The sequence below is a fragment of the Kribbella sp. NPDC002412 genome (assembly GCF_053592935.1).
The window spans coordinates 1-43603 of record NZ_JBSFBL010000061.1; the positions used below are offsets into that span (position 1 = coordinate 1).

General features: G+C 68.5%; 41 protein-coding genes. 17 read left to right on the forward strand and 24 right to left on the reverse strand.

From position 1 onward, the window contains the following. The 3 genes from ACWCOV_RS34725 to ACWCOV_RS34735 form a co-directional block, all read left to right on the forward strand. A partial coding sequence (locus tag ACWCOV_RS34725) for a substrate-binding domain-containing protein (protein ID WP_449833600.1) occupies positions 1 to 252 on the forward strand: 252 nt, incomplete at its 5' end. Continuing rightward, positions 249 to 437: an alpha/beta fold hydrolase gene (locus tag ACWCOV_RS34730; protein WP_449833601.1), complete on the forward strand. Its 189-nt coding sequence runs from the start codon at positions 249 to 251 to the stop codon at positions 435 to 437. The genes ACWCOV_RS34725 and ACWCOV_RS34730, both read left to right, overlap by 4 nt. A gap of 35 nt (positions 438 to 472) precedes the next feature. Continuing rightward, complete coding sequence (locus tag ACWCOV_RS34735) at positions 473 to 1924, forward strand: glycosyltransferase family 87 protein (protein WP_449833639.1); 1452 nt, start codon at positions 473 to 475, stop codon at positions 1922 to 1924. Here ACWCOV_RS34735 and ACWCOV_RS34740 read toward each other — a convergent pair. Continuing rightward, positions 1914 to 2843 (reverse strand): threonine ammonia-lyase, encoded by a 930-nt coding sequence (locus ACWCOV_RS34740; RefSeq protein ID WP_449833602.1) that lies wholly within the window; start codon positions 2841 to 2843, stop codon positions 1914 to 1916. The genes ACWCOV_RS34735 and ACWCOV_RS34740 overlap by 11 nt on opposite strands. 96 nt (positions 2844 to 2939) lie before the next feature. Between ACWCOV_RS34740 and ACWCOV_RS34745 the strand changes: the two genes are divergently transcribed. Next, positions 2940 to 3200, forward strand: coding sequence for a WhiB family transcriptional regulator (locus ACWCOV_RS34745; RefSeq protein ID WP_449833603.1), 261 nt, complete (start codon positions 2940 to 2942; stop codon positions 3198 to 3200). Here ACWCOV_RS34745 and ACWCOV_RS34750 read toward each other — a convergent pair. Beyond that, complete coding sequence (locus ACWCOV_RS34750; protein WP_449833604.1) at positions 3197 to 4042, reverse strand: ATP-grasp domain-containing protein; 846 nt, start codon at positions 4040 to 4042, stop codon at positions 3197 to 3199. The genes ACWCOV_RS34745 and ACWCOV_RS34750 overlap by 4 nt on opposite strands. A gap of 86 nt (positions 4043 to 4128) precedes the next feature. Between ACWCOV_RS34750 and ACWCOV_RS34755 the strand changes: the two genes are divergently transcribed. The 4 genes from ACWCOV_RS34755 to ACWCOV_RS34770 are packed head-to-tail and all read left to right on the forward strand — an operon-like array spanning position 4129 to position 7419. Continuing rightward, complete coding sequence (locus ACWCOV_RS34755) at positions 4129 to 4827, forward strand: response regulator transcription factor (RefSeq protein WP_449833605.1); 699 nt, start codon at positions 4129 to 4131, stop codon at positions 4825 to 4827. Further along, positions 4824 to 5981, forward strand: coding sequence for a sensor histidine kinase (locus ACWCOV_RS34760; protein ID WP_449833606.1), 1158 nt, complete (start codon positions 4824 to 4826; stop codon positions 5979 to 5981). Before ACWCOV_RS34755 ends, ACWCOV_RS34760 begins: the two co-directional genes overlap by 4 nt. A 32-nt stretch (positions 5982 to 6013) precedes the next feature. Next, on the forward strand, positions 6014 to 6463 hold the full coding sequence (locus ACWCOV_RS34765; protein ID WP_449833607.1) for a hypothetical protein: 450 nt from the start codon (positions 6014 to 6016) through the stop codon (positions 6461 to 6463). Continuing rightward, on the forward strand, positions 6460 to 7419 hold the full coding sequence (locus ACWCOV_RS34770; RefSeq protein ID WP_449833608.1) for an RNA polymerase subunit sigma-70: 960 nt from the start codon (positions 6460 to 6462) through the stop codon (positions 7417 to 7419). Before ACWCOV_RS34765 ends, ACWCOV_RS34770 begins: the two co-directional genes overlap by 4 nt. Positions 7420 to 7427: 8 nt before the next feature. Here the strand turns inward: ACWCOV_RS34770 and ACWCOV_RS34775 are convergent, their stop codons facing one another. Then, the gene (locus ACWCOV_RS34775; RefSeq protein WP_449833609.1) at positions 7428 to 9083 is read right to left on the reverse strand and encodes a bifunctional 3'-5' exonuclease/DNA polymerase; all 1656 of its coding nucleotides are present in this window, start codon (positions 9081 to 9083) and stop codon (positions 7428 to 7430) included. Positions 9084 to 9279: 196 nt separating this feature from the next. Between ACWCOV_RS34775 and ACWCOV_RS34780 the strand changes: the two genes are divergently transcribed. From ACWCOV_RS34780 to ACWCOV_RS34805, 6 genes are all read left to right on the forward strand, one after another. Beyond that, positions 9280 to 10635, forward strand: a complete 1356-nt coding sequence (locus ACWCOV_RS34780) for an aminotransferase-like domain-containing protein (protein ID WP_449833610.1) — start codon at positions 9280 to 9282, stop codon at positions 10633 to 10635. Positions 10636 to 10707: 72 nt separating this feature from the next. Continuing rightward, complete coding sequence (gene pdxS / locus ACWCOV_RS34785; RefSeq protein WP_360530321.1) at positions 10708 to 11607, forward strand: pyridoxal 5'-phosphate synthase lyase subunit PdxS; 900 nt, start codon at positions 10708 to 10710, stop codon at positions 11605 to 11607. Then, on the forward strand, positions 11604 to 12170 hold the full coding sequence (locus ACWCOV_RS34790) for a DUF6891 domain-containing protein (protein WP_449833611.1): 567 nt from the start codon (positions 11604 to 11606) through the stop codon (positions 12168 to 12170). Before pdxS ends, ACWCOV_RS34790 begins: the two co-directional genes overlap by 4 nt. Next, positions 12167 to 12760, forward strand: coding sequence for a pyridoxal 5'-phosphate synthase glutaminase subunit PdxT (gene pdxT, locus ACWCOV_RS34795; RefSeq protein ID WP_449833612.1), 594 nt, complete (start codon positions 12167 to 12169; stop codon positions 12758 to 12760). The genes ACWCOV_RS34790 and pdxT overlap by 4 nt, the downstream gene beginning before the upstream one ends. Before the next feature lie 33 nt (positions 12761 to 12793). Then, positions 12794 to 13555, forward strand: coding sequence for a YebC/PmpR family DNA-binding transcriptional regulator (locus ACWCOV_RS34800; RefSeq protein ID WP_449833613.1), 762 nt, complete (start codon positions 12794 to 12796; stop codon positions 13553 to 13555). 118 nt (positions 13556 to 13673) lie between these two features. Further along, on the forward strand, positions 13674 to 14390 hold the full coding sequence (locus ACWCOV_RS34805; RefSeq protein ID WP_449833614.1) for an alpha/beta fold hydrolase: 717 nt from the start codon (positions 13674 to 13676) through the stop codon (positions 14388 to 14390). Between the two features lie 20 nt (positions 14391 to 14410). Here the strand turns inward: ACWCOV_RS34805 and ACWCOV_RS34810 are convergent, their stop codons facing one another. From ACWCOV_RS34810 to ACWCOV_RS34830, 5 genes are all read right to left on the reverse strand, one after another. After that, complete coding sequence (locus ACWCOV_RS34810; RefSeq protein ID WP_449833615.1) at positions 14411 to 14797, reverse strand: hypothetical protein; 387 nt, start codon at positions 14795 to 14797, stop codon at positions 14411 to 14413. A gap of 14 nt (positions 14798 to 14811) precedes the next feature. Beyond that, the gene (locus ACWCOV_RS34815) at positions 14812 to 15465 is read right to left on the reverse strand and encodes a hypothetical protein (RefSeq protein ID WP_449833616.1); all 654 of its coding nucleotides are present in this window, start codon (positions 15463 to 15465) and stop codon (positions 14812 to 14814) included. Between the two features lie 54 nt (positions 15466 to 15519). Further along, positions 15520 to 17856, reverse strand: coding sequence for an AAA family ATPase (locus tag ACWCOV_RS34820; protein WP_449833617.1), 2337 nt, complete (start codon positions 17854 to 17856; stop codon positions 15520 to 15522). Positions 17857 to 17914: 58 nt separating this feature from the next. Beyond that, the gene (locus tag ACWCOV_RS34825; protein WP_449833618.1) at positions 17915 to 18109 is read right to left on the reverse strand and encodes a hypothetical protein; all 195 of its coding nucleotides are present in this window, start codon (positions 18107 to 18109) and stop codon (positions 17915 to 17917) included. A 68-nt stretch (positions 18110 to 18177) separates the two neighbouring features. After that, complete coding sequence (locus tag ACWCOV_RS34830; RefSeq protein ID WP_449833619.1) at positions 18178 to 18369, reverse strand: hypothetical protein; 192 nt, start codon at positions 18367 to 18369, stop codon at positions 18178 to 18180. 226 nt (positions 18370 to 18595) lie between these two features. Between ACWCOV_RS34830 and ACWCOV_RS34835 the strand changes: the two genes are divergently transcribed. Together ACWCOV_RS34835 and ACWCOV_RS34840 are read left to right on the forward strand one after the other, a co-directional pair. Further along, on the forward strand, positions 18596 to 18805 hold the full coding sequence (locus ACWCOV_RS34835) for a hypothetical protein (protein WP_449833620.1): 210 nt from the start codon (positions 18596 to 18598) through the stop codon (positions 18803 to 18805). A 245-nt stretch (positions 18806 to 19050) separates the two neighbouring features. Next, positions 19051 to 19809 (forward strand): AfsR/SARP family transcriptional regulator, encoded by a 759-nt coding sequence (locus ACWCOV_RS34840; protein WP_449833621.1) that lies wholly within the window; start codon positions 19051 to 19053, stop codon positions 19807 to 19809. Positions 19810 to 19824: 15 nt separating this feature from the next. Here ACWCOV_RS34840 and ACWCOV_RS34845 read toward each other — a convergent pair whose 3' ends face one another. The 8 genes from ACWCOV_RS34845 to ACWCOV_RS34880 form a co-directional block, all read right to left on the reverse strand. Further along, a complete protein-coding gene (locus tag ACWCOV_RS34845) occupies positions 19825 to 20580 on the reverse strand; it encodes a thioesterase II family protein (RefSeq protein ID WP_449833622.1) in 756 nt (251 codons plus the stop codon). Next, positions 20577 to 21830 (reverse strand): cytochrome P450, encoded by a 1254-nt coding sequence (locus ACWCOV_RS34850; protein ID WP_449833623.1) that lies wholly within the window; start codon positions 21828 to 21830, stop codon positions 20577 to 20579. Before ACWCOV_RS34850 ends, ACWCOV_RS34845 begins: the two co-directional genes overlap by 4 nt. Further along, positions 21811 to 25254, reverse strand: a complete 3444-nt coding sequence (locus ACWCOV_RS34855; RefSeq protein WP_449833624.1) for a non-ribosomal peptide synthetase — start codon at positions 25252 to 25254, stop codon at positions 21811 to 21813. The genes ACWCOV_RS34850 and ACWCOV_RS34855 overlap by 20 nt, the downstream gene beginning before the upstream one ends. Continuing rightward, on the reverse strand, positions 25247 to 26821 hold the full coding sequence (locus tag ACWCOV_RS34860; protein WP_449833625.1) for an amino acid adenylation domain-containing protein: 1575 nt from the start codon (positions 26819 to 26821) through the stop codon (positions 25247 to 25249). Before ACWCOV_RS34860 ends, ACWCOV_RS34855 begins: the two co-directional genes overlap by 8 nt. A 115-nt stretch (positions 26822 to 26936) precedes the next feature. Next, positions 26937 to 27716: an MBL fold metallo-hydrolase gene (locus ACWCOV_RS34865; protein WP_449833626.1), complete on the reverse strand. Its 780-nt coding sequence runs from the start codon at positions 27714 to 27716 to the stop codon at positions 26937 to 26939. A gap of 32 nt (positions 27717 to 27748) precedes the next feature. Beyond that, positions 27749 to 28585: an alpha/beta hydrolase gene (locus tag ACWCOV_RS34870; RefSeq protein WP_449833627.1), complete on the reverse strand. Its 837-nt coding sequence runs from the start codon at positions 28583 to 28585 to the stop codon at positions 27749 to 27751. Between the two features lie 16 nt (positions 28586 to 28601). Continuing rightward, on the reverse strand, positions 28602 to 29426 hold the full coding sequence (locus ACWCOV_RS34875; protein ID WP_449833628.1) for an alpha/beta fold hydrolase: 825 nt from the start codon (positions 29424 to 29426) through the stop codon (positions 28602 to 28604). A 92-nt stretch (positions 29427 to 29518) separates the two neighbouring features. Further along, positions 29519 to 32248: an AAA family ATPase gene (locus ACWCOV_RS34880; protein WP_449833629.1), complete on the reverse strand. Its 2730-nt coding sequence runs from the start codon at positions 32246 to 32248 to the stop codon at positions 29519 to 29521. Positions 32249 to 32375: 127 nt separating this feature from the next. Here ACWCOV_RS34880 and ACWCOV_RS34885 point away from each other — a divergent pair, with 127 nt between their 5' ends. Then, a complete protein-coding gene (locus tag ACWCOV_RS34885; RefSeq protein ID WP_449833630.1) occupies positions 32376 to 33221 on the forward strand; it encodes an alpha/beta fold hydrolase in 846 nt (281 codons plus the stop codon). Between the two features lie 59 nt (positions 33222 to 33280). On the opposite strand, the gene ACWCOV_RS34890 is transcribed toward ACWCOV_RS34885, so the two are convergent. The 8 genes from ACWCOV_RS34890 to ACWCOV_RS34925 all read right to left on the reverse strand — a co-directional run. Continuing rightward, positions 33281 to 34075, reverse strand: a complete 795-nt coding sequence (locus ACWCOV_RS34890) for a hypothetical protein (protein WP_449833631.1) — start codon at positions 34073 to 34075, stop codon at positions 33281 to 33283. After that, entirely contained in the window at positions 34072 to 34221 is a 150-nt protein-coding gene (locus tag ACWCOV_RS34895; RefSeq protein WP_449833632.1) for a hypothetical protein, read from the reverse strand. The genes ACWCOV_RS34890 and ACWCOV_RS34895 overlap by 4 nt, the downstream gene beginning before the upstream one ends. Before the next feature lie 182 nt (positions 34222 to 34403). Continuing rightward, entirely contained in the window at positions 34404 to 37073 is a 2670-nt protein-coding gene (locus ACWCOV_RS34900) for an exo-rhamnogalacturonan lyase family protein (RefSeq protein WP_449833633.1), read from the reverse strand. Positions 37074 to 37078: 5 nt separating this feature from the next. After that, positions 37079 to 39673 carry an exo-rhamnogalacturonan lyase family protein gene (locus ACWCOV_RS34905; RefSeq protein WP_449833634.1) on the reverse strand — a complete coding sequence of 865 codons (2595 nt, stop codon included), beginning with the start codon at positions 39671 to 39673 and terminating at the stop codon, positions 37079 to 37081. Then, entirely contained in the window at positions 39670 to 40581 is a 912-nt protein-coding gene (locus tag ACWCOV_RS34910; protein ID WP_449833635.1) for a carbohydrate ABC transporter permease, read from the reverse strand. Before ACWCOV_RS34910 ends, ACWCOV_RS34905 begins: the two co-directional genes overlap by 4 nt. 12 nt (positions 40582 to 40593) lie before the next feature. Further along, entirely contained in the window at positions 40594 to 41592 is a 999-nt protein-coding gene (locus ACWCOV_RS34915; RefSeq protein WP_449833636.1) for an ABC transporter permease, read from the reverse strand. 3 nt (positions 41593 to 41595) lie between these two features. Beyond that, positions 41596 to 43143: an extracellular solute-binding protein gene (locus tag ACWCOV_RS34920; protein ID WP_449833637.1), complete on the reverse strand. Its 1548-nt coding sequence runs from the start codon at positions 43141 to 43143 to the stop codon at positions 41596 to 41598. Continuing rightward, positions 43140 to 43603: hypothetical protein (locus ACWCOV_RS34925; protein WP_449833638.1), on the reverse strand; the 464-nt coding region annotated here is incomplete at its 5' end. The genes ACWCOV_RS34925 and ACWCOV_RS34920, both read right to left, overlap by 4 nt.

Consider the following 43603-nt stretch of genomic DNA (forward strand, 5'->3'; position numbering starts at 1 on the left):
GGCCTGTCGACGCTCGGCAACCTCGGAGTCCGCTGCCCGGACGACGTCACGCTGATCGCCTGGGACGACTCGGCGCTCTGCCGGATCACCCATCCGACCCTGACCGCGATGAGCCACGACGTCGTCGGGTACGGCGCCGAGGTGGCGACTCGCTTGTTCGGCCTCCTCGAAGGAGCCGAGCCGGCCGCCCACCTCTACTCCACGCCCAAGCTGCAGGCCCGGCAGAGCTCCGGTCCACCACCTTGCAGGTGAAATTCAACACTCTGATCCTGGATGGGACGGCGGATGCGAGTATCCCGGTGGTGAACGCGCACCGGCTGGCCGAGCTGGTGCCGGCCGCGAAGGTCGAGCTGTTCGACGACGCCGGGCATCTGTTCTGGTGGGAGGATCCGGAGCGCGCCGCGGCGCTGCTGGCGACGCTGGGGAGGGGTGGGTAACCTTCCCTGGTCGTCGGTCGAGCGGATAGGAGATGATGCCCCCCGTGACCGGACCACGTAGCCAGGACCCCAAGGACCGGCTGAGCCCCTCAGAGGCCGACCCGTCCCTTGCGGGCCTGACAGTGGGCCTCGGTGGGCCGATGGGCCGGTTCGCCCGGCTGAGCTCGTCCTGGTGGACGCCGCTGCGGATCGCGCTCGCGGTGTGCACGGTCACGTTCGCTCTCGGTGTGCTGCAGAAGGCGCCGTGCATGGAGGCGGGCTGGGACCGGCAGAGCTGGCGGCCGTTCAAGGCGCTGTGCTACTCCGACATCGGCTTCCTGTACCAGGAGCGCGGCTTCGCCGAGGGCAACCGGCCGTTCCTGGACACCGGCAACTACCCGGTGCTGGAGTACCCGGTGCTGACCGGCGGGTTCATGGAGGTTGCGGCGCAGATCACCTGGGTGATCACCGGCGACCCGAAGAAGGACCTGACCGTCGAGGAGAAGCGCGACACCGCGGGCGTCTTCTTCGTGGTCAACGTCGTGCTGCTGTTCCTGTGCGCGCTGATCATCGTGGGCCTGACCGTCGCGACCGCACGCGGCGTCGAGACCCGCCCGGGCGCGGCCCGTGGGCAGCCGCTGGACGCCCTGTACGTCGCCGCCGCGCCGGTGCTCGCCGTGACGTCGACGATCAACTGGGACCTGTTCGCGGTCGCCCTGACGGCCGGCGCGATGTTCGCCTGGTCGCGGGGCCGGCCGATCTGGTTCGGGATCCTGCTCGGCCTGGGGACGGCGGCCAAGTTCTACCCGTTCCTGCTGCTCGGGCCGCTGCTGATCGTGTGCATCCGGGGTCGCAAGCTGTGGCCGTGGTTCCAGGCGACGGTGGCCGCGATCTTCGCCTGGGGTCTGGTGAACGCGCCGATCTACCTGCTGGCGAAGAACGAGTGGATGTCGTTCTGGACCTTCAACGACCAGCGGGAGAGCGATTACGGCTCGATCTGGTACGTGCTGAAACTGGCCAAGCACGAGGTCGCCGACGTCAACCAGCTGAACCTCGTGATCTTCGCCGGGCTCTGCCTGTCGATCGCGATCCTCGGCCTGATGGCGCCGCGGCCGCCGCGGTTCGCCCAGCTCGCCTTCCTGGTGGTGGCGGCGTTCCTGCTGATCAACAAGGTCTACTCACCGCAGTACGTGCTGTGGCTGCTGCCGCTGGTGGCGCTCGCCCGGCCACGGCTGCGGGACTGGCTGATCTGGCAGGCCTGTGAATGCTTCTACTGGATGCTGGTCTGGATGCATCTGGCCCAGTTCCTCGCACCCGGGAACCCGGAGCAGCCCGACCGGATCTACTGGCTGTCGGTGATCGTGCGGATGGCCGGGACGCTCTGGCTGATGCTGGTGGTGGCGCGCGACATCCTGCTCCCGGAGAACGATCCGGTCCGCCAGGGTGACGTGGTGGACGACCCGAGCGACGGCGTGAAGTCCGATGCTCTGGTGCCGGCTAGAGCTTGAGCTTCGACACGTCCAGGTTGCCGCCGCTGACGATCGATGCCGTGGTTCCGTCGAGCTGAATGCTGCCTTCCAGCAGTGCCGCGAACGGTGCGGCCGCGGCCGGCTCCAGCGCGAGCTTCGTGCGGGACATCACCAGTTGGGTCGCCTCCAGGAGTGCTTCCTCACTCACGCGGACGACGCTGTCGACGTACTGCTGGATGATCGGGAAGTTGCGCGTGCCGCAGACCGGCGCGGCCAGGCCGTCGGCGATCGAACGGGCGGTCGGCAGCTTCTGCGGCTCGCCGGCCGCGAGACTGCGGCTGACCACGTCGGCCTGCTCGGGCTCGATGCCGATCACCCGGATCGCCGGCTTGACCAGCTTGACCGCGAGGGCGACGCCGGAGATGAGGCCACCGCCGCCGATCGGGACCAGCACGGTGTCGATGTCGGGACGGTCCGCGAGCAGTTCGAGACCGAGGCTGCCGTGGCCGGTGATCACGTCCTCGTCGTCGAACGGGTGCACCCCGGTCAGCTTCCGCTCGTCGCGGATCCGCTCGTACTGCGCCATCAGGTCGCCCTCGACCAGCTCGACGGTGGCGCCGTACCCACGAGCCGCGTCGATCTTCGCCGGTACGGCGGTCTTCGCCATCACCACCGTGGCCGGGACGCCGGCGTTCCGGGCGGCCCAGGCGAGCGCGCCGGCCGCGTTCCCGGCCGAGACGGTGATGACGCCGCGCTCGCGCTCCTCGGGGCTGAGCCGGAGCAGCTTGGTGAGCAGGCCGCGGACCTTGAAGCTGCCGGTCTTCTGGAACAGCTCGGCCTTCAGCAGGATCGTCCCGCCGAAGCGCTCGTCCAGCGCGGTCGAGGTGAGGATCGGGGTGCGGTGGATCCGGCCCTCGAGCTGGTCGGCGGCCTGCTGGATGTCCTCGAACGTCGGCATGGCACCGACTCTATTTCTCTACTAAGTCAGTCGAGTTACTCTCATATGCCGAGACGCGGTCCAGACCGGTGGTCCCGGTACCTACCGTTTTCGGTCATGAGGCCGACCCTGACAGTGATCGTTGATCCCGCCGACCGCTGGATGACCCGGGCCGCCTGTATCGGGCACGCGCCTGCCTACGACGAGACGGCGACGCCCTGGGAGCAGCGCAAGGCCCGTCAGCTCTGCCTGACCTCGTGCCCGGTGCTGGCCGAGTGCCGCGAGTGGGCTCGCCGGACCAAGTTCACCGGCACCGCGGCCGGCGAGACCCTGTTGTACGGCCGCCGCCGCGGGCACCCGGAGACGGCTGCGAGCTAGACCCGCTCGGCGACCGCGGCGGCCAGCTTCTCGACGGCCGCCGGGGCCTGCGGGAAGAACAGGTACGGCTCGATCAGCTCGAGCTCCATCAGCAGGAACCGACCGTTCACGACCAGCCCGTCGACCCGGGCGTAGAGCGGCCGGCCTGCTGCCTCCAGGACGGCTTGGGCGCTGTCGAGTACGGCGGCCGACGGCTCGGCGGCGGTCGCGGTCCCGCCGTACATCAGCTGCACCCGGTAGTCACCAGCCACCGGGTGCTGGACGACGGCGTGGCTGAACTCGCCGTCGATGAAGACGAGCGACCACTCGCCGTCGGTCTGCACCTGCGGCTGGAACGGCTGGACCAGGTAGACCTCGTCCGGGAGGTCCGCGAGCGCCTGGTCCAGCTCGGCGGATCCGGCAAGGCCGCGGATCGTGTGCGTGGCGCCGGCGCCGACGGTCGGCTTGATCACGACCTCCTGGCCGGCGAGCCCGGTCACGACCTCGCGCAGGCAGTCGCCGGCGGCGATCTGGGACGGCACGATCGCGACCCCGCGCTCCCGCAGTTCGAGCAGGTAGCGCTTGTCGCCGTTCCACCGGACCAGACCGGTGTCGTTCAGCATCGGCACGCCGGCCTTGTCGACGACGGCGAGCCACTCGGTGAACTCGTCGTACCTCAGGTGGTAGTCCCAGACCGAGCGGAGCAGGACGGCGTCGTAGGACGACCAGTCCACCGTCGGGTCGCTCCACACCACGGCGACCGGGTCGAGACCGGCCTTGCGGAGTGCGTCGACGAGGGGAAGGTCGTGCTCGTGCAGCCCCGGGTGGTCGGCCGAGGTCGCGAGGGCGATGCGTTTGGTCACGCCGGACAGTATTGGCAGGCGGTCGCTGATTCCTCAAACTCGTTACAGGCTGTGATCTTTCGACGCGGACGATCTACGCTCTAGCCGTGGCTACTCGTGTGCTGGTGGTGGACGACGACCCGACCGTCTCGAACGTCGTCTCGGCGTACCTGACCAAGGCCGGGTACGACGCCCGCGTGGTGGCGGACGGCGTCGCGGCGGTCGAGGTGTGGCAGCAGTGGAAGCCGTCGGTCGTCGTACTGGACGTGATGCTGCCGGGACTGTCCGGATTGGACGTGCTGCGCCGGATGCGTGCGGCCGACGACGGCGCCGCGGTGATCATGTTGTCGGCGCGGGGCGAGGAGGAGGACCGGCTGGTCGGGCTCGAGGTCGGGGCGGACGACTACGTGGTCAAGCCGTTCAGCCCGCGGGAGCTGACGCTGCGGGTGCAGGCGATGCTGCGGCGGGAGGAGCGGCTGGCCGGACTCGACCTGACGCCGACGAAGATCTCTGCCGGGCCGATCACGATCGACACCGCGGCCCGGATCGCCTACCTGGACGGTTCCGAGTTGGCGCTGACGCATCGCGAGTTCGACCTGCTGACGTATCTGGTGTCGCATCCGGGCAAGGCGTACACGAAGGTCGAGCTGCTGCGCCGGGTCTGGGGCTGGGACTTCGGGGACTCGTCGACGGTGACGGTTCACGTCCGGCGGTTGCGGGAGAAGATCGAGGCCGACCCGTCGGATCCCAAGCTGGTGCTGACCGTGCCGCGGACCGGCTACCGCTTCGTGGGTGAATCGGGATGAACCGCGACATGCTCACGATCCTGGCGCTGACCACGCTGTGGACGCTGATCGTCGCGGCAGTCGGGGCTGCGATCCTGTGGCAGTTCCGGCGGCGCTCGCTGCGAACGACGATGATCGTCGTCGCCCTCGTGCCGATGGCCGCCGCGTTGGCTGCTGTCGTGCAGAGTGTGCGGGCGATGTTCATCTCGGAGCACGACTCGTGGGTGGTGCTGTGGACGCTGGCGTTCGCGGCACTGCTGGGGCTGGCGATGTCGGTGCTGCTCGGTCGCTGGGTGAGCTCCGGTTCGCGTGATGTCGGGCGACGACTGCGTCATCTTGGTACGTCGTACGAACCGGCTGCTGCTGGTTCGAAAAGCACGGTGCCGGCTGAGCTGGCCGCGTTGACCGACGAGTTGGAGATGACGCGTCGCAAGCTCGCGGCGTCGCATGAGCGCGAACGTGCGCTGGAGGCGAGTCGGCGGGAGCTGGTCGCGTTCATGTCGCACGACCTGCGGACGCCGCTGGCCGGGTTGCGGGCGGTGTCGGAAGGACTCGAGGACGGTGTGATCGACGACGTACCGGGTGCGTTGCGGCAGATGCGGGCGACGGTCGCTCGGATGACCGGGTTGGTGGACGACCTCTTCGAGCTGTCGCGGTTGTCGTCCGCACCTGCCCCGCGGCGTCGGATGGCTGTGTCGTTGCGGGAGTTGGTCGATGACGTTGTCGGGGAGAACTCTGAGCACGCCCGCTCGGTCGGGGTCACGTTGGCGGTCGCGGCGCCGGGCGACGATCGGTTGGCCGTCGACGGGGATCCTGACGAGCTGACCCGTGCTGTCACCAACCTGGTCGACAACGCCGTACGGCACACCAAGCCCGAGGAGGCTGTCACCGTGGCAGTCGATCGCACGCCCGACGGCCAGGTCAGCCTCGCGGTGAACGACGCGTGCGGCGGCATCCCCGACGAGGACCTGGCCCGCGTCTTCGACGTCGGCTGGCGCGGCGACACCCAACGAACCCCTTCCGCCGGCGGCGCCGGCCTGGGCCTAGCCATAGCCCGCGGCCTCGTCGAATCCCACAACGGGACCATCACCGCCAACAACACCGCCAACGGCTGCACCTTCCGCATCAACCTCCCCGCAGCCCAGCCGATCGACCAACCTGCTGCCGACTCGTGAGTCTTACCTGGGTTCTGATTGCTGTCGCCCTGGTGTTGCTGTTGGTTGGCGCCTACGCGAGTTGGACTGCGGGCCGGCTGGATCGGCTGCACCATCGGGTCGAGAGTTCGCGGGCAGTGCTGGAGACCGAGCTTGCTCGCCGTGCCGCGCTGGTCGCCGAGCTCGCCGGAGCCGGCATCCTCGACCCGGCCTCGTCCCTGTTACTACTAGACGCGGCGCACCGAGCCCGGACCGCCTCGCCGGACGACCGCGAGCAGCGCGAGTCCGCCCTGACCCGCGCAATCAACGCCACCGGCACCGACGTAGAACCGTGGGCAGGGGAGCTGAGCCTCGCGATGCGCCGAGTCCAGCTGGCCCGCCGCTTCCACAACGACATCGTGGTCACGACGCGCGACCTACGCCGGCGCCGACTCGTCAGCTGGCTCCACCTGGCAGGCCACGCCCCCATGCCCTCGACCATCGAACTGGAGGACGGCAGTTGACCAGTCTGGAGGAGGCCGCCGAGCGCTACCGCCCCGAGCTGCTCGTGCACTGCTACCGCCTGCTCGGTTCGTACGACGACGCCGAAGAGATGGTCCAGGAAACCTTCCTCCGCGCCTGGCGTGCCCGCGACACCTTCGAAGGCCGCTCCTCCTTACGAGCATGGCTCTACCGCATCGCGACCAACCTCTGCATCGACGACGTACGACGCCCCCAGCGAGTCCTCCCGTACCAGCTCGAGCCCGCGTCCTTCCCCGCCACCGCCCTGCCCGCACGGAACGACCTGCCGTGGCTCCAGCCCTTCCCCGACGTGATCCTGAACCGACTCGAGGAGCCAGACGCAGTCGCCGTACGACGAGAGACCATCGAGCTGGCGTTTCTCGTGGCGATCCAGCACCTCCCACCGCGTCAACGAGCCGTCCTGATCTTCCGCGACGTACTCGGCTGGTCCGCCCGCGAAACCGCCGAAGCCGTCTCCCTGACTGTTCCCGCTGTGAACTCAGCCCTGCAACGAGCCCGCCCCGTCCTCCGCACCCACCTCCCGCCCCATCGCTCCTCGTGGTCCGCCACGTCCGCAACGACCGAAGAGCAGCAACTCCTCCGCAAATACATGGCCGCCTGGGACGCCGCCGATCCTGACGCCCTGGCCGCCCTGATGCACGAAGACATCCGCATCACGATGCCGCCGTACCCCTTCTGGTTCGAAGGCGCCGACGCCATCCGCTCCCTGACCGCCAACCTCACCCCCGCGGGCACGGCCTACCGAGGCACCTGGCGCTTCCTCCCCACCACCCTCAACCTCCAACCGACCCTGGCCGCCTACCTCCAACCACCGGGCCAACCAACCTTCCACCCGTTCGCCTTCGACATCTTCCGCATAGAAGCAGGCCGCGTAGCCGAGATCACCGCCTTCGAAACAACCACCTTCACCCTGTACAACCTCCCACCCCACCTGTAGGAGAGCTGCTACTTCGCGTCGGCGTAGGTCTTGACTGTTGTTGTGGTGAAGGCGAAGTGGGTGGGGGTGGGGCCGAAGGTCAGGGTGCCGGCTAGGTTGCTGGCGGATTGGATGGCCTCGGGGATCAGGTCGGCTTCCTCGGTGGGGGTGTGGATTATTACCTCGTCGTGCTGGAAGAAGACCAACTCGGACTTCATGCCTGCCAGGGATTGGCGGAGGGCGGCGAGCATCAGCAGGGCCCAGTCGGCGGCGGAGCCCTGGACTACGAAGTTGCGGGTGAAGCGGCCGCGGGCTCGGGCGTGGCGGGCGTCGGTTGGCTGCTCGTCCACCCCGGGCCCTTCGAGGAGGGCTGCGTCCAGTGGGGTGCCGGCGGGTGGGCAGGTGCGGCCCAGCCAGGTGCGGACCAGGCGGCCTTCTTCGCCGGCGCGGGCGGCGTCGTCGACGTACGCGACTGCTTGTGGGAATCGCTTGCGGAGCATGGCGAGGTTCTTCAAGCCGTCGCCGGACGTCTGGCCGTAGATGGCGCCCAGTACGGCGAGCTTCGCCATCGCGCGGTCACCGGAGAACGCGGCGTCCGACACCGACTTGTAGAGGTCGCCGGGCGAGCTCGCGACCTCCATCAGGGCCGGGTCGCGGGAGATCGCGGCGAGGATGCGCGGCTCGAGCTGGGAGGCGTCGGCGACGACGAGGCGCCAGCCGGGGTCGGCGACCACCGCGCGGCGGATGACCTTCGGGATCTGCAGACCGCCGCCGCCGTTGGTGACCCAGCGGCCGGACACCGTCCCACCCGGGAGGAACCCGGGCCGGAACCGCCCGTCGTGCACCCAGTCCTGCAGCCACGTCCAGCCGTTCGCGGTGTAGATGCGGTAGAGCTTCTTGTACTCGATCAGCGGCGCGACCGCCGGATGGTCGATCGTCTCCAGCTCCCACCGCCGCGTCGACTTCAACTGGTACCCGGCCGACTTGAAGGCCTTCAGTACGTCGGCCGGCAAGTCGGGCCGCACCCGTCGGCCAAAAGCCGCCGACACCTCGTCCGCCAGCTCGGTCAACCGCCGCGGCTCCCCGGTCCCGCCGAACCGCTCGCCGAGCAACTCGGTCAGCAAGGCGCGATGCGCGTCGGCACTCCACGGCAACCCGGCGCGGTCCATCTCGGCCGCGATCAGCATCCCGGACGATTCCGATGCCGTGAGCAACCGCATCCGGTCCGGGTGCTCGGCATCCCCGTGCCGTCGAAGTTGGTCGGCGTACACCTGCAGGAGGCCCTCGAAGGGGACCGGCTCCTCCTGGATCTCGAACAGCGACGACTGCTCACCTGGTACGACGGGACGCAGCGGCGGATCGGGTGGCACGGGCCGGCCGGTCAACCGCGCCCACGCCGCGGCTGCTGATCGCGGCTCACCCAGTCGGCCCTCGTGGCCGAGGAGCAGGCCTTCGCTGTTCTCGATGTCGTAGCAGCGCTCGACGCGTACGCCGTTCTCCAGCAAGCGTGGATAGATGCCTGAGGTCGCTCGCCAGACCCATCGGGACACTTGTGGACGGGAGGCGACGGCGGTCACGAGGTCGGGCTCGTGCAGCACCGGGCCGGCGGGCGTGCCGTCCGGACGCAGGGCGACGAGCACAGCTCCGCCACCCTCCTCCGGCGCAATCGCCCACCGCTCGTCCACCCCCGAATCATCACACCCACCGCCGACACTTCCGGCCACCCCACTTTGTGCACCGCTCGAGCATTCCCGGACGCCGAGAGTGCACGAACGGTGCTCAAAGTCGGCTGAAGGGCGCCCAGGCCAGTGTCTTCTGCCCGGAGAGGGTGGGTGCGAGGTGAGAGTCGGTTCGTCAGGCCAGTTGTGTGACACTGGACTTATGTGGCGGGAGAGTGATCTCGACCCGGTGGACGGGACCAAGACCGAGCAGGTCGAGGCCCTGGTGCTGCGCCGGATCGAGCGCGGCGACCTGTCGATCGGCTCCCGGTTGCCGTCGGAGCGCGTGCTGGCCGACCGGCTCGGGCTCAGCCGCGTGACCGTCGTACGCGCGCTTGATCAGCTGCGTCAGGACGGCGTACTGGAGACCAAGCGTGGCTCCGGGACGGTTGTGCGGCCGCTCGACCGCCTGCTGGACCCGATCGCGCCGGCGTCGACCGTGACCGCGGGGGACCAGCCAGTGCTGGACCTACGCTTCGCCACGACTGCCGCACCGCACGACGTGGCGGAGGTGGCTGCTCAGATCGTCGAGGACGGGCTGCCACACGCCATGGGTGGCGACGGCCCGCCTCCGGGCGGCTCGCTGGAGCTGCGTACTGCGCTGGCGGCCAGGCTCACCAGCGAGGGCGTACCGACCGAGCCCGACCAACTCACGTTGACTGTCGGAGCAGCTGCCGGACTAAACGCCGCACTAGCCGGCCTGGACCTCGGTCCGGGTGTCGCGATCACCGAGACACCGACGTATCCGGCTGCCTTCGACCTGCTCCGCAAACACCGTCTGGACGTCGCCGGCTGGCCCGCCGGCGTGTGGGACACCGACCAACTCACGCATCTTTGCCGACGGCACCGCCCCAAGGTCATCTACCTCCAGGCCGACAACCACAACCCGACCGGGCTCAGCCTTCCGCCAGACCGACGTACGGCGGTAGTCGAGATCGCCCGGCGTTATGGCGCCGCCCTGATCAGTGACGAGACGATGAGGCCACTGTGGCTGGCCAGTGGCGAGCAGGCCGAGCCACTGAGTCGCTACCCACGCACTGTGAGTGTGGGTTCGCTGTCGAAGACCGTGTGGGGCGGACTGCGCGTCGGCTGGGTCCGCACCGGCAAGCAGCTCCGCAGACGGATCAACACCGCCGCACAGCTCAGCGTCGCGTCGCCCAGCGCTCTGGACGATCTGCTGGCCCAGGCGATCATCGGCCGCCTCGACCGGGTGATCAGCCGACGCCGTACCCGCCTCAGAGCCAATCTCCAAGCGCTGGAGAGTGGACTGAGGACACTCGACGGCGTGGCTTGGCCCACGCCGACCGGTGGCATGACGCTGTGGCTGGAGCTGACCGAGACCAGAGCACGCAGAGTGTTGGACAAGGCCCGCGAGCAGGGCCTGCTGCTGGGCGCAGGCGACCTGTTCACGCCGGACGGGACCGACCGGCGGCACATCCGGATTCCGTTCACCGCCCCGCCTGCGACGCTGCGGCTTGTGGTCGCCCGGCTTGGTCAGGCGATGGCTCAGTCCACTTGATCCGAGGTGGACTGAGGATCGGTGCCGCGGTCGCCCTAATCTGGACGTGTGCCCCACGACCAGGAGGATGTAGTGACGGAGAACCAGACCCCCCAGACCGGAACCGCCAAGGTCAAGCGCGGGATGGCGGAGATGCTCAAGGGCGGCGTGATCATGGACGTGGTCACCGCCGAGCAGGCCAAGATCGCCGAGGACGCCGGCGCGGTCGCGGTGATGGCGCTGGAGCGGGTCCCGGCTGACATCCGCGCACAGGGTGGCGTCTCCCGGATGAGCGACCCGGACATGATCGACAGCATCGTCAACGCGGTCTCGATCCCGGTGATGGCCAAGGCCCGGATCGGTCACTTCGTCGAGGCGCAGGTGCTGCAGAGCCTGGGCGTCGACTACATCGACGAGTCCGAGGTGCTGACCCCGGCCGACTACGCCAACCACATCGACAAGTGGGCCTTCACGGTTCCGTTCGTCTGCGGCGCCACCAACCTGGGCGAGGCGCTGCGCCGGATCACCGAGGGCGCGGCGATGATCCGCTCCAAGGGCGAGGCCGGCACCGGTGACGTCTCCAACGCGACCACCCACATGCGCCAGATCCGCCAGGAGCTCCGCCGGTTGCAGAACCTGCCGGAGGACGAGCTGTACGTCGCGGCCAAGGAGCTGCAGGCGCCGTACGAGCTGGTCAAGGAGGTCGCGCAGGCCGGCAAGCTCCCGGTCGTGCTGTTCACCGCCGGCGGCATCGCCACCCCGGCCGACGCCGCGATGATGATGCAGCTCGGCGCCGAGGGCGTGTTCGTCGGCTCCGGCATCTTCAAGTCCGGCAACCCGGCGCAGCGTGCCGAGGCGATCGTGAAGGCGACCACCTTCCACGACGACCCGGACGTGATCGCCAAGGTGTCCCGCGGCCTGGGCGAGGCGATGGTCGGCATCAACGTCGACGAGATCCCGCAGCCGCACCGCCTCGCCGAGCGCGGCTGGTGACCAACGGCCTGCAGTCCGTGGACGAGCGGACGGCCCGCGAGCTGCGCGGGCTGGCCCGCGTCCTGGTGCGGTCCGGGTACGCCGACCACGCGGCGATCACGGCCGCGTTGACGGAGGCTGTCCAGGAGGACGCACCGTCGATGGACGCGGCCGCGCTCGTGCCGCTGCTGATCGGTGAAGCGGTGATCGACCTCGACGCCGAGGCGGCAGGCTGGCCCGCGACCACGGATCCGGACCGGCTGGACGCCGTACTGGCCGAGCTGGAGTCCCGCGGGGTCGTGGTGGTCCGCTACACGTCGGACCACCACGCAGCCCGGCAGGCGCTGGAGGCGGCCGCGGATCCGAAGGGCCTGGTGTTCTTCACCGACACCGACGTCTGGCACGCGGTGGATTTCGGGATGCTGGAGCTGAAGGTCTGGCACCCCGACACCGCCAACGTCGCGCCGGGTGAACCGCTCCTGGAGGACGTGCTGGCGCTGCTGCACCAGCACGACCTCCCCGCGGTCTTCGACGAGGGCCGCATCGAGGTGACTCTCGACTGGCAACGAAGGGTGACGCTGTGACCGTGATCGGGGTGTTCGCGCTGCAGGGCAACGTGCGCGAGCACGTGGCCATGCTGAACCAGGTCGGCGCCGAGGCAGTGCCGGTACGGCGACCCGCCGAGCTCGAGCGGGTCGACGCGATGGTGCTGCCGGGTGGCGAGTCGACCACGATGGACAAGCTGGCCCGCGCGTTCGAGCTGTTCGAGCCGCTGCAGAAGCGGATCGCGGACGGGATGCCGGTGTTCGGCACCTGCGCCGGGATGATCATGCTGGCGAACGAGATCACCGGCGGGATCGAGGGCCAGGAGACGCTCGGCGGGCTGGACGTGACGGTCCGGCGGAACGCGTTCGGGCGGCAGGTGGACTCGTTCGAGGCGGACCTCGAGTTCGCCGCGTTCGACACGCCGTACCACGCGGTGTTCATCCGGGCACCGTGGGTGGAGCGGGTCGGACGGGACGTCGAGGTACTCTCGACGGTGAGCTCGGGCCCGGCCGCGGGTAGGATCGTCGCGGTTCGTCACGATCGGCTGCTGGCCACGTCGTTCCATCCGGAGATGACCGGGGACGCCAGGCTGCACGGCTACTTCGCCGAGCTGGTCCGCAGCCTCTGAGTCGGTAGCAGCTGTAGAAGGGTTGGGTTCGCCATGTCAGGCCACTCCAAGTGGGCCACCACGAAGCACAAGAAGGCCGTCATCGACGCGAAGCGCGGCAAGCTCTTCGCGAAGCTGATCAAGAACATCGAGGTGGCCGCCCGGATGGGCGGTGGCGACCCTGGCGGGAACCCGACCCTGTACGACGCCATCCAGAAGGCGAAGAAGTCCTCGGTCCCGAACGACAACATCGACCGCGCGGTCAAGCGCGGCTCCGGCGCCGAGGCCGGTGGCGCGGAGTACCAGACGATCATGTACGAGGGCTACGGCCCGAACGGCGTCGCGATGCTGGTCGAGTGCCTGACCGACAACCGCAACCGCGCGGCCGCGGACGTCCGGACGGCGATGTCCCGCAACGGCGGCTCGCTGGCCGACCCGAACTCGGTCGCCTACCTGTTCAACCGCAAGGGCGTCATCGTGCTGGCCAAGGACCAGGACGGGAAGTCGCTGTCCGAGGACGACGTGATGGAGGCCGTGCTCGAGGCCGGCGCCGAGGAGGTGAACGACCTCGGTGAGTCCTGGGAGGTCGTCACCGAGGCGACCGACGTGGTCGCGGCGCGGACCGCGCTGCAGGACGCCGGCATCGACTACGAGTCGGCCGAGGTGCAGTTCGTCCCGTCGATGACGGTCGAGCTGGACGCCGACGGCGCCGGCAAGATCTTCCGCCTGATCGACGCGCTCGAGGACAGCGACGACGTCCAGAACGTCTACGCCAACTTCGACGTCTCCGACGAGATCATGGCCGAGGTCGGCTGACCTTCTTTCAGGAGGGCTGGGGTTCCCAGCCCTTCTGCTCACTCTGAAGTGTGTCAAAATATTGACGAGCGTCGAGCGTGGTGGCACGATTCCAGCAGTCCGTCGTAAGGAGTGCGTCATGGCTGGAACGTTCGTCCTCATCACCGGTGCCTGGCATGGCGGGTGGGCCTGGCGGCCGGTCGCCGAGCACCTGCGGGCCGCCGGTCAACGGGTGCTGACGCCGACCCTGCCCGGGTTGGCCGACGGTGACGGCCCCACGTCGTACACGCTGACCGACGTCGTCGACTCGGTCGTCGAGCTGGTCGAGCGGGAGGACCTGCACGACGTCACTCTGGTCGGGCACAGCTGGGGCGGGTACGTGATCGCCGGCGCGGCGCCGCGGCTCGCGCCCCGGCTGCGCAAGCTGGTGTTCTGGAGCGCCTTCGTCCCGGCCGAGGGCCGGAGCCTGTACGACGAGGTGCCGCCCCACTACCAAGCCTTGTTCGACGGACAGGCTGCTGCCTCCGGCAACAGCTCGGTCGCGATGCCGTACGAGGTGTGGCAAGCCGCGTTCATGCCGGACGCACCCGAAGACGTGCAGCAGCTGGTGCACAGCCTCCTGCTCCCGCAACCGATGCAGTACTTCACCGAGCCGGTCGCGCCGCTCGACCTGGACACCCTCGGCGTTCCGGTCGCCTACCTACTCGGCGAGGACGACTTGGCCCTGCCGCCCGGCGAATACGGCTGGAACCGATTCGCCGAGCGGCTCGGGGTAGCGCCCGTACCGACACCTGGCAGCCACGAAGCCTGCTTCACCCGCCCCGCCGAACTCGCCGAGTCCCTCCTCAAACACTGATCGAGACACCTCTCATTGGGCTAGCTGCTGGCGTAGCTGATCGAGACGATGCTGGTGGATCCGGACATCGATCCGCGTTGGACAGTCTTGCCGTTGACGCTCAGAGCGAGGTTGAGGCTGCCGTTGCCCTTGGTCTTCACGAGGTAGACCGTGTAGGTGCCGTTGGAGTCCTTGATCTGGACGGTCGCACTCCCACAACCGCGTCTCGAGCGGGTGCCCAGCTGGCCGGACCAGCAGACGCTGTCCGATGCCGTGATCTTGACGACGGCCCGCGAGGTCGCCGATGGCTCTTTCGCGGGGCTTCTGCTGGTCGTGCTGCGGGAGGGGGTCTCGACGGTTTCGCATTGCAGGGGTACGAGCGAGGCGGCGATCGCGAGTGCGACCGTGATGAGTCCGCGGACAGGCATGGGTGGTTCCCCTGTCATCCGGTCTTGAGGGTGAAGCTCGGGCGGATCTCCGAAGGCTTGAGTTCCTGGCGAACCAGGGTCTGGATGCGTGCCAGACCGAGTTTGTTCTTGGCCGCGGCGGTGCGGGCTGCCTTGGTGCGGGTCGCTCCTGGTAGCTCGGATTCCAGCTGTGCGGCCAATGCCTCGAGATCCTTGCGCGCCTGCCGTGACAGTGCGTCGCGCTTCGTGGTGACCACCACGAGTTGCACCGCGACGGCCGTGGTCGAGCAGCCGCTGCACCCGACGTTGGCCGCCAGCGCCCGGTTGCGTGCGGTGACGGTGGTGCCGGGACGGATCAGGATGACCTGAATCGAGACGCTTGTCGTACGGCAGTTGTCGCAGGTCGACCAGGCGTTCGCCAGATTGTCCGCTGTCCCCTTCCGGGCTTTGCCGAAGGAGATGACCTGTACGGCGGTCGCCGTACCCGAGCACCCGTTGCACGTGGCTGAGGAGCTCGCGACTGCGTCTGCCTGGGTGCGCTTGCCACGTCCCCGGTCGAACATCGCGGTGCGATCGACGTCGGAGCTGTGGGGAGTTGCCGGATTGGCGGAGGCGACCAGGTCGAAGTCCTGGCCCTTCCGCTGGAGCAGCATGCCGGACCCTGCAGTCGTGGCCAGGAGCAGGGACACGGCCAGCACTGTCGCTTCGAGTCGTCGGTGGAGGTTCATCTCGTCGCCCTTCCGTCACCTGTCGTGGGTGAATCCCGTGGCTACCTTCTCGGCCAGTTCCAGGTAGGCGTCCCGGGTCGCGGGACGCAGTTCGTCCAGTTCGGTCGCGGCGCCGATGTCGAGTGCGGGGTCCCAGGGGATGCGGACGGTGCCCGCGCACCGGGCGGCGAAGTGGTTCTCGATCGCGTCCAGCTGGATCCGGCGCGACCGGGACCGAGTGGTGTTGATGACGGCCACTGCCGACTCGACCAGGTCGCCGTGGCCGTGCTGGTCGAGCCAGTCCAGCGTGCCCGCGGCGACCCGTGCTCCGTCCAGGGCCGGTGGCATCACGACGACGATCTGGTCGGCTTCCCGCAGGATGCCTTGGACCGCGCTGTCGAGGATGCCGGTGCCGGTGTCGACGAGGATCAGGTTGTAGTGCACGGTGAGCAGGTCGAGCGCAGCGCGGTAGTCCCGTTCGCCGAGGGCCTGGCTGATGGTCGGATCGTCGTCCGACGCGATCACCTCGAGACGGCTCGGCGTCTGCGAGGTGTAGGCCCGCAGGTCGGCGTACTTGGTGATCGTCGTGCGCTCACCGAGCAGGTTGGTCACGGTCGCCGGCGATTCGCGCTGAACCCGGTAGATCAGCGATCCCGCGTCGGGGTTGGCGTCCAACGCGACGACGCGGTCACCGCGATGTACCGCGAGGGTGTGGCCGAGCATCAGTGTCGTGGTTGTCTTGCCGGCGCCGCCTTTGCGGCTCAGGGTGACGACGCGGCGGGGGGCGCGCAGGGGAGTGCGGACACGGGCGATTTGCTCGAGTTGGCGCTGTTCGGCCGGGCTCGGCCCTACGTTCACGCGGCCGCTGGTCGCGACGTAGAGGCCGTGTCGCCAGCCGTGGTGGGCGGGCGGCGTCCGGCGCCGCAGCATCTGCTCCTCGCTGAACGCGGCTGCGCCGGGTGGTTCGGCGGGCCCGTCGACGGCGGCCAGTTCGGTGGAGGCTTTCGTGATCGTCATCGGTCCCTCCACGGGGGGTGCTTCCGGGGCCGGCGAGTTGCTGCCGGCGGCGACGGGCATGGGTGTACGGCGGGCGTGCAGTGCTCTGACGAGGTGGAGCAGCGATCTGCCCAGGACGAGTCCGATGCCGACGATGGGCAGCGCGATGGCCAGCAGCGACAGGGCAGACAGGGTTGCCGCGCCGAACTGGCCGATGCTGACCAAGTCACGCGTGGTGTTCCAGATGCTGCTCGACCGAGTCAGGAAGGCGGAAAGGTAGCCAGGGGTGTTCCACAGCAGTGCTCCCAGACCGATCAGCAGCGTGGGGACAGTGACCAGCACCCAGGCGGTGACGATGACTCTGGTCCGCAGCCGGAGCTGACCTGCGCCATGGTCGTGGTGGCGACCCGGAAGAAGGCTGCGCATGATCGGTCGGACGTGGCCGAACAGGTTGGGTACGCCGGCGAGGTCGCCGAGAATGTAGTAGCCGTCGAAGCGCACGATCGGTAGCAACTGCTGGGCGATCTCGAGATGGGACAGCGCGATGATCGCGAGCAAGGGCGGCCACTCGGTCCAGAGGTAGGCCGCGGCGGCGGCTGCCATGAAGACGACGTTGAAGTACACGCCGCCGAGATCGGTGCGGAGTCGGCCGGCGCGATTCAGCCGGTAGGCACTGGTGACGTTGGTGTAGAAGGCCGGGATCCACAGGTAGAGCCCGACACCGATCTGTCCTGGCTGCGCACCGCCGTACGTGCATCCGGCGGCGTGGCCGAACTCGTGGAACAGCGTTGCGGCCAGGAGGAGCAGCAGGACCGTCAGGACGCCGGCTGGGTCGATGAGTGCGATGAACACGTCGGCAGCGCTGAGGGTCGTCAGGACCCATACGTCGAACGCCACGACTGCCGCAAGGATGCCGAGGATGACAGGACGGTGGAAGAGGGGGGCGAAGACGCGGCCGACGCTCCGGACGACTGCCGATGGGAGCAGGACGCCGCGGAGACTCAACGCAAGCAGGGGATCGGCCCGCCGCTGTCCGATCGGCTCAGCCTTCGACAGCGTGACCAGGCCGGCCGGTGCCAGCTTGGCCCGAACGAGTTCCACCAGGTCGGCCGGGTCCAGGTGCCGTCCATAGGCGCGGCCGACTCGGCTGGCGAGGAGATCGGTGGACGCGTGGCCGTCGGCGTACTCGACGATCAGGTAGAGCAGCTTGGTGAGCATCACCATCTGACGGTCGGAGCGCTCGACCAGGTAGCGGTCGTCACGAAATCCCGATCCCTCGTAGGGTCCGAGCAACCGAAGGCCGACCGCGCGACCGGGCCGGATCCCGGCTCCCGCCGGGCCCGTGGCCGCGCGATCGACCAGTTCGTTCGTCGTCACAAATCCCGCCTTCGCGGCGTGCCCGCGTTGCCGCTCACGCCTCCGTGCGTGGTCCCGGTCAGCGCTGGAAGACGGCCACACCCTGTAGTGCGGACGCGGCAGCGGTCGAGCCGATCGTCGCCGCGTTCACCGCGATGGCGACGTTGACAGCTGTGATGTTGGTGAAGTTCACCAACGCGAGCGCCTCCCTGGCGGGCAGAAGTTCGGCCGACTGATCGGCGAGCTCGCTGTAGGAGATCGTGCCTCGTGTCATCTAGAGTCCCCTTTCTCCCTGAGGCGCGAGCGGTGGGTCGAGCCACCGCTCACGCCCCGGCCAACCCGTTAGTGCTGGTTGACGTAGATCGACTGCAGCGCCGCGGCCTTGGCCACGGAGAAGTGCGATGCCGCGTTCAGCGCCACCGCCGTGTTGGACGCGTAGATGTTCGCCCAGTTGTACGAACCCAGCGCCTCGCGCTCCGGAAGAACCTGGACCTCCTCCAGGTCGAGCTCCACACTTGTCAGCTTCTCGTTCATGAGTCACCTCCTCCACCCTGTCCGGTGCTCACGATCAGTGCATCCCGGCGCTCGCCCTCACCGTGTTGTCACAGTGTTGTCCCGGCGTTGTCACAGCGTCGCCAGAAATCCGCGGGTCGACCGACTGGGCTGTCATCCTGGATCGTTGCCTCAACGTGGGTCTACCGGTTGCCCGCGACCCGCGGGCCCGGGGCAACGGTTCGGCCGGCTCATGGGGGAGTGGATGATGACTGATCAGGTACCGCCCGAGGCCGCGGCGTTGGTGATCAGGGTCTGGCGCGACCTGGCGGACAGCGGGATCCGTGCCCGGATCACCCGCCAGGCCGACCTGGCCCGAGACGAGCAGACGAGCGTCGTCGTGGCTTCGCCCGATGACGTCTACCAGGAGGTGCGGGCCTGGCTCGAACGTTTTATCGAGCAGTCCCACCGAGGCTGACGACGTAGCGCCGTCCTGTCGGCCGGCGGTCGCCGGATGCGCGAGCAAGGAGGCGGCGATCGGCATGCCGTGTTGACATCCGGCGCTTGCTGCCCAATGGTGCTAGAGGGGGCGGTGGCACTTGGTGTCGTAGCTGTCACGCACAGCGGGAGATTCCAACGCCGAGGGAGGCGAGCACCGCAGCGACGCACACCGCCACCTCGACGAGGGGAGGTCGGGCGGTGCGGACGTTCGTAGGATCAGCAGTGCAGTTGCAGCTTCTGGGCGACTGGTTCCTGACGATTGTGGATGGGCGGCCAGATGCGATCGAGGTCGTGAAGCTCCCGTCAGGTCCCCAACATCTGATCGCCCTGCTGGCCCTGCAGCACCGATGCGCCCGCACACAGGCGGCCGCCACATTGTGGCCCGACTGCACCGACGAGGTCGCCGCCGCACGGCTGCGCGCAGTTCTGTGGAGGCTGCGCCACCGGCATGCCGGTGCACCGCCTCTGCTCGAGGTGGACGACTGCTCTCTTGCACTGTCGCCGGAGGTCGCGGTCGACGTGCACAACCTCCAAGCCGGTGCCGAGGTCCTGATCCACGCCGTGGACAGCACCGACGAAGCGGTGGAAGCGGCCGCGAACGCCGTGCTGCACTCTGCTGAACTGCTGCCAGGCTGGTACGACGACTGGGTGCTCGCGGCCCGCGAGAAGCTGCAGTACCTCCGCCTCGGCGCGCTCGACGCACTCGCCAGCCACCGCCGGCGCCAACGCCGCAGCCACGAGGCCCTGCAAGCCGCCCGCGCCGCGACCGCCATCGAACCACTCCACGAAAGTGCCCATCGCGTGATCGTGCAGACGCACATCGACGACGGCGACATCGTCGAAGCTGTCCGCCAGTACGACTACTTCCGAACCATGCTCCATCGGGAGCTCGGCCTCCCGCCCAGCGACCTCTTCAAAGCCCTGATCGAGCCGTATCGCGCCGGCGACACGACCCTCGACGAGGTCGCCCGGACCCGTTGACCCAGTACCGAATGCTCAGCAGGTGTTGCCGGTCAGCGACGAGCTGATGCGCGCGATGATTTCCGGGTGGCTGTCGAGGAGGTAGTAGTGATCTCCCGGCAGGACGCCGGTTCGCACGGATGCGCTGGTGTGTCGGCTCCAACCAGGTGAGTCCGCAGCCGCTACGTGGGGGTCCTCGTCGCCCACCAGGACGGTGATCGGGCAGGTGAGTTGCTGTCCGGGCCGGTGCGCGTAGGAGTAGAACATGCGCAGGTCGTGCTGGATCGCGGGAATGACGACAGCACGGGTCTCGGGGTCGTCGAGCGCATCCGAGGAGAAGCCGATCCGGCGCAGTTCGTCGACCACTTGCTGAGCAGTGCCGAGTGGCTCGTCGTTCGGGACCTGACGATCAGGAGGCGTGCAGCCGGAGGCGAAGACGTGCGTGGGTCCCGGGACGCGCTGGGTTGCGAGGATCCGGGCCGCCTCGTAGCCGACAAGAGCACCCATGCTGTGTCCGAAGAGCACGTACGGGCGGTCGACGAGCCACTGCAGCGCTCCTGCCACCCGACGGGCGGCCAGGAGAAGGTCGGTGAGTGGGGGATCTCCCAGCCGGTCCTCCCGCCCGGGGAGTTGAACAGCCCACAGTTCGAGGCCCGGCGGGATGTCGGCCGCCCACGGGCGGAAGAAGCTCGCGCCCCCGCCGGCGGGCGGGATGCAGACGATTCTGCCGCGGACGTCCGGATGTGTCGCCAGCAGCCGCAGGTTCTGCTGCCAGGGAGGTGCGGTTGTCACGGTGACTCCAAGAAGGTGATCGGACGATCGACGGCCGCACTGACCGGGAGGTGCAGGAAGCCGCGCAGCACTGAACGAAGGTTGTGCTCCGCGGCCCCGGCGGCTCGGAGCCCGGGCAGCCGGGAGACGATCTTGGTGAAGACGAGGGCGCCCTCCTCCTGGGCCATGGCCGCGCCGATGCAGTAGAAAGGCCCACCCCCGAAGCTGAGGGGCGGTGGACCGGGCCTGCCGACCAGGAAGGTGCCGGGGGCGGCGTAGACGCTCGGATCGCGGTTGGCGGCACCGAGGACGACGGCGAGTTCCGCGCCCGCGGGGAGCGTCGTACCACCGAGCTCCACGGTGTCCACGGTGATCCGCCGGGTGACCTGCATGGGGGCGTCGTACCGGAGGATCTCGGTCATCGCGGTCCGGACGAGGCCGGGATCCATGCGCAGCCGGGCGACGGTGCCCGGGGAGTCCAGCAGTGCGGCGACACCGTTGCCGATGAAGTTGCTGGTGTTCATCGTCCCCGCGACGAAGATGGAGGTGAACATCGAGGTGAGCTCGTCCTTGGAGAGGGTCTCCGGATCGGTGTCGTGGACCCGCACCAAGTGCGAGGCGAGATTCTCGCCGGGCCGGCGGCGGCACGCCTCGATGACGTGCTCGAAGTACTCCAGCAAGTCGTGGAAGCTCAGATCGGCCGCGTACAGGTCCTGTTCGGACAGTTGCGGTTCCAGCAGGTTGGCGAGGGCGAGCGAATGGGACCGGAAGCCGGCGATCTCATGCTCGGGAAGCCCCAGCACCCGGGCGATGCTGATACTGGGCAGCCGGTACGACAGCACGTCCTGGACGTCTGCCTCGCCACGCGCCGCGATCTCCGCCACGAGATCGTCGATCAAGGCGTCCACAGTCGCCGACTCCGCGGCGATGTGCGACGCGATCCGTCGTTTCGTGAAGAACTTGTTGACCACCCCACGGCGGCGCGGGTGGGACTCCACGTCGCCGAACTGCATCGTCCGCATCAGGCAGCGAACCGCGGGGTGGTTCTCCCAGGTGGGGATGCGGCGTTTCACCCACGCTGCGTCCGGGCGGCCGAAGGCGCGGCCGGACAACGCCTGGACGCAGTCGGCGTACCGGACGACGACGGTTGCCTGGTGCCGGTCGTCGTACGCCGGTGGGTGCTCGCGGAGGCGGTCGTAGAGCGGGTATGGATCGCGACGGCCTTCCTCCGTGTCGAGGAGTTTCAGCGCGTCATGGCAGTCGGACGTCATGGCGACGCATCCCTTCCAACTCGTCGGCCAGCAACGCGGCCAAGGCGGCCACAGTCGGTGCCGAGTACAGAGCGCGCAGGCCGACGCGGCTGTGCAGGCTGTCGCGCAGCGACTGGGTCGCCTGCGCGGCGAGCAGGCTGTTGCCACCGAGCGCGAAGAAGTCGTCGGACCGCCGATCGACCGGTGTGCCCAGGACGAGTTCCCACTGGCGGGCGATGGTCTCCTCCAGGCCGGCCCTCGGAGGCTCGTCGGAGATCGGACTCGTCGCGGTCGGTGCTGACGCCCAGCCCGCCAAGGTCATGCGGTCGACCTTTCCGTTGGCGGTGAGCGGCAGTTCGTCGATGACGAAGAACTGACTCGGGATCGCGTAGATCGGCAGCCGGGCGGCCAGGTACGACCGCAGGGCGTCGAGATCGACGGTGTCGTACGCCGGAATCACGAAGCTGACGAGCCGCTGCGCACCCCGTGTTCCGGTCGCCACCGTCGTACTCCGGTCGATCTCGGGGTGGTCGTGCAGCGCGGCGTCGATCTCGCCCAGTTCGATGCGGAAGCCGTTGATCTTCACCTGGAAGTCGGTGCGGCCAAGGATTTCCAGTACGCCGCCCGGCCGGTAGCGCACGAGGTCGCCGGTCTTGTACCAGCGCTGCCCGCCGTACCGGACGAACCGTTCGGCGGTCAGTTCCGGATCACCGCGGTAGCCGTCGGCCACGCAGACGCCGCCGACCCAGAGCTCACCGGCCAGCCAGTCGGGACAGTCCCTGCCGCGAGCGTCCACTACTCGGTGGCGCTGGTTGCTCAACGGGAACCCGTACGGGATCGAGGTCCAATCCGCCTCCACGGTGTCCACCTCGAACGCGTTCGACCAGATGGCGGTCTCCGTCGGCCCTCCCAAGGCGATCAGCCGGCAGCGGCCTGCGCTCGACGCCGCGAGCCGGGCCGGCAGGTCCAGGGGAATCCAGTCGCCGGACAGCAGGGCCAGTCGCAGACTCGAAGGCAGGTCTCGTGACGGTGACAGAAGTGCATTCATCGACGAGGGGACGGAGTTCCAGATGGTGACCTGGTAGTCGTGGATCAGCTCCCACCACGCGTCGACGTTCCGGCGCTGCTCCTCGTTCACGAGCACCAAGGCGCCGCCTGCGGCGAGCGGACCGAAGGTGTCGTAGACGGAGAGGTCGAAGTCCAGCGCGGTCAGCGCCAGTGCCCGGTCGTCCTCGCCGACGCCGTAGCGTTCGTTGACCCAGTCGATCGTGTTGACTGCGGCTCGGTGCGAGACCTCGACCCCTTTCGGGCGGCCAGTCGAGCCGGAAGTGAAGATCACGTACGCGAGACCGTCCGGGGTTCGGCGAACCGGGTCGCGCAGCGGGTCGGCATTGACCGCTTCGGCGTAGGTCAGCACCCGAACCTTGCCTTGCCAGTCCGGTATCCCCGGGCCTTCGTCGGCGGTCACCGCGAAGCGGACGCGCGCACGTTCCAGGATCTGCCGTTGCCGCTCCGCTGGCGCGTCGGCGCCTACGGCGACGTACGCCGCACCCGCGGCCAGGACGCCCAGGACGGCCGCGATGTCATCCCCACCCTTGGGCATCACGACCGCGACGACCTCCGCGGAGCCGACACCGAGCTGGGACAGCGACGCGGCGATCCGCAACGCGGAATCCGCCAGCTGCCCGTACGACACGCTCTCCCCACCGTGCCGGTACAGCGCAGTCCGTTCGGGATGTTCGGTGGCACGGTCGAAGAACCGTTGGTGGAGCAGGGTCTCGGTCCGGGGTACGGCGTTGGCGTTGACTGCTTCCCGCCGTACCCGCTGATGTTCCGGCAGTGCGATGTCCACCGCTCGGGACCACGCCGTCTCGTCGGCCGCCAGGTCGCTCACCAGCCGGGTGTAGGCGGCGAACGCGTCGTCGACGATGCCGGACTCGAACAAGCCGTCGACCGCGTCCCACACCAGGTCGACCCGATCCTCGTGGGAGAAGACCTGGTGGTCCAGCCACACCTGCGGCGTCTGGGTGATCATGTACCCGAGATCGCCGAAGCACGTGCGGAAGTGGTCGGTCACCATGTCGCTGCCGAACGCGTCGAACACGTTGTAGGAGAAGACGATCGGGGCCGGGTTCCCATAGACGGAGTTCCGTTGGGCCAGGTCGCGCAGCACCTCGACGCCGTAGTACTCCTCGTGGGCTTGGTTGGGCCGCAGGCTCCGCTGAACCCCGAGGGCGCGGTCGCCGAACGTCGAGTCGCTGGACAGGTCGATGGGCAGCAGAACGATGTTGGAGAAGTCGCCGACCATGTTCGGCACCGCCGGGTGGGTGATGCGCCGGCCGAAGTTGGGCAGGTTGAGCAGGAACCGCGGCTCGTTGCTCCACCGCCCGAGCACCTCGGCGTAGGCAGTGGCCAGCGCCACGGCCGGGGTCACGCCGTGCGATCGGGCGCGAGTCTCGAAACGCTGCCAGTCCGCCGGTGCCATGGCGTGGGACCGCCGGCTGAACCGAGGGCGGTGGATGTGCTCGGGTGCCCTGGCCAGTGGGATGCCGGGCGGTCCGGGCAGGTCGGGGAGCAGACTGCGCCAGTACTCCTCGTCGACCCGCCGCTCGGCGGCCAGCCGGGCGCGCCGGTCCACGAGGTACTGCGGGAACTCGTAGCCGACCGGTGGAAGAGTTTTCTCCGGGGCGCTGTAGAGGTGACTGAGGTCGTCCAGGATCACCTGGACGCTTCGCCCGTCCGCGACCAGGAGGTCGAACTCGCAGTGGATCCTGGAGAATCCGCCGTCGGCGAGGGTGAGTTGGAGGTCGAAGACCTCACCGCGCTCGACGTCGAGCCGGCGGTGCGACAGCGTCTCACGGATCTCGGCCAGACCTGCCTCGACCTTCGCCAGGTCGTTGCCGCGCAGGTCGTGCACCACCAGCTCCGACCACGGGGATTCGGGCATGATCTGTTGCCGGCCGTCCGGCAGGAACCGCGCCCGAAGCATGCCGTGCCGGCTCAGCACAGTGCGTACGGCCGCTTCCAGCCGGTCCGGATCGATGTCGTGGGCATCGAATTCGAAGTAGACGTGGGAGCCGACTCCGCCCAGCGGCTGATCGTCCGCCCGGCCGACCCAGTACGCCTGCTGTGTCGGCGTCAGCGCGAAGGGGGCATGAACGTCGACCTCGTGCACTGGAACGGGCCGGTCGACCGGCCTTCGCACAACCTCGTCGACCGCCTTCGCCATGGCTGCCAGTTCGGGGTTGCTGGTGAGGGTCTCGAAGGAAAGGATCGGCGAACCGAACGCCAGCTCCAGGCGGTGCAGCAGCCTGATGGCGGTGAGCGACGTACCACCGAGCTTGAAGAAGTCGTCGGAGGCGAGGACGTCGGAATGGTCGAGCACGTCCCGCCACATCTCGGCGAGGGCTGCCTCAGTGGCGGTCAGGTCGGTCACATCACGCATGGGGAAACACTCCTTGCATCGGTCTCGGCTCGCGTGACGCGTGCAGGGCCCGTCGGTCGACCTTGCCGTGGGACGTCAGCGGGAGGTCGCCGCGGACATGGATCCGCGCCGGGACCATGTAGCGGGGCAGCGTCGTCACCAGGTGCTCGCGAAGGTCCTCCTCGGTGATGTCCGTGGTGTTCGGAATCACGAACGCCACCAGCGATCGGGGACCGTCACCCTCGCTCACCGTCACGAAGCACCGCTTCACCGCCGGATGGCCGCCGAGGTGGTGCCTGACCTCACCGAGCTCGACCCGGAACCCGTTGACCTTGACCTGTTCGTCGCGCCGGCCGGTGAAAACCACATCGCCACTGGACAGGAGGTAGCCGCGGTCGCCGGTGCGGTAGAGGCGCTCCCGTACGCCGGCGATGTCGCGATGGACGAACTGTTCCCTGGTCAGGTCCGGCAGCCCCAGGTATCCGGCCGCCAGACCGTCACCCGCCAAGCAGAGCTCACCAATCTCGCCCGGCTCGCACAGCCTCCGCGCACCGTCGGCGAGCACGTAGAGGCGAGTGTTCTGCAGGGGACGGCCGATCGGAAACGGCATGTCGTCGCGCGGCAGGTTGTCGACCGGGTAACACGTCGCCACACACGTGGACTCCGTGGGCCCGTAGAGGTTGAACACGCGCCCCGGCCCGTACGCGCGCAGCGCCTTGGCCATGTGCCGGTGCGATTGCGCCTCACCGCCGACGGTCATCGTCGCGACGGGATCGAGGACCTCGGGTGCCTCGTCGACGATCAGGTTGAACAAGGACGTGGGCAGGGCCACCAGGTTGATGCGCCCCGTCCGGATGACCTCACCCAACCGGGACAGGCGGACGGGCTCGGGGGGATATAGCACCAAGGTCCCGCCACCGAGCAGCGCGCCCCAGATCTCGGAGGTGGCCATATCGAACGTGAGGGACCCCAGTTGGAGGATGCGGCTGCGATCGTCCACCGGCCCGAAAGCGGTGAAGAACACCGTCCGGTTGATCCCTCGGTGCAGGATCGGCACGCCCTTGGGCCGGCCCGTCGAACCTGAGGTGTAGTAGACGCACGCGATGCTCTCGGCGGTCGAGGCGTACGGCGGGTTGGTGTCGCAGGCCGTCAGCGTCCGTCCGTCGAGTAGGAGCAGGCGTGCCTCGACACCGTCGAACCGTTCCGCGATCTGCTCCGGCTGGTCGCTGAGCACCCACCGGCACCCGGCATCGGCGACCACGTGGCGAAAGCGTTCGTCCGGCCATTCGCGGTCCAGCGGTACGAACGTCGCCCCGCACTTCAGGATGCCCAGCAGCGCCACCAGCATCTCGGGCGAACGAGGCACGCACACGCCGACGCTCGCACCCGGCCCGACGCCCTCAGCACGCAGGGCGCGAGCAAGCCCGTTGGCCAGCCGGTTCAGCTCGTGGTAGCTGACTTCACGATCACCCTGGATGACGGCGGGTGCGCCAGGCCGACGTGCGGCCCAGTGCTCGAACCGCTCCTGCATGCTGCTGTCGCGCGGATACGGCGTCGTCGTCCGGTTGATCTTCCGATGGATGGCCAACGCCGCAGCCGAGCAAGGAATAGACACCATTGCCCGATAGTGACCCCCGGCAACGCCCAGCGCTCCCGCTCAGCCCTGGCACGATCCGGCGTGACAAAAACCCGCCATCGGCTGGTTACAGGTGGGTTGGGCGGCCGGGCTCGAGCCACCTGACGACGTCCTGGACGCCGGCGGCGCGGTCGAGTGTGGTGCGGACGTGGTCCGTCGGTTCGCTGAAGTGTGACCAACCGTCGTAGTGGACCGGAACCGCCAACCTGGGCCGAAGGAGTCGCACGAGAGAGATCGCGTCGCCGCTGTTCATCGAGTACCGCAGCGGTCCGGTGACGGGAAACCTGACATTGCCCAAGTGCATGAGCAGCACGTCCACGTCGAGCTCCCGGGCGAGTCGGCGTACTGGTCGATGCAAGACCGTGTCGCCGGTCATCCACACCGACACGGTGGTGGCGTGTCCGAGCTTCAGGGCGAATCCGATGACCGGCCCCGCCACGGGTCTGCTCAGAGGTGGGCCGTGACGGCAGGGCGTGCCCCGGATCGAGAGGCGTTCTTTCCCGGGCGCGTCCAGCGACGTGGTCTCGCCGGCGGACAGACCGCGGACGTTGGGCGCCGCGATCCGCCGGGCACCTGCCCTGGTGGTGAGGACGGTGCCGGCAGCGGGGAGCAGGTCGCGGCCGCGGTCGTCGAGGTTGTCGGCGTGGTGGTCGTGGCTCAGCAGTACGACGTCGACCGGCCCGATCTCATCCGGCCGCAGCGCGGGGCCTGCGGTTTTGATCGAGGACGTGCCCCAGCCGAACTGGTACTTGCGTCCTGGTGGGTCGAAGGTGGGGTCGGTGAGGATCCTCCACCCGCCCAGCTCGAGGAGGACGGTGGGTCCGCCCAGGTGTGTCATCCGAATCATGGACGGACCGCCCGTCTTGTGCCGCTTGCCGGTCAGGAGTCGGTGGTGCGGTTCGGCATCGCTTGTGCGTGGTCGAGTGCCCAGTCGAGCGCGTAGTCGGCCACAGCCTCCCAGCCGGGGGCGGCGCAGGTCCAATGGTCGCGGCCCGCGAACTCGTGGTACTCGGTGAGGGCGGGGGACTTCTTGTAGTGGTTGGCGTTCGACCTGTTCACCGAGGGCGGCATGATGTGGTCCTTCTCGCCTGCGATGAACAGCAGGGGAGCGCGGTCGGCGGAGTAGTCGAGCCACGTGTCCTGGTGGCCGGGTTTGAAGTTGGCGAACAGGCCGAACTCCCACACCCAGTTGCCCGGGGCGGGAATGTGGTACCGCTCCCAGACCGCCGCGGACTCCGCTTCACTGAGGGTGTTGGTGAAGGCGTAGTGGAACTCCTCGGCGGTGAAGCCCACGGCCCGGTGCCGGTTGGCCGGGTTCTTCAGCGCGGGGAACAGTGACTTGGCCTGGGAGATCGGGTTCACGCGCACGCCCTCGGTCGGCGCGGAGTCGACGACGACCCCGGCGGAGCCGAGGCCCCGGGCCAGCAGCAGCTGGGTGAGGGTGCCGCCGAAGGAGTGCCCCATGATGATCGGCGGCGTCTCGACCTTCTCGATGACGTCGGCAAGGTGGTCGAGGGTCTCGGGCACGGTCAGGTTCGCGATGATGTCCGGGTTCTCGCGCAAGGCCTCGACCTCGATCTCGAACCCGGGGTATCCAGGGGTGAGGACAGTGAGGCCCTTCGCCTGGTAGTGCTGGACCCAGTTCTCCCAGCTGCGCGGTGTCATCCACAGGCCGTGCACGAGGACGACGGTGTCGGGACGGCGGGTGTCGTTCATGAGATTCCCCTTCGGATCAGGCGTCGATGAACTCGATCAGGTCGGCGTGCAGCCGGTCGCGGTCGGTGTCGGGCAGTGCGTGGCCGCTGCCTTCGTAGACCTTCAGTACGGCGCCCTGGATCAGCTCGGCGGACCGCTTGCCGCCGACGTCGAACGGCACGATCTGGTCGTCGTCCCCGTGGATGACCAGGGTCGGTACGTCGACCTTCTCCAGGTCCGGACGAAAGTCGGTGGCCGAGAAGGCGGCGATGCACTCGTAGGCGCCGCGGTGGCCACAGGCCATGCTCTGCAGCCAGAACGCGTCCCGGAACCCCTGGTCGACATCGTGCCTGCGGTTGTGCCCGAAGAACGGGCCGTCGGCGAGGTCGCGGTACAGCTGTGATCGGTTGGCGGCCTCCCCGGCCCGGATCTGGTCGAACACCTCGATCGGAAGTCCTTCGGGGTTGTCGCCGGTTCGCAGCATGAGTGGCGGTACGGCGGACACCAGGACGAGCCGGGAGACCCGGCTGCTGCCGTGGCGGCCGATGTAGTGGACGATCTCGCCGCCGCCGGTGGAGTGGCCGACCAGGGTGATGTCGCGCAGGTCGAGGGCGTCGATGAGGGTGGCCAGGTCGTCGGCGTAGGTGTCCATCTCGTTGCCGTTCCAGGTCTGGCTCGAGCGCCCGTGGCCGCGGCGGTCGTGGGCGATGGCGCGGTGCCCGTGCTCGGCGAGGAAGCGGGCGCCGGCTTCCCAGGCGTCGGAGTTCAACGGCCAGCCGTGGCTGAGGATGACCGGCGAGCCGCCGGAGCCCCAGTCCTTGTAGAAGATCTCGGCGCCGTCGTCGGCGGTGATGAAGGGCATGGGCTCCTCCTTGCGTGCGGTTTTCCCCGAGCCTGTCCCGGTTCGGAACCGCGCGGACCACGTGCAGCGCGTAGTCCTGACTGCGGGGGCGGTCAGGAGGGTGGGCTGATCCGGTCGGCGAGCTGCCGGCGGGAGGAGACTCCGAGCTTCTGGAAGACCTTGCGCAAGTGGTAGTCGACGGTGTTGGCGCTGAGGAACATGGTGGCGCCGATCTCGGCGTTGGTGTGGCCGGCCGCGGCAAGCCGCGCGACTGTCAACTGCTGGGCGGTGAGGTCGAACGGGCCGGGTTCTCCGGCCGCGGGCGCGTGTTCTCCGATGGCTTCCAGTTCGTTCCGGGCGCGCTGTGCGAATCCCGGCGCCTGCGCACGCTCGAAGATGTCCACGGCCCGACGCAGTTGCTCCCGTGCGTCGCGGCGACGCCGTGCCCGGCGTAGCCACTCGCCGTACAGGAGATGGGTTCGACCGAGCTCGACCTCGATGTCGGTCGGGGCGAGCGTCGCGATGGCCGCTCGGTAGTGCGGTTCGGCCCCGTTGTCGTCGACGAGGGCTCGCGACCGCTGCGCAAGACCTGCCGTCCAGGGCGACCCGTTGACCCGCGCAAGCTCCTCCAGGCGCTGCACCAGCCCGGCTGCCTCCTCGAGGTGTCCGCTGCGGACCGCAGCCTCGACCAGATCGGGGATCTCCAGCGGTGTGACCTGCAAGAACGGGTCGTCCACGAGCGGTTTCAGCCGGGCGTACGCGTCGCCGTAACGGCCTTCGGAAAGGTCCCGGACGGCGAGCGCCGCGACGCCGGAGGCGTACACGCCGCCGAAGCCCATCGCGCTCGCGCCATCGGCGATCATCTCGATCTGGGGCCGGGGTGCTCCGGTCCAGGCCAAGAGGGCCACGTTGACCACATGCTCGGCGTCGTACCCGATGGCGCGGCGCAGCTCACGCACCTGCTCGATGTACTGGCTTGCCCGTTGCGGAGTTCCGCCCTTCAGTTCGGCCAGGGACATGATCCAGAGCACGCCGTCGAGCAGTTGCAGTGAGCCTGCGTCGCGGGCGGCTTCAGCGGTGGCCTCGAGGCAGTCACGTCGCGCGGTTTGGTCCCACAGCGCCGTGGTGAGGGCGACGCTGATGGTTCCGTACTGCAACAAGGCTTCCGGGCCCAGTTGGGCGATGGCGTCCACGGCAGTCCGCATGATCGGGACCGCCTCGGCGTAGGGCAGCAGGATGTGAGCGCTGAGGGCGCGCAGGATGGTCGCGGCGATGCCGTCGCCCAGCTCGGCGCCCTTGCGCATCCGGGCGCCGAGCTCGCTGAGAGTCGCGCCTCGCGCGAGGCGTTCGGCCGGCAACGTGTACTCGAACGCCTTGATCAGCGCGGTTTGCTCCAGCACTGTGTCGTGACCATGGAACAACTCGGCGGCGGCCAGCATGTTCGCCCCGCCGTTCATCAACGCCGGGTCCGCGGTGAAGATGGCGATGCTGGCGCGGGCTGAGATCAGCCGGCCCCGCGAGACCGCGTCCAGGGCGTCCTCGTCGACGTCGTCGAGCAAGCTCTTGGCCAGCTGTCCGGCGCCGGCGGCCAAGGCAGCCTCGGCCGCAGCCACCAGCCGGGCGTACTTGCGACCTCCCTGTGGTGTCAGCGCGGAGGCCTGGGCCAGCACCCTGGCGCGAGACGAGAAACCACCGCGTTGTCCCGCCAGGTCGGCCACGCGCTCCAGCCGGTCCGCCACGGCGGGGTCGGTGCCGAGCGTGGCCTTCGCGGCATGCCAGGCTTCGAGTTCGACCAGGCCCAGCTGACCGGACGCTGCCGAGAGCGCGCGGTGGACACGCCGTCGCTGTCCGCCCTGGGCAGCGTTGTACGCCGCCGACCGCACCAGCGGATGCCGGAACCGGGCTGACGGCGACAGCACCACCAGACCGGCGGCCTCGGCCTCGTCAGCCGCGCTGTCCGGCAGGTCGAGTTCGCGTCCAGCTGCGCGGATGAGGTCGATATTGCCGGTGGAGTCGGCTGCCGCGATCAGCAACCACTGCTGCAGGTCAGCGGACAGATGGCGGATGCGGCGCAGGTAGAACGCTTCCAGATGGTGCCCGACCGGGATCGGTTCGGCGGCGAGGCTGGATTCGGTCAACTGTTTGATGCTGAGTTCGTTGGCCAGGTCGATCAGCGCGAGCGGATTGCCACCCGTTGCCGCGACGATCTGCGCCGCCGCGGCCGGATCGAGGACTTCGGGCAGCGACGACCTCAGCAGCCGGATCGCCGACTCGGGAGCCAGCCCGGCGAGACCGAGCTCGGGCACCCCGGCCAGCTGCGCCGCGAGAGCGGTATCGTGGCGTCCGGCGAAGATGATCGCGGCCGACTCCGCTTCCAGTCGCCTGGCGACGAACGCCAGGACGTCCAAGGACTCCGAATCCAGCAGGTGCGCGTCGTCAACCGCGCACGCGACCGGCTCGACCTCGCCCGCGGCGGCCAGCAGTCCGAGCACGCCCAACCCGACCAGGAACCGATCCGGTGGCGGGCCATCGGCCACCCCCGAAGCCACCCGCAGCGCGTGCTGGTGGCGTTCGGGAAGCGACTGCACGTAGGGACGCAGCGGGATCATCAGGCGCTGCACGGCGGCGAACGGGATCGTCGACTCCGCCTCGTACCCGTCAACCTGCAGATGCCGCATCCCGGAGGCACCCGCCAACGCGGCCTCCAGCAGCGATGTCTTCCCGATGCCGGGCTCGCCGGACACGAACAACGCTCCACCGCGCCCATTGCGCGCATGCGAAAGCAGACTACGAACCTGTCGCTGTTCGGCATCCCGCCCGAGCAGAGCCCCCTCCACTCCCATACCCGCAGACCCTAAACGGGCCGCCCCACACCCCGCCAGCGATAACTACTACGCGTCTCACGTGGTCCGGAACGGCGGCATGCCGATCCACGATGCGTTGACCGGCACCGAACCAAAGGAGCGCATCGTGAAAGTTCGAGCACCACGCCGTCTGCATGTGCTGGCTACAGCGCTGGGCGTAGGCCTGGCCCTGCTGAGTGGATCCCTGCTGAATGCCACCGCCTCGACCGGCTCGGAGCAGAACGCTTCCCAGCAGGAGGCGCGCACGGCCAAGCCCACCATCGTTCTCGTGCACGGCGCCTTCGCCGACTCCAGCGGCTGGAACGCGGTCGCCGGCCGCCTGCTCGACGCCGGCTATCCGGTGCTGGCGTTCTCGAACCCACTGCGCGGTCCCCTCGCCGACGGCGCGTACCTCCGCGACTTCCTGGCCACCATCGACGGACCCACAGTCCTGGTCGGCCACTCCTACGGAGGCGCCGTCATCACGAACGCCGCCACCGGCAACCCCAACGTGAAGTCCCTCGTGTACGTCGCCGCCTACGCCCTGGACGAGGGAGAGAGTGTGGCGGCCGCCAACGCCTTGGGCGGCGGGCACACCGAGGTCACCGATCACCTGGTGCTCCGGCCCTTCCCTGGCGCCGGCGAGGGAGACGCCGACGCCTACATCGACCCGGCCTACTTCCACCAACTCTTCACCCAGGACCTGCCCAAGGCAACTGCCCGGTTCCTGGCCGCGACTCAGCGTCCCGGCGCGTTGGCTGCACTCGTGACGCCCTCCGGGCCACCGGCCTGGAAGACCGTCCCGAGCTGGTACCTCGTCGCCAAGCAGGACCGGATCATCCCGCCCGAGGCGGAGCGGGCCATGGCGGCCCGGGCCGGCTCGACCGTAATACAGATCGACAGCTCACACGTCGCGATGATGAGCCACCCCGACACAGTGGTGAAGCTCATCCGGGACGCCGCCAGAGGATAACCACCCAACCCCCGCGCAGGCTCAGCCATCGGGCTTGCGCGGGGATGTCCTCGAAGTGCTCAGGCCACGACGGTGAAGCCGTGGCGGAGGCCGAGTCTGGTCAGCGACTCCTTGCCGGGGATGCCGTCTGCGTCGGCGCCGGTGAAGCCGAGCTTGCGCTGCCATTGCGCATAGGCCTTGATCGTCACCGTGCCGAACGATCCGTCCTTGGCGAACGCCGGCGACAGCAGACCTTCGGCCACCAGCGCCGCCTCGACGATCCGTACCGCGGCCGGATGCGAGGTCGCGCCTTGCGGGCCCGGCGCGTCCTTGCGGGCAGCGCTCGCGACCGCTGCTGTTGACACCTTCGGCAGTCCCGGACGACCGGCACCGCCACCTGCTGGTACGGCCTTGTAGTTCGGCCGGCCGAAGCCGCGGATCATCGTCGTGCCGCCGGCCCAGCGCCGACTGTGCCGGAACACCCCGACACCGGTCCTGCTGCCGTCCAGGTTGGTGTTGCCCTCGATCGTCTTCACGAAGTCGCCCTCGACCCGCTCGACGAAGAACACGTGCGCGATCCGGCCCAGCTCCCGGTCGAACAGGAAGCCGACGTCGCCGGCTCGCGGACTGTTGAACAACCGGCCCGCGTTCTTGAAGCCGTTCTGCATGGTCGGGGTGAACGCGCTGTCCGTCCCCGCCACCAGCGGCACCTTGTTGACCTTCCACCCCGCGACCAGGAACGTCGCGCACCAGGCCTGCCCGTTCGCGTGCCCGGCCTTGGCGGCGTACGGGTTCTTGTTCGATCCGAGCGGCCGCTCCATCGTCCGCACCTGCGCCGCCGCCCAGGTGAGCAGGTCCCGCACCGTGCCGCTCATGACTCGGCCTCCAGCGTCGCCCCGTCCACCAGGTCCTCGTCGTACTGCGGGAGCCGGGTCTGCTCGACCTGGTCCTGCGCGCCGTCCTCCGGCAGCGGGTAGTTCCCCGTCTCGACCGGAGCCTCGGCCCGTGTCTCGTTGTCCATTCTTCTGTCCCCCTGGATTCCACGGGCCGGTCCGGGCGAACCGGCCCTTCACCGACAGAATCCGCGGCGGGCTTCAGACAGGCTTGAAACCAGGCTTCAGACAGTCTTAAACCCCAGGCCTGGACCGGCTACCTCAACCGCGCGACCGTGGACGTCACGCTGACGTCCACGGTCACGTGAGGTCAGGGGTTGACGATCTGGTCGCCGACCAGGGCGAGGGTTTGGATGGCGGCCAGGCCGTAGAGCGCCGTCGTGTTGGTGGAGACCCACTTGGCGGCCTGGGTCGGGTTGAGGGTCGACTTCACGTCCTCGGCCGTCCACGGCAGGTTCGGGCCGTAGCCGTCGCCGGTGTAGAACTCCTTCCAGGCCCGGGCGGCCAGGTCGTCCCGGTCCAGGCGTACGGCGGCGTACGCGGTCAGGCGGGCGTGACCCTGACGGAGGATGAGGTTGCCGAAGTACGCGCCGCACTCCGCCGTCTGCTCGGCCCGGCTGGCGTTGTAGAGCCGGCAGTACTGCAGCCACGCGGCCTCGAACGCCGGCATGTCGACCAGGTCGATGATCTCGGCGCAGATCTCCACCTGGCCGAACATCGCGCTCAGGTGCGACACGCTGACGGTCTTCTCGGCGACCGGCGCGAACCGCCCGGTGTCGAGGTCGTAGAGCCCGCCGCCGGTGACGAAGCCGTTCGGCATCGCCGCGATCGTCTCCATCGTGCCGAGGAGCTTGCTGCGCGCCGTCTCGGCCTTGGGTCCTTGACGTTCCCATTCGGTCAGCCAGGCCGCGGCCAGACCGCTCCAGTCCGTGCCGAGGCCGATGGCGAGGGCATGCGGGTCCGGCTCGTACGGCTCGGTCCTGATCTTCCGCAGTGGGTCCAGCACGAGGAAGGTGCGGTCTGAGTCGACCAGCTCGGACAGCAGATCGCCAGTGCGCTCGTCGGCGGTCAGGTAGTAGTAGAAGCGGCGGTAGATCGCCGTACTGATCCGTTGCTGCTTCGCACTGTCCGCCCAGTGCTGTACGCCGTGCCGCGTCCCCAGACCGGCCCACTGGCCGAGGTGGTAGACGTCGACCTCGCCGGTGTGCCGGGTCATCGCCTCCGCGAACCGGAAGATGTCGGCCCGGCCGGACCGCAGGAACGCGTACCAGAGCCACAGGTCCGGCGAGAGCTCCGAGTTGTCCCACGCGTACCCGCCCACGTCGTACCGCCAAACCAGCCGGTCCTCGTCGAACGTGTGCATGATGTCGCCGTAGTCCCAGAACCCGTACCAGTGCCGCGACTCGACCTGACCGCGGTAGAAGTCGAACAGGAAGTCCAGGTGGTCCTCGATCGCCTTCTTGGCCGGCACCGACCGGTCCACCGGCGTGACCAGCCCGCCGAACACCTTCGTCGACACCAACTGGTCCACCGGGTTGATCAGCTGCGGGGGAGTCCGCACCTGGTCGGCCAGATCGCCCAGCCGGTCGGCCGACGGTGTCGCAGCCAGCGCCCAGAACGTCAGCTCACTGGTCCGTGCGATCCCGTACGGCGTGCCGAACGCCGGCTCGTAGTCCTCGTAGGTGATGTTGAGACCCTCGAGCTGCTCCGGGTACGTGTCCTGGCCCATGCCGTCGTGGTAGAACCGCGTGTCCATCGGACCGGCCTCGGGCGACCACAGCCACACGGTGACTTCGGCCTCGTCGGTCGCCGCGCCCCGGATGTCCAGCTGGGTGGGGTGACGCTGCCAGAAGTCCCTTAGTCCAAAGGCGAATCCGCCTGTCACGCCGCCGACGTACCCGAGACCGGACGCGCGTTTGCCCTGGTCGACCGGGATCCAGCCGTATCCCTTCTTGGTCCGCTTCTTCACGGTGAAGCCGTCGGCGTTCAACTGGCTCAGCGTGTAGTCACCCCACTCGGGGATGTACTGCAGCCGCGTCGTCACCCGCTGGTCCCACGTCGACGGGTCGGGCAGCTTGGTCCCGGCCACCTGGGCAGCCCGGACGACGGCGCCCGGGTCCCGCCGCAACCCGGTGATCCCCTTCACCGCCTCGGCCAGCATGCCGTGGCCTTCGCCGACGAACCGGACATGCCGGTCGTACGCCGCATCGCGCAGCGGCACCCGGAACCGCACACCGAGCCCGGCGATGTAGTCCTGTTGCCCGTCGCGGTCGTAGACGAACGTGTGCACCATCCGCACGTTCTCCGCGCCCGCGGTGAAGTACAGCCGGACCGAGAACGGCAGCCAGGTCTTGCCCTTGCGCGACTTGTGCCGGCCATCGATCTTGACCACCGCGCGGACTGGGCCCGCCTGCTCGACGGTGACCTTCTGGATGTCGCTGTCGTAGCGCTCCCGGACGCTGCCGGCTTCCTCGTCGTCGGCGATCTTGTCCTGCTTGAGGTTGACGAGCTGGCCCTTCCGGGCGATCAGCACGTCACCGCGCCAGATCTGGCTGATCAGCTCGGGCCCGCTCTTCCGGATCCGCGCCTTGATCACGCCGGTGTCGACGTCGACGTAGGTCGTCTCCTGCTTGACAGTGACGGCCTGCGCGGGGGCGGCCGCCGTACCAGGGCCGAGGGTGTACGACTCGGCTGGTGAGTCCACCGCTATGGCGTGTGCACTCCATTTGAGCGAGCCGTCCGGCCAGTAGGCGGTCGGCCAGCTCTGCAGTGGTACGTCGCTGCCGTCAGCAGCCTTGAGTGCGAAGGACTGGTTGGCCGGTACGGCGCCCTTCGGCCACGGAGTGCCCCAGGTCGTGACGGCGGCTGTGGTGGGCTTGCCTTCCAGCCAGGTGAGCTTCACTTCGTTGACTTCGGCCTGCTGCGTGAACGCCGCAGCGGCGGGGGACTCCAGCAGGGACACCGCAGGTACGGCGGCCATGCCTGCTAGGACTGTTCTTCGGGTGACCGATGAGCCGTTTTCCACGCCGTTCCACCTCTGTCATTCCGGTGTTCGGGGATCAGGGACAGGTTCTGGATCGCTGCGAGCGCGTACTGTGCCGCGCCGTTGGTGCTGACGAAGGCCGCCTCGTCGACGGGCATCAGGCAGCCGTCGATCGCGGTCGTCTTCCAATCCGCCTCGCGTTGCAGGGCGTTGCGGTTGAGCTGGTCGCCTTCGTCGAGGAAGAACTTGCGCCAGGCCAGCCGGGCCAGCTCCGCGTCGCCTGTCCGCGCGGCGGCGTACGCGGCGAGCCTGCTGTGGGCCTGGACGAGTGAGATGCCTTGCAAGGGCCGGCCGACCTCTGCGGCCTGCTGCTCGGGCGGCAGCAGGTACAGCCGGCAGTAGTCCAGCCAGGCCTTCTCGAACCCGGGTACGTCGAGGTCCAGGTCGATGAGCTCGGAACAGATCTCGGGCAGCCCGAAGAGCGAGGACAGGTGGGACACCGCGATGCCCCGCCGGCTGGTGTCGAAGCGCCCGGTGGACAGGTCCATTCGCGCGTTGCCGGTGAGGAAGCCGTAATGCAGCGCGGCGATGTCGGACATCGTCCCGACCAGCCGTGCCCGGGCCCGGTCGTCCCCGTGCCGCTCCCAGCGCGTGAGCCAGGCCGCGGCGAGCGCACCCCAGTCCACGCCCAGCTCGATCGACAGTGCGTGCGGGTCGGGGGAGTAGACGTCGGGACGGACCTTGCGTTGCGGATCGACGACCAGGAAAGTCTCCTCGACGCTCGCGACCTCGTCCATCAGGTCGCCGACGCGCTCGTCGGCGGTCAGGTAGTAGTAGAAGCGCCGGTAGATCGCGTTGGAGATGCGCACCTGCTTGCAGCTGCAGCCCCAGTGCTGCACGTTGTGCCGCGACCCGAGGCCCTTGAACCGGCCGAGGTGATGGATGTCGACCTCGCTGGTGTGCCGCGTCATCGCCTCGGCGAACCGGAACACGTCGGCCCGGCCGGTACGCAGGTACTGGTACCAGAGCCACAGGTCCGGCGACAGCTCGGAGTTGTCCCAGGCGAAGCCGCCTACGTCGTACCGCCAGGTGTGCCGGTCGCGGTCGTAGGTGTGCATGACGTCGCCGTAGTCCCAGAACCCGTACCAACGCCGCTGCTCGCGCTGGTTGACGTAGTACTGGAAGAGGAAGTTCAGCCGGGCCTCGATGTCCTGGTCGTCGGCGGTGGGCAAACTCCAGCTGCCGAACACACCGGCTTCCAGAAGGCGGGCGGGGGAGACGGCGAGCAGACCGGGGGAGTTGAGCAAGGCTGCGTGCTCCGCCAGTTCGTCCGCCGACGGTGTGCTGTTGTGGACCCTCAGCGTGAGCTCGTGGGTGCGGGCGATGCCGTGTGCGTTGCCGAAGCCGGGTTCGTAGTCCTCGTAGGTGATCTCGAGGCCTTCGAGCTGTTCGGCGTAGCTGTCCTGGTCCATGCCGTCGTGCCAGTAGCGCACGTCCATGGCCGGTGCACTTGGCGACCACATCCACACTGTGGCGGTGGCCAGATCGGTGGCCGCGTTGCGGATGTCGAGGCGCGTCGGGTGCAGCTTCCAGAAGTCGCGAAGGCCGAACCCCAGTCCGCCGCTGGCGCCACCGACGTACCCGTAGCCAGGTGACCGAGTGCCGGCCGGAATGGTCACCCAGGCGTGACCGGGGCCGGTGCGTTTGCGCAGGGTGAAGCCGTCCGCGCTGGTCTGGTCGAGGGTGTGGTCGTTCCACTGCGGGATCAGGTGCAGCCGGTTCGACACTTCGGGGTTCGGGATCTCTTCGACGGCACGGCCGGCCACCTGCGCTTCTCGTGCTTCGTCACCGGGATCGCGACGCAGACCGGTCAGGCCGCGGACCGCCTCGGTGAGGAAGCCGGACGGACCGGCCAGCCGGACGTGCCGGTTGTGCGGTTCGTCGCGCATCACCACGTCGGCGCTCAGGCCGAGCCCGGCCAGGAAGTCCCGATCCGGATCGCCGTCCCAGACGAAGCTGTGCACGATGCGTACGTCGGTGGCGCCGGCGTAGAAGTACAGCCGGACGCTGAACGGCAGCCAGTCGCCGTGCTTGCCGTCGAGCCGGACGACGGCCCGCACCGGACCGTCCTGTTCGACAATGAGATTGTCGACGATCCCCGTCGTCTGCTGCCTGGTGCGACTGAGGTCCTCGTCGGGCGCGTCCTGCCGCAGGCTGATCAGCCGGACACCGCTGACAATGGTTTGGTCGCCGTGCTTGATGGATGCGATCAGGTGTGGTGCCTTCAGCAACCAGGTGACATCGCCTGACCTGACGCGAACCTCGTCGCCGTCACGCTCGACGCGCACCGGCTCGGCCGGAGTCGACGGCTCTCCGGTGACCAGCTCGTACGACGACTCCGGCTGGTCCGACCGCCCGATCGCGTGGGCGGACCACTTGATCGACCCGTCCGGCCAGCTCGCGGTCGTCCAGCTCTGCACCGCCGTACCGTCGGCCAGCGCGAAGCTGGTGCCTTCGGCAACCGTTCCGCGAGGCCAGGGGACGCCCCACGTCGTCCCTTGTCTACAGGGCGTTTCGAGCCACTGCAATGTCGTCATTCCTTCACCGATCCGATCAGGACGCCCTTGGCGAAGTGCTTCTGCAGGAACGGGTAGAAGAACAGGATCGGCAGCGTGGCCACCACCACGACCGCGAACTTCAGGCCCTGCTCGGGGAACGTCACCGTCTCCAGCTGCTGCAGCACGTTCGCCGAGTCGGCGTTCGCCGCGGTCAGCTGGCGGACGATCATCTGCAGCGTCCACTTCTTGCTGTCGTCGATGTACAGCAAAGGAGACATGTAGTCGTTCCAGATCCCGACCGCGTAGAACAGCGAGAACGTCGCGATGATCGGCTTCGACAACGGCAGCACGATCCGCAGGAACACGTTCAGCTCGTTGCAGCCGTCGATCCGGGCCGCCTCCTCGAGCGCCTCGGGCAGCTCCTGGAAGAAGCTCTTCACCACGATCAGGTAGAACGGGTTGATCGCCAGCGGCAGGATCAGCGCCCAGTAGCTGTCCAGCAGGCCGAGGTCACGCACCACCAGGTAGGTCGGGATCATGCCGCCGCTGAACACCAGCGTGAACACCACCAGGTTCAGCACCAGCGCCCGCCCCGGCAGGAACCGCTTCGCCAGCGGGTAGGCCATCGTCAGCGTGAGCAGCAGCTGTACGACGGTGCCGACCGCGGTCACACAGATCGTGGTCAGCAGCGCCCGGACGAACGTGTCGGTGGAGAAGATGTACTGGTACGTGTCGGTGACGAACTTCTCCGGCCACAGGAAGAACGGCCGCGAGCTGATTTCCGACTCGGTCGCGAACGACCCGGCCAGCACGTAGAGCAGCGGCAGCACGGTGACCAGGGCCAGCCCGGTCAGCAGCACGACGTTCAGCACGTCGAACACCTTGCTGCCGGTCGAGTCGTAGTACCGGACCGACGGCTTGCGAGGCTTCGTCAGTGTCATCGCCATGGTCGATCCCTCTCAGAACAGGCCGCGCTGGCCGAGGCGCTTGGCCAGCCAGTTCGAGCCGAAGATCAGCAGGACACCGACCAGGCCCTTGAACAGGCCGACCGCGGTCGCGTAGCTGAACGCGCCCTGCGTGATGCCGATGTAGTAGACGAACGTGTCGAACACGTCCGCGACGTCGCGGTTCAGCGAGGTGGTCATCAGCCAGATCTGCTCGAACCCGGAGTCCATCAGGTTGCCCGACGTCAGGATCGCCATCACCACGATGGTCGGCCGGATCGCCGGCAGCGTGATGTGCCAGAACTGCCGCCACCGGCCCGCGCCGTCCACCCGGGCCGCCTCGTACAGCTGCGAGTCGACGCCGGCCAGCGCGGCGAGGTAGATGATCGTGCCCCAACCGGTCTGCTTCCACAGCAGCTGCAGCACGATCAGCGGCCGGAACCAGTCGGTCTGCGCGACGTAGTCGGTCTTCTGCCCGCCGACCAGGCCGTGGATCCAGTTCGCGATCACGCCGAAGTCGACCGAGAACAGCAGGTAGGTCAGCGACGCGACGATGGTCCAGGACAGGAAGTGCGGGATGTAGATCAGCGACTGCACCGACCGCTTCAGCACGTTGACCCGCAGCTCGTTCAGCATCAGCGCCACGACGATCGGGGCCGGGAACACGAACACGATCGTGAGCAGTGCGAGCAGCAGCGTGTTGAACATCAGCCGGCCGAAGTCCGGCCCGGCGAACAGCTCCTGGAAATGCTTGAGTCCGACCCACTCGCTGCCCGAGTAGCCGAGGAACGGCACGTAGTCCTTGAACGCGATGGTCAGGCCGTACATCGGCAGGTACTTGAAGACGATGAAGTACGCGAGGCCGGGCAGCAGCAGCAGATACAGCCAGCGGTAGCGCATCAGGTCGCGCCACAGCGGCACCGGCCGGGCGCTGCGCTTGCGTTTCGGAGGTGGGGCCTGCCGCGGAACCTCCGCGGCAGGCTGGGCCACCCCCGGCACCAGATCAGTGGCCACGGGTCAGCCGCCGACCTTGGCGACCAGGTCGTTGACCTCCTGGGCGATCTGCGTGCCACCACCGTCGTACCAGCGCTTGATCTGCGCCTTCAGCTGGTCCTCGGTGATCGCGCCGGACAGGTACTTGATCCGGGCGTCCGGGACGATCGTGTCGAGCGTCTGGCCCTTCGACACCGCGGTCGGGGCGATCACGCCGAGGGCGGGGTTGAACACCGCGGTCTTGATGTCCTCGTTCATCAGCACGTCGAACTTCTCGCGCATCGCCCGGCTGGCCGCGTCGTTCGGCCGCAGCGCGTAGGCGCCCAGCCCGACGCTGGCCCGGGTGCCGAGCTGGATGAAGGCCTTGTCGACGTCGTTCTGGATCGCCTTGACCTTCGGGTCGTCCTGGTTGATCGGCACCGCGTACTTGCCGTCGGCCTTGAAGTTGCGGCCCTCGATGCCGTTGGTCAGCAGGATCGAGCCTTCCTTGGACTCCAGCTTGTCCAGCGTCTGCAGCACCTGGTCGAGCTGCTCCTCGGTGCGGATGTGCTGCTTGGAGATCGCCATCACCATGTTGTAGCCGGTGAACGGGTAGGAGTGCTTCTCGCCGTCCGGGCCCTTCAGGTTGCCGACCAGGGTGACCTTGTCGAAGTCCTTCGGGTTCTTCTCCTTGAACAGGTCGAGCAACTGGGTCGCCCGCACGTTCACGTCGATGATCATGCCGCCCTTGCCCTGGACGAACGGGTCGTTCCAGTTGCCGCTGTCCAAGGTGGCGAAGTCGGGGTTGATCAGGCCCTCGGTGACCCACTTGCGCAGCCAGCGGTTGGCCTCCAGGAACTCCGGGGTGTCGAAGCCCGGGACCAGCTTGCCGTCGCGCTCACCCCAGCCGTTCGGGGCGCCGAACCAGGTCTCGACCACGTCGTACGGGCTGGCGCTGGCGTAGTTGCCCGGCCACTTCGGGATGATCAGGCCGTAGGTGTCCTTCTTGCCGTTGCCGTCCGGGTCCCGCTCGGTGAACGCCTTCGCGATCGTGTAGAGCTCCTCGACGGTCTGCGGCTCCTTCAGGCCGAGCTTGGCCAACCAGTCCTTGCGGATCACGATGCCGGAGCGCAGCAGCGGCCGGACCCGGTAGATGCCGTAGGTCTTGCCGTTGGTCATCGAGTTCTTGGCGGTCTGCTCGTTGGCCGGCTTCAGATTCGGGTACTTGTCCAGCTTGCCGGTCAGGTCCCAGAACGCGCCGGCCTCGGCCGCCTTGACGAACGACGGGCCCTTCTCGTTCACCACCATCACGTCGGGGATGTTGTCCGAGGCAAGCGTGACGTTGGACTTGTCGCCGTACTCGGCGTTCGGCACCCAGGTGATCTTGAGCTTCTTGCCGATGAGCTTCTCGACGGCCTGCTGCAGCTCGCCGCCCGGGTCCGGCGCGGTGCCGAACAGCGGCGCCATCACCGTCAGCTCGTTGCTGGCCGCCTGGCCTTCGTCGCTGTCGCCGCCGCCGGAACACGCGGAGGCGAGCAGTGCCGTCGAGGCTGCGACGGCGACGGCGATACGCCGTCGGGAGAAGATGGTCATGAGTTCCCTTTCAGATGCAGGCGCGCCTCGTTCTCGGCGAAGAAGCGCAGGCAGAGCCAGGTGTCGATCTGAATCCAGCCGCCGCCGGCCAGCACGATCCCGAGCACCGGGAACTTGCCGGACAGGTAGGCGACGGACACCGCGACGAAGAGCAGGACAAGGGACGACGCCGGTCGCGCCAGCGCGACCAACGATGCCTTGGGCAACAACTCGCGGACCCGGAGGTCGTAGTGCACGGCCATCGGGAGCAGGTAGGCGGCGATCACCCCGAGCGCGACCAGCGCGAGCAGGCTGGCGAGCCGGGGGACCGACGCACTCGCGCCGAGCGACGCGAAGTACAGGTAGTTGCCGACCAGAACCACCGCGGCCGCCACCAGCGGCAGCACGACCAGCTGGCCGCGGCGGAACTCGCGCCGGAATGCGACCCGGAAGGCAGGCAGAGCATGAAACGATTCACCGG

Bases quoted from the DNA above. Each gene is read 5' to 3' on its own strand.
- ACWCOV_RS34735 (WP_449833639.1), top strand. From the start codon at position 473: ATGCCCCCCGTGACCGGACCACGTAGCCAGGACCCCAAGGACCGGCTG.
- ACWCOV_RS34740 (WP_449833602.1), bottom strand. From the start codon at position 2,843: ATGCCGACGTTCGAGGACATCCAGCAGGCCGCCGACCAGCTCGAGGGC.
- ACWCOV_RS34745 (WP_449833603.1), top strand. From the start codon at position 2,940: ATGAGGCCGACCCTGACAGTGATCGTTGATCCCGCCGACCGCTGGATG.
- ACWCOV_RS34760 (WP_449833606.1), top strand. From the start codon at position 4,824: ATGAACCGCGACATGCTCACGATCCTGGCGCTGACCACGCTGTGGACG.
- ACWCOV_RS34780 (WP_449833610.1), top strand. From the start codon at position 9,280: ATGTGGCGGGAGAGTGATCTCGACCCGGTGGACGGGACCAAGACCGAG.
- ACWCOV_RS34800 (WP_449833613.1), top strand. From the start codon at position 12,794: ATGTCAGGCCACTCCAAGTGGGCCACCACGAAGCACAAGAAGGCCGTC.
- ACWCOV_RS34805 (WP_449833614.1), top strand. From the start codon at position 13,674: ATGGCTGGAACGTTCGTCCTCATCACCGGTGCCTGGCATGGCGGGTGG.
- ACWCOV_RS34810 (WP_449833615.1), bottom strand. From the start codon at position 14,797: ATGCCTGTCCGCGGACTCATCACGGTCGCACTCGCGATCGCCGCCTCG.
- ACWCOV_RS34825 (WP_449833618.1), bottom strand. From the start codon at position 18,109: ATGACACGAGGCACGATCTCCTACAGCGAGCTCGCCGATCAGTCGGCC.
- ACWCOV_RS34830 (WP_449833619.1), bottom strand. From the start codon at position 18,369: ATGAACGAGAAGCTGACAAGTGTGGAGCTCGACCTGGAGGAGGTCCAG.
- ACWCOV_RS34835 (WP_449833620.1), top strand. From the start codon at position 18,596: ATGACTGATCAGGTACCGCCCGAGGCCGCGGCGTTGGTGATCAGGGTC.
- ACWCOV_RS34850 (WP_449833623.1), bottom strand. From the start codon at position 21,830: ATGACGTCCGACTGCCATGACGCGCTGAAACTCCTCGACACGGAGGAA.
- ACWCOV_RS34855 (WP_449833624.1), bottom strand. From the start codon at position 25,254: ATGCGTGATGTGACCGACCTGACCGCCACTGAGGCAGCCCTCGCCGAG.
- ACWCOV_RS34865 (WP_449833626.1), bottom strand. From the start codon at position 27,716: ATGATTCGGATGACACACCTGGGCGGACCCACCGTCCTCCTCGAGCTG.
- ACWCOV_RS34870 (WP_449833627.1), bottom strand. From the start codon at position 28,585: ATGAACGACACCCGCCGTCCCGACACCGTCGTCCTCGTGCACGGCCTG.
- ACWCOV_RS34875 (WP_449833628.1), bottom strand. From the start codon at position 29,426: ATGCCCTTCATCACCGCCGACGACGGCGCCGAGATCTTCTACAAGGAC.
- ACWCOV_RS34880 (WP_449833629.1), bottom strand. From the start codon at position 32,248: ATGGGAGTGGAGGGGGCTCTGCTCGGGCGGGATGCCGAACAGCGACAG.
- ACWCOV_RS34890 (WP_449833631.1), bottom strand. From the start codon at position 34,075: ATGAGCGGCACGGTGCGGGACCTGCTCACCTGGGCGGCGGCGCAGGTG.
- ACWCOV_RS34895 (WP_449833632.1), bottom strand. From the start codon at position 34,221: ATGGACAACGAGACACGGGCCGAGGCTCCGGTCGAGACGGGGAACTAC.
- ACWCOV_RS34900 (WP_449833633.1), bottom strand. From the start codon at position 37,073: ATGGCCGCCGTACCTGCGGTGTCCCTGCTGGAGTCCCCCGCCGCTGCG.
- ACWCOV_RS34905 (WP_449833634.1), bottom strand. From the start codon at position 39,673: ATGACGACATTGCAGTGGCTCGAAACGCCCTGTAGACAAGGGACGACG.
- ACWCOV_RS34910 (WP_449833635.1), bottom strand. From the start codon at position 40,581: ATGGCGATGACACTGACGAAGCCTCGCAAGCCGTCGGTCCGGTACTAC.
- ACWCOV_RS34920 (WP_449833637.1), bottom strand. From the start codon at position 43,143: ATGACCATCTTCTCCCGACGGCGTATCGCCGTCGCCGTCGCAGCCTCG.